This is a genomic window from Pseudomonas sp. xss_2, from assembly GCF_043104195.1.
GTDB classification, from domain to species: domain Bacteria; phylum Pseudomonadota; class Gammaproteobacteria; order Pseudomonadales; family Pseudomonadaceae; genus Aquipseudomonas; species Aquipseudomonas urmiensis.
The window spans coordinates 1-56,507 of the sequence record NZ_JBICKL010000061.1 but is presented as its reverse complement, the minus strand read 5'-3'; the positions used below and the strand labels follow the sequence as shown (position 1 = coordinate 56,507).

At 63.1% G+C, this 56,507-nt stretch carries 49 protein-coding genes, 1 tRNA gene, 1 rRNA gene and 2 pseudogenes (1 of these 53 running past the window's edge); 21 read left to right on the top strand and 32 right to left on the bottom strand.

Annotated elements, in window-relative coordinates; all coding sequences use genetic code 11:
• Nucleotides 1-381, bottom strand: the 5' portion of a protein-coding gene (locus tag ACF8K2_RS15280) for a LexA family protein (protein ID WP_392465673.1). 273 nt of this gene lie to the left of the window's left edge; only the first 381 of its 654 coding nucleotides appear in the window; it begins with the start codon at nucleotides 379-381; the stop codon falls past the left edge of the window.
• A 128-nt stretch (nucleotides 382-509) separates the two neighbouring features.
• Here ACF8K2_RS15280 and ACF8K2_RS15275 point away from each other — a divergent pair, with 128 nt between their 5' ends.
• From ACF8K2_RS15275 to ACF8K2_RS15265, 3 genes are all read left to right on the top strand, one after another.
• Entirely contained in the window at nucleotides 510-824 is a 315-nt protein-coding gene (locus ACF8K2_RS15275) for a DUF6124 family protein (protein ID WP_186554846.1), read from the top strand.
• A 435-nt stretch (nucleotides 825-1,259) separates the two neighbouring features.
• The gene (locus ACF8K2_RS15270; RefSeq protein WP_392465670.1) at nucleotides 1,260-1,775 is read left to right on the top strand and encodes a DUF4880 domain-containing protein; all 516 of its coding nucleotides are present in this window, start codon (nucleotides 1,260-1,262) and stop codon (nucleotides 1,773-1,775) included.
• A gap of 204 nt (nucleotides 1,776-1,979) precedes the next feature.
• Entirely contained in the window at nucleotides 1,980-3,128 is a 1,149-nt protein-coding gene (locus ACF8K2_RS15265; RefSeq protein WP_392465669.1) for a M14-type cytosolic carboxypeptidase, read from the top strand.
• A gap of 89 nt (nucleotides 3,129-3,217) precedes the next feature.
• Here ACF8K2_RS15265 and ACF8K2_RS15260 read toward each other — a convergent pair whose 3' ends face one another.
• The 7 genes from ACF8K2_RS15260 to ACF8K2_RS15230 form a co-directional block, all read right to left on the bottom strand.
• On the bottom strand, nucleotides 3,218-4,189 hold the full coding sequence (locus tag ACF8K2_RS15260; RefSeq protein ID WP_392465666.1) for a spore coat protein U domain-containing protein: 972 nt from the start codon (nucleotides 4,187-4,189) through the stop codon (nucleotides 3,218-3,220).
• Nucleotides 4,186-6,477, bottom strand: coding sequence for a fimbria/pilus outer membrane usher protein (locus ACF8K2_RS15255; RefSeq protein WP_392465745.1), 2,292 nt, complete (start codon nucleotides 6,475-6,477; stop codon nucleotides 4,186-4,188). Before ACF8K2_RS15255 ends, ACF8K2_RS15260 begins: the two co-directional genes overlap by 4 nt.
• Before the next feature lie 110 nt (nucleotides 6,478-6,587).
• On the bottom strand, nucleotides 6,588-7,364 hold the full coding sequence (locus ACF8K2_RS15250) for a molecular chaperone (protein ID WP_264233102.1): 777 nt from the start codon (nucleotides 7,362-7,364) through the stop codon (nucleotides 6,588-6,590).
• Between the two features lie 36 nt (nucleotides 7,365-7,400).
• A complete protein-coding gene (locus ACF8K2_RS15245; RefSeq protein WP_392465664.1) occupies nucleotides 7,401-7,904 on the bottom strand; it encodes a spore coat U domain-containing protein in 504 nt (167 codons plus the stop codon).
• Nucleotides 7,905-7,907: 3 nt separating this feature from the next.
• Nucleotides 7,908-8,441, bottom strand: coding sequence for a spore coat U domain-containing protein (locus tag ACF8K2_RS15240; protein WP_186554852.1), 534 nt, complete (start codon nucleotides 8,439-8,441; stop codon nucleotides 7,908-7,910).
• Between the two features lie 17 nt (nucleotides 8,442-8,458).
• Nucleotides 8,459-8,995, bottom strand: coding sequence for a spore coat U domain-containing protein (locus ACF8K2_RS15235; protein ID WP_186554853.1), 537 nt, complete (start codon nucleotides 8,993-8,995; stop codon nucleotides 8,459-8,461).
• Nucleotides 8,996-9,025: 30 nt separating this feature from the next.
• Nucleotides 9,026-9,553 carry a spore coat U domain-containing protein gene (locus ACF8K2_RS15230; RefSeq protein WP_392465660.1) on the bottom strand — a complete coding sequence of 176 codons (528 nt, stop codon included), beginning with the start codon at nucleotides 9,551-9,553 and terminating at the stop codon, nucleotides 9,026-9,028.
• A 336-nt stretch (nucleotides 9,554-9,889) separates the two neighbouring features.
• Here ACF8K2_RS15230 and ACF8K2_RS15225 point away from each other — a divergent pair, with 336 nt between their 5' ends.
• From ACF8K2_RS15225 to ACF8K2_RS15215, 3 genes are read left to right on the top strand one after another with little or no spacing between them, the layout of a single operon-like run.
• Entirely contained in the window at nucleotides 9,890-12,136 is a 2,247-nt protein-coding gene (locus ACF8K2_RS15225; protein ID WP_392465658.1) for an ATP-binding protein, read from the top strand.
• 15 nt (nucleotides 12,137-12,151) lie between these two features.
• On the top strand, nucleotides 12,152-12,613 hold the full coding sequence (locus ACF8K2_RS15220) for a response regulator (protein ID WP_312154191.1): 462 nt from the start codon (nucleotides 12,152-12,154) through the stop codon (nucleotides 12,611-12,613).
• Between the two features lie 11 nt (nucleotides 12,614-12,624).
• Entirely contained in the window at nucleotides 12,625-15,009 is a 2,385-nt protein-coding gene (locus ACF8K2_RS15215) for a response regulator (RefSeq protein ID WP_392465656.1), read from the top strand.
• 70 nt (nucleotides 15,010-15,079) lie between these two features.
• Here ACF8K2_RS15215 and ACF8K2_RS15210 read toward each other — a convergent pair.
• Nucleotides 15,080-15,154, bottom strand: a tRNA-Gln gene (locus tag ACF8K2_RS15210).
• 329 nt (nucleotides 15,155-15,483) lie between these two features.
• Here ACF8K2_RS15210 and ACF8K2_RS15205 point away from each other — a divergent pair.
• Together ACF8K2_RS15205 and zapE are read left to right on the top strand one after the other, a co-directional pair.
• On the top strand, nucleotides 15,484-15,726 hold the full coding sequence (locus tag ACF8K2_RS15205; RefSeq protein WP_186554857.1) for a hypothetical protein: 243 nt from the start codon (nucleotides 15,484-15,486) through the stop codon (nucleotides 15,724-15,726).
• 203 nt (nucleotides 15,727-15,929) lie between these two features.
• Complete coding sequence (gene zapE, locus ACF8K2_RS15200) at nucleotides 15,930-17,015, top strand: cell division protein ZapE (protein WP_392465653.1); 1,086 nt, start codon at nucleotides 15,930-15,932, stop codon at nucleotides 17,013-17,015.
• A gap of 134 nt (nucleotides 17,016-17,149) precedes the next feature.
• Here zapE and ACF8K2_RS15195 read toward each other — a convergent pair whose 3' ends face one another.
• Nucleotides 17,150-19,039 carry a propionyl-CoA synthetase gene (locus ACF8K2_RS15195; RefSeq protein ID WP_392465650.1) on the bottom strand — a complete coding sequence of 630 codons (1,890 nt, stop codon included), beginning with the start codon at nucleotides 19,037-19,039 and terminating at the stop codon, nucleotides 17,150-17,152.
• A gap of 184 nt (nucleotides 19,040-19,223) precedes the next feature.
• On the opposite strand from ACF8K2_RS15195, the gene ACF8K2_RS15190 reads away from it, so the two are divergent.
• Together ACF8K2_RS15190 and ACF8K2_RS15185 are read left to right on the top strand one after the other, a co-directional pair.
• Entirely contained in the window at nucleotides 19,224-20,513 is a 1,290-nt protein-coding gene (locus tag ACF8K2_RS15190; RefSeq protein ID WP_186554860.1) for a leucine-rich repeat-containing protein kinase family protein, read from the top strand.
• A gap of 100 nt (nucleotides 20,514-20,613) precedes the next feature.
• Nucleotides 20,614-21,480 carry a LysR family transcriptional regulator gene (locus tag ACF8K2_RS15185; protein ID WP_186554861.1) on the top strand — a complete coding sequence of 289 codons (867 nt, stop codon included), beginning with the start codon at nucleotides 20,614-20,616 and terminating at the stop codon, nucleotides 21,478-21,480.
• Here ACF8K2_RS15185 and ACF8K2_RS15180 read toward each other — a convergent pair.
• The 5 genes from ACF8K2_RS15180 to ACF8K2_RS15160 all read right to left on the bottom strand — a co-directional run bounded on the left by ACF8K2_RS15180 (nucleotide 21,454) and on the right by ACF8K2_RS15160 (nucleotide 25,558).
• Nucleotides 21,454-22,611 carry an HPP family protein gene (locus ACF8K2_RS15180; RefSeq protein ID WP_392465648.1) on the bottom strand — a complete coding sequence of 386 codons (1,158 nt, stop codon included), beginning with the start codon at nucleotides 22,609-22,611 and terminating at the stop codon, nucleotides 21,454-21,456. The two genes, ACF8K2_RS15185 and ACF8K2_RS15180, sit on opposite strands and share 27 nt — an antisense overlap.
• Nucleotides 22,612-22,950: 339 nt before the next feature.
• Nucleotides 22,951-24,270, bottom strand: coding sequence for a sensor histidine kinase (locus ACF8K2_RS15175; protein ID WP_186554863.1), 1,320 nt, complete (start codon nucleotides 24,268-24,270; stop codon nucleotides 22,951-22,953).
• Nucleotides 24,267-24,935: a response regulator transcription factor gene (locus ACF8K2_RS15170; RefSeq protein WP_186554864.1), complete on the bottom strand. Its 669-nt coding sequence runs from the start codon at nucleotides 24,933-24,935 to the stop codon at nucleotides 24,267-24,269. Before ACF8K2_RS15170 ends, ACF8K2_RS15175 begins: the two co-directional genes overlap by 4 nt.
• On the bottom strand, nucleotides 24,936-25,250 hold the full coding sequence (locus tag ACF8K2_RS15165; protein ID WP_186554865.1) for a PepSY domain-containing protein: 315 nt from the start codon (nucleotides 25,248-25,250) through the stop codon (nucleotides 24,936-24,938). It lies immediately after the preceding gene.
• On the bottom strand, nucleotides 25,250-25,558 hold the full coding sequence (locus ACF8K2_RS15160) for a PepSY domain-containing protein (protein ID WP_186554866.1): 309 nt from the start codon (nucleotides 25,556-25,558) through the stop codon (nucleotides 25,250-25,252). Before ACF8K2_RS15160 ends, ACF8K2_RS15165 begins: the two co-directional genes overlap by 1 nt.
• 153 nt (nucleotides 25,559-25,711) lie before the next feature.
• Between ACF8K2_RS15160 and ACF8K2_RS15155 the strand changes: the two genes are divergently transcribed.
• Together ACF8K2_RS15155 and queD are read left to right on the top strand one after the other, a co-directional pair.
• On the top strand, nucleotides 25,712-26,791 hold the full coding sequence (locus tag ACF8K2_RS15155) for a patatin-like phospholipase family protein (RefSeq protein WP_392465644.1): 1,080 nt from the start codon (nucleotides 25,712-25,714) through the stop codon (nucleotides 26,789-26,791).
• A 54-nt stretch (nucleotides 26,792-26,845) separates the two neighbouring features.
• Nucleotides 26,846-27,202, top strand: coding sequence for a 6-carboxytetrahydropterin synthase QueD (queD, locus tag ACF8K2_RS15150; RefSeq protein ID WP_186554973.1), 357 nt, complete (start codon nucleotides 26,846-26,848; stop codon nucleotides 27,200-27,202).
• Between the two features lies 1 nt (nucleotide 27,203).
• On the opposite strand, the gene ACF8K2_RS15145 is transcribed toward queD, so the two are convergent.
• Nucleotides 27,204-27,689 (bottom strand): DUF1289 domain-containing protein, encoded by a 486-nt coding sequence (locus ACF8K2_RS15145; protein ID WP_186554974.1) that lies wholly within the window; start codon nucleotides 27,687-27,689, stop codon nucleotides 27,204-27,206.
• Nucleotides 27,690-28,096: 407 nt separating this feature from the next.
• Between ACF8K2_RS15145 and acnB the strand changes: the two genes are divergently transcribed.
• Entirely contained in the window at nucleotides 28,097-30,706 is a 2,610-nt protein-coding gene (acnB, locus tag ACF8K2_RS15140; RefSeq protein WP_392465743.1) for a bifunctional aconitate hydratase 2/2-methylisocitrate dehydratase, read from the top strand.
• Nucleotides 30,707-30,896: 190 nt separating this feature from the next.
• Here the strand turns inward: acnB and prpD are convergent, their stop codons facing one another.
• From prpD to ACF8K2_RS15110, 6 genes are all read right to left on the bottom strand, one after another.
• Complete coding sequence (prpD, locus tag ACF8K2_RS15135; protein WP_392465640.1) at nucleotides 30,897-32,381, bottom strand: 2-methylcitrate dehydratase; 1,485 nt, start codon at nucleotides 32,379-32,381, stop codon at nucleotides 30,897-30,899.
• 69 nt (nucleotides 32,382-32,450) lie between these two features.
• Nucleotides 32,451-33,641 (bottom strand): 2-methylaconitate cis-trans isomerase PrpF, encoded by a 1,191-nt coding sequence (prpF, locus tag ACF8K2_RS15130; RefSeq protein WP_392465638.1) that lies wholly within the window; start codon nucleotides 33,639-33,641, stop codon nucleotides 32,451-32,453.
• A 124-nt stretch (nucleotides 33,642-33,765) separates the two neighbouring features.
• The gene (gene acnD, locus ACF8K2_RS15125; protein WP_392465740.1) at nucleotides 33,766-36,354 is read right to left on the bottom strand and encodes a Fe/S-dependent 2-methylisocitrate dehydratase AcnD; all 2,589 of its coding nucleotides are present in this window, start codon (nucleotides 36,352-36,354) and stop codon (nucleotides 33,766-33,768) included.
• A 158-nt stretch (nucleotides 36,355-36,512) separates the two neighbouring features.
• Nucleotides 36,513-37,640, bottom strand: coding sequence for a 2-methylcitrate synthase (gene prpC / locus ACF8K2_RS15120; RefSeq protein WP_368973587.1), 1,128 nt, complete (start codon nucleotides 37,638-37,640; stop codon nucleotides 36,513-36,515).
• 139 nt (nucleotides 37,641-37,779) lie between these two features.
• Nucleotides 37,780-38,670 (bottom strand): methylisocitrate lyase, encoded by an 891-nt coding sequence (gene prpB, locus ACF8K2_RS15115; RefSeq protein ID WP_392465635.1) that lies wholly within the window; start codon nucleotides 38,668-38,670, stop codon nucleotides 37,780-37,782.
• Complete coding sequence (locus tag ACF8K2_RS15110; RefSeq protein ID WP_186554979.1) at nucleotides 38,667-39,383, bottom strand: GntR family transcriptional regulator; 717 nt, start codon at nucleotides 39,381-39,383, stop codon at nucleotides 38,667-38,669. Before ACF8K2_RS15110 ends, prpB begins: the two co-directional genes overlap by 4 nt.
• Before the next feature lie 286 nt (nucleotides 39,384-39,669).
• Between ACF8K2_RS15110 and ACF8K2_RS15105 the strand changes: the two genes are divergently transcribed.
• The 4 genes from ACF8K2_RS15105 to pabB all read left to right on the top strand — a co-directional run bounded on the left by ACF8K2_RS15105 (nucleotide 39,670) and on the right by pabB (nucleotide 44,303).
• Nucleotides 39,670-40,206 (top strand): ATP-dependent zinc protease, encoded by a 537-nt coding sequence (locus ACF8K2_RS15105; protein WP_186554980.1) that lies wholly within the window; start codon nucleotides 39,670-39,672, stop codon nucleotides 40,204-40,206.
• 5 nt (nucleotides 40,207-40,211) lie between these two features.
• Complete coding sequence (locus tag ACF8K2_RS15100; protein WP_186554981.1) at nucleotides 40,212-41,747, top strand: inactive transglutaminase family protein; 1,536 nt, start codon at nucleotides 40,212-40,214, stop codon at nucleotides 41,745-41,747.
• Nucleotides 41,747-42,727 carry an alpha-L-glutamate ligase-like protein gene (locus tag ACF8K2_RS15095; RefSeq protein ID WP_392465633.1) on the top strand — a complete coding sequence of 327 codons (981 nt, stop codon included), beginning with the start codon at nucleotides 41,747-41,749 and terminating at the stop codon, nucleotides 42,725-42,727. The genes ACF8K2_RS15100 and ACF8K2_RS15095 overlap by 1 nt, the downstream gene beginning before the upstream one ends.
• A 232-nt stretch (nucleotides 42,728-42,959) precedes the next feature.
• Nucleotides 42,960-44,303, top strand: coding sequence for an aminodeoxychorismate synthase component I (gene pabB / locus ACF8K2_RS15090; protein WP_392465630.1), 1,344 nt, complete (start codon nucleotides 42,960-42,962; stop codon nucleotides 44,301-44,303).
• Nucleotides 44,304-44,398: 95 nt separating this feature from the next.
• Here the strand turns inward: pabB and ACF8K2_RS15085 are convergent, their stop codons facing one another.
• The 4 genes from ACF8K2_RS15085 to ACF8K2_RS15070 all read right to left on the bottom strand — a co-directional run bounded on the left by ACF8K2_RS15085 (nucleotide 44,399) and on the right by ACF8K2_RS15070 (nucleotide 48,153).
• Entirely contained in the window at nucleotides 44,399-45,550 is a 1,152-nt protein-coding gene (locus ACF8K2_RS15085; RefSeq protein ID WP_392465627.1) for a PQQ-dependent sugar dehydrogenase, read from the bottom strand.
• A gap of 24 nt (nucleotides 45,551-45,574) precedes the next feature.
• Nucleotides 45,575-45,892: a hypothetical protein gene (locus tag ACF8K2_RS15080; RefSeq protein ID WP_392465625.1), complete on the bottom strand. Its 318-nt coding sequence runs from the start codon at nucleotides 45,890-45,892 to the stop codon at nucleotides 45,575-45,577.
• 188 nt (nucleotides 45,893-46,080) lie between these two features.
• On the bottom strand, nucleotides 46,081-47,046 hold the full coding sequence (gene speB / locus ACF8K2_RS15075; RefSeq protein WP_392465623.1) for an agmatinase: 966 nt from the start codon (nucleotides 47,044-47,046) through the stop codon (nucleotides 46,081-46,083).
• Between the two features lie 27 nt (nucleotides 47,047-47,073).
• On the bottom strand, nucleotides 47,074-48,153 hold the full coding sequence (locus ACF8K2_RS15070) for a polyamine ABC transporter substrate-binding protein (protein WP_392465619.1): 1,080 nt from the start codon (nucleotides 48,151-48,153) through the stop codon (nucleotides 47,074-47,076).
• 101 nt (nucleotides 48,154-48,254) lie between these two features.
• Between ACF8K2_RS15070 and ACF8K2_RS15065 the strand changes: the two genes are divergently transcribed.
• Entirely contained in the window at nucleotides 48,255-49,145 is an 891-nt protein-coding gene (locus tag ACF8K2_RS15065) for a LysR family transcriptional regulator (RefSeq protein WP_392465617.1), read from the top strand.
• A 105-nt stretch (nucleotides 49,146-49,250) separates the two neighbouring features.
• Here ACF8K2_RS15065 and ACF8K2_RS15060 read toward each other — a convergent pair whose 3' ends face one another.
• The 3 genes and pseudogenes from ACF8K2_RS15060 to ACF8K2_RS15050 all read right to left on the bottom strand — a co-directional run.
• The gene (locus ACF8K2_RS15060) at nucleotides 49,251-51,686 is read right to left on the bottom strand and encodes a TonB-dependent receptor (protein WP_392465615.1); all 2,436 of its coding nucleotides are present in this window, start codon (nucleotides 51,684-51,686) and stop codon (nucleotides 49,251-49,253) included.
• Nucleotides 51,687-51,800: 114 nt separating this feature from the next.
• The gene (locus tag ACF8K2_RS15055; protein ID WP_392465737.1) at nucleotides 51,801-52,682 is read right to left on the bottom strand and encodes a FecR family protein; all 882 of its coding nucleotides are present in this window, start codon (nucleotides 52,680-52,682) and stop codon (nucleotides 51,801-51,803) included.
• Nucleotides 52,683-53,193: pseudogene (locus ACF8K2_RS15050) on the bottom strand (RNA polymerase sigma factor); the annotation flags it as partial.
• A 134-nt stretch (nucleotides 53,194-53,327) separates the two neighbouring features.
• On the opposite strand from ACF8K2_RS15050, the gene ACF8K2_RS15045 reads away from it, so the two are divergent.
• Complete coding sequence (locus tag ACF8K2_RS15045) at nucleotides 53,328-53,816, top strand: LEA type 2 family protein (RefSeq protein WP_392465613.1); 489 nt, start codon at nucleotides 53,328-53,330, stop codon at nucleotides 53,814-53,816.
• A 1-nt stretch (nucleotide 53,817) separates the two neighbouring features.
• On the opposite strand, the gene ACF8K2_RS15040 is transcribed toward ACF8K2_RS15045, so the two are convergent.
• Complete coding sequence (locus ACF8K2_RS15040) at nucleotides 53,818-54,081, bottom strand: hypothetical protein (RefSeq protein ID WP_368973503.1); 264 nt, start codon at nucleotides 54,079-54,081, stop codon at nucleotides 53,818-53,820.
• 131 nt (nucleotides 54,082-54,212) lie between these two features.
• Here ACF8K2_RS15040 and ACF8K2_RS15035 point away from each other — a divergent pair, with 131 nt between their 5' ends.
• Entirely contained in the window at nucleotides 54,213-54,533 is a 321-nt protein-coding gene (locus ACF8K2_RS15035; protein WP_368973504.1) for a YqjD family protein, read from the top strand.
• 31 nt (nucleotides 54,534-54,564) lie between these two features.
• Here the strand turns inward: ACF8K2_RS15035 and ACF8K2_RS15030 are convergent, their stop codons facing one another.
• Complete coding sequence (locus ACF8K2_RS15030) at nucleotides 54,565-55,182, bottom strand: tRNA-(ms[2]io[6]A)-hydroxylase (protein WP_392465610.1); 618 nt, start codon at nucleotides 55,180-55,182, stop codon at nucleotides 54,565-54,567.
• A 153-nt stretch (nucleotides 55,183-55,335) separates the two neighbouring features.
• Between ACF8K2_RS15030 and ACF8K2_RS15025 the strand changes: the two are divergent.
• Nucleotides 55,336-56,198: pseudogene (locus ACF8K2_RS15025) on the top strand (universal stress protein).
• 149 nt (nucleotides 56,199-56,347) lie between these two features.
• On the opposite strand, the gene rrf reads toward ACF8K2_RS15025, so the two are convergent.
• Nucleotides 56,348-56,463, bottom strand: a 5S ribosomal RNA gene (gene rrf / locus ACF8K2_RS15020).
• Nucleotides 56,464-56,507 lie beyond the last annotated feature (44 nt).

Here is a 56,507-nt window from a genome sequence, read left to right as displayed (position 1 = left end):
GGCATTCCCCGCAGGCATGTAATCGGTCTGCTCTTGCAGCTCGCTTGCCGTCGGCAGCCCATCCTGCAGATCCGCCCAACTCAACACCGGAAAGCGAAAACTGGCATAGCGCAGCGCTTGCGCCGACAGCGGCTGCTCGGTGGCGTAACTGCCCTGCGCCTCGCGCACCAGATCACGCTCGACCACCATCGCCTGCGCCTCCAAATACACCAGGCCCAGCACTTCGAGTTTCTCGTTGATGGTCTGCAAGGTCGGCCTGCGCGAACCGCGCAGCCAATGACCGACGCCGCCTTGGGTCATCTGCAGGCGCTCGGCCAGTTTGATCTGGCTGAGGTTGTGTTCGCGCTTGTAGCGCGAGAGAAAATCGATCCAGTTTTCCATGACCGGAACAATACGGGCTGTATTAATCTCATCAATACACATTGTGAATTATCTTCAAGGAGCTAATTAGTACAAATTGACCTATGCTCGGCATTCACTGTCCTTGAAAGGAAATCGAAGGTATCCAAATGAATCCGCAGAAAAACGAAGATACAGATCTCGACAGCGAAGCCGCACGCCGCGCCCTCGACTATTACCTCAACCCCACCCCACCGCGGCCGAACCTGGACAACAAGCTCTGGGCCCTGCAGCCAGGGGTTTCCAGCACTGAAGCCCACGACCATGCGCTGGCCCTGCTGCGCTGCGCCGCAGCCACCGCCCACGAAACCGCCGTTCACCAAGACGGCATGACCCGAGAGATCACGCTGGCGCTGATGCACATGGTGAACATGGCCAGGGCGCTGCTGGAGCACAAGCAGGCGGTTCAATCAGAAGGGAAATAAGGGAGAAACGTGACAGCCGATTAACGGCAATGGCCCCGATTGCCGGGACCGAGGAAGTGCATCGGTAAAAGTATTTTGCCGAATTAAACAAATATCATTTGACTGGCAAATGATAACGATTATTATTGCACTCAGCAGGTCGCGAGACCCGCTGGATAACCTGGAGCCCTTAGGTCGGACTCTCAGATTATCTCCTCATCAGGCTAATCACGGTTTTTGACCCGGCTTTTTGCCGGGTCTTTTTTTTGGCTCTTCAGGCTAATGAAGAAGGGTTACCGCTTGAATGGCAGCGATGATAGCAAAGGTGTGTCAATTGGTGAATGGTTGTTACAGCGTTTTGCGCAAACAGCACTTGAGAATCAATCTCGTTACGATTAAGCTGACTGCGCATCAAGGAAGATGCCCCCACCCCTACCCTTGAGCAAGGAGCAATCCATGACCCGCCTGCTGCTGCCCCTTGAACACGCCCCGCACACTGCTGCAGCACTTGATGATGACGCCCTGCTGCATGCCCTCAAGCGCCTGCCGCGCCGGGTGCAGCAAGTGTTTCTGCTCAACCGCCTCGATCAACTGGATTTTGCCGCTATCGCTGCCCGCCTCGATTTGCCCTTGCTCAGTATCGAGCGGTATATGAACCAAGCGTTGCAGGCCGCTCGCCCGCACGGCGATGGCTTGGCCGGTGTCGCCGGGCAATGGTATGTGCGCTTGCAAAGCCCGCAGGTGACCGCGTGCGAGCGGATTGATTTTCGCCGCTGGCTGGATGCAGCGCCCGCGCATCTTGAGGCGTTTCACCAAACCGAGCTGCGCTGGCGCAGCCTGCTCGGCCCAGCGCGGCAGTTAGGCCACGATGGCGGGTACCGGCAAGGCCGGGCGGCGTTGTCGTTGGGAGGCTGTTCGATTGCCATTGGGCTGGGCGTCGCAGCCCTGTTCGCCTTGGGGTTCTGGGCCTGATTTGTGGGTCGATGAGGTCGCTATCGCGGGGCAAGCCCGCTCCCACGCTGTCAGTGTTCAATGAAACAGCACGTGGGAGCGGGCTTGCCCCGCGATAGCGACATCACTGACACCATGCAACACTTTACCCGCACAACATTCGAACCAAGCGGCCCATCGAGGGGTGTACAGTAGCGTCACAACAAAAGCCACAGGAGTCTGGCAATGACCGTGACGCTGTCCCCCCTGCAGATCGACTGCGATTTCGATTCCGGCAACATTCAGGTGAAGGACACCAGCGACCCCAGTCGGGTACACCTGGCCATCCGCCCTGACAGCCACAGCGACCACTTCCAGTGGTTCCACTTCAAGGTCGACGGCTTGACCCCGGGCCACACCCACCACTTCAGCCTCGACAACGCCAGCCAGTCTTCCTACAAGAATGCCTGGGATGGCTATCAGGCAGTCGCCTCCTACGATCAGCAAAGCTGGTTCCGCGTGCCCAGCCAGTTCGATGGCCAGGCCCTGCTATTCGAATTGCAGGCCGAGCAGCCGCAGGCCTGGTTCGCCTACTTCGAACCTTATCCGCGCGCCCGCCACAATCAACTGATCGAACGTGCCCGCCAGCTCCCTGGCGTCGAGCTGTTGGCCAGCGGACGCAGCGTGCAGGGCCGCGATATCCCGCTGCTGCGCGCAGGCAATGGCGCGGCGGGCAAACGCAAGCTGTGGCTGATCGCCCAGCAGCACCCCGGCGAGCACATGGCCGAGTGGTTCATGGAGGGCGTGATCGATCGCCTTGAAGCCAACGATGCGAGCATCCAGGCGTTGCTCGCAGAGGCCGACCTGTACCTGATCCCTAACATGAACCCTGACGGCGCCTTCCTCGGCCACCTGCGTACCAACTTCAAGGGCAAGGATCTGAACCGCGCCTGGCAGGACGCCAGTGTCGAGCTCAGCCCCGAGGTGTTCTTCGCCCAATCGCAGATGAAGCTGTATGGCGTCGATGCCTTCATCGATGTGCATGGCGATGAAGAAATCCCCCATGTGTTTACCGCTGCCTGTGAAGGTAACCCTGGGTACACGGCGCGGATCGAGCAGCTCGAGGAGCAGTTCCGCAGGACCCTGTGCAGCGTCACCAAGGATTTTCAGACCGAGCATGGCTACACCCGCGACCAGCCGGGCCAGGCCAACATGACCTTGGCCTGTAACGCGGTAGGCCAGATGTATGACTGCCTGTCGCTGACCCTGGAAATGCCGTTCAAGGACCATGACGATGCGCCCAATGCGCGTACCGGGTGGTCGGGCGAGCGTTCCAAGGCGTTGGCGGCGGCAGTGCTGGAAACCTTGCGCAAAATGGTCAGGGATTTGCGCTGACTGTACCGCCCTCATCGCGGGGCAAGCCCGCTCCCACGCATCTTTGCTTGCGAAATGCACGTAGTGGGAGCGGTGTACGCCCAGCCACCTCAGAACTGCACATCAAGGATCACACTGTCGGTGTAACTGGCCGCCGGCGGGGTTGCCTGGTCGGTGTACACCTTGGCGTTGTAGTTGAACACCTGGCTCCCCGTGCCAGTCCCCGCGCCGGGGTTTACATCCGCATCGCTACTGGCCCGCCGTGCGCTGCTCAACATCCCCCAGCGGACACTGCCGGCACTCTTGAAGATGTCGTAAGCCAGATAGTTGCTCGCCGCCGACTTCATCCGCCGCCGTCCATTGAGCACATTCTGCCCATCATCGAGCCCAACGGAGTAGTTGCTGCCTTTGGTGCAGGCAATATTGATGCTCTGGTTGACCGTACCAAACCCTGCCACCACTGGCGCACTGGCAAAGCTGATATTAGGCGTGGTGATCTGGCAATCGTTGCTCACCGTCAGGCTGACGGTCAGCGTCTGCACGCCACTGCCGATGTCGCGCCCCAGGCAGATAGCGCCAATGCCAATGCCTGAGCAGTAGTTCCAGCTCCAGGCGATGTTCAGGGTTTCCTGATACAGCCCGGCGGCCACGTTGGCGCCGACCACCGTTCGAAAATACAGCGGCACCGACTTGGGCGTGGTGCCACTGAGCAGGCCCAACGCATCGATGATGCCCGCCGGGGCGAAATCGAACTGGGTACCGCGGGCGATTGGAAACGAGGTGGTGTTGTTGGCATAGATGGTATACGGGATCACATCGCCAGTAGGGCCCACAAGGCCGCTGCGACTGGAGGTAATGGTGGCGTAGAAGTGGTCGTTGCTGGTCAGCAGCGACAACAGCGAGCCGGTGCATTGCAGGCCGGCGTTGGTGCTGCTGGCCGTCTGCACCGTGCTGCGCACCAGGGTGGAATTGATGGTGCCAAAGGCGGCCGGCGCGGTCGCCACCGACGAGCACAAGGCCCAGGCCGGAGCGGCTGGCAGCAGCAAGGCGCACAGCAGCGCGCTGCGGCTGAAGGTGTTCATTGGCACACCAGCGGGCCGATCAATGGGATGGGGCCCTGCCCTTCGGGCAGATCGAATTCAACCTGACACGGGCCGCCATCCGCCACGTCGACCTGCAAGCGGTTGTGCGCCGAGAGGTTCTCCAGGTAGACCAAGCCATCCCAGCCCACCACCGCCTGGGCGCCGCTGTGCGCGTCGGTCACGCGGCTGCCAAGCTTGAGCACCTGCTGCTTGGCGTCGACCAGCACGATGCTCGCCGCCAGCACCTGCTTGAGCGGGAACTCCAGCAGATAGCCGCTGCCACGCCGCACCGCCACGCGCTGCTCGACCTGCGGCGCGAGGATGTCGGCGGGCAGCTCCATAGGGTCGATCTCGTACTTGCCGCGATAATAACCGCTGCTGTACGGCACCAGCAAATGGCCTTTGCTATCGGTGCGCCCAATCACCTGGTTTTCATAGCGCACCGGCACGTCGGCATAGCCGCTGGTGCTGACCACGACAAAGGCATCGTCGATGCGGTTGGCGGCAAACACCCCGGCATCCATCCACACCAGCGAGCCACTGGCGTCGGCCCAGCGGGTCATCGAACCACTGCTGCCATAGGCCCCGGCCTGCAGTTGTACCGACTGCAAACGCCAGGTGACGTCGGCCTGGCGATAGGCCTCGCGGTCACCGTCGGCATAGCCCAGGTTAAAACCAACACCGCCTTCTACTGGCACGGCGCGGCTGTAGTTGACCCGCTGCAAGCGTTCGCCGTCCGTGCTGCGCTCCATGCTCAGGGCCAGGGTGCCGCGCAGGTCGAACGGGATCACCCACTGCGCCTGCACTGCCCACTGGCTGTCACCGACTTCGCGGTTGGCCGACAGGTACAAGCTGCTGTTGCCCCACAGCGGCTTGCTCCAACTGAGGTTGATCAGGCGGGTGCGTGAGCCGTCGCCAGCGCGCACGTCGAAGTAGCCCGCGCCAAGGCTGCCATAGCTGTCCAGGTTCAGGCTCAGGGTGACCTGCTCGCTGCGTTGCGACAGGCGCATGTAGGGGGTGTCGACCCGCGACAGGTCGGCATACTCGCCATGGCGTTGCAGGCGCTGGTAATTGAAGCCCAGCCGCTGGCTGTTGTACTGATAGCCCAGGGCCACCTGCTGGCCCTGCTCGCCTTCGAAACGGCTTTGCGCCACTGCGGCATTGAGCACGCCAAAGGTGCCCAGGCGCATGTTGCCGCCCAGGCCACCGAGCATCAGCGACTCGGCGCTTTCAAGGTGGCTTTCGAGGGTGAAATTATCGCTCAGGCCATGGCGCAGGCTGGCCGAGGCGACGCCTGGGCCGTAGCTGAAATCGCGCAGCGCATAGTCGCGACGCAGGCTACCGGCGGCCAGGGAGAAATCGCTCAAGCCCTTGGCCAGCAAACTGCTGGTGACGTAGAACGGCAAGGTGGTCGAAACCTGTCGGCCCAAGGCATCGGTGGTGACCACCACTGCCTCGCCCGCACCATTGATGAAGGGCACATTGGTCAGGGTGTACGGCCCAGGCTGCAGCTCGGTGGTGCTGGTCTTGTAGCCGTTGATGAACAGGTCCAGCGACGTCGGCACCGCCGCTTCACCGGCAAAGGCCGGCAAGGGATAGGTGACCAGGTCGGGACGCGCGCCAAAGTCGCGCGACAACTGCACACCGCCGACCCGCACCGAGCTGGTCCAGGGCAAGGCGCCGGTGATCACATCCCCGGCTTCGAACGTCAGAAGGCGCTGTTCGTCGGTGTAGCGCCAGGTAGTGTCATAGCGCAAAAAGCCCTGGCGGCTATCGTCCTCAGGTGCCCCATTGAATGACTGACGCCACTGCCCGGTCGTGGCGAAGGTGCCCCAGCTGTCGAACAGGCGCAGCTCGTTCCAGGCCGCCAGGTAGGTGCCGCCTTCATCGGTGTCGTTCAGGTACAGGTCGTAGTTGAACAGTGCGCCGAAGCTGCTGCGCGCATCGCTGGCCGGGTACAGGTTGCGAGCACCGACCTGCTGCCCTGGCAACCAGGCGGCGGGCACCTGCAACAGCAGCCGTTGGTTCTGGCTGTCGTAGTCGCTGTGCAGCGCCGCAACGCTATCCAGCGCGATTTCGCCCTGCGGCGTACCCGGCAGGCTGATGCCCGCGGCACTGAGCGCCGCACTGTCGATGAACAAACGCCCGGCACGCTGTTGCACGGGCACCAACTCAGCCTTGGGCATCTGGTTCACCAACAGGTCGAGGTACAGCGTGGCGTCGGCAATGGCGGCGGTTTCGCTGGGCGGCGGCGGCAGCTCGTTGGCCACGCCAAGGCCCGGCCCCATCAGCAACAGGCCTAAACACACGCGGCATGTCGCCTGCGACACGCATTTCACACACGGCTTCCAGCCATTGTCGGGTCCTCCATGGCCCCTGACGTCGTTTCACGATTGCTTCAACGGCCCTGGCTGATCGCTTGGGCCGCATCCTGTCCATTGACCCGGCCCTTGAGCACGCTGGCGGCACTCGGCGCGCTCGGTGCCGGCCAGCGCATGCTGGCGCCGGGCAACACATAGCCGAGCAGGCCTTCGACCACTGGCGTATCCCGGCCGCCCTGTTGCAACACCACATCAGTCAGGCGCGCATGCACCGGCCCTGTGTTGCGCAGCTCAAGGTAGGGCTTGCCTTGCACGCTGACCGGGCGCCAGCTCAGTTGCGGCTTGCCGACGCCCTCGGCGCTGCGCTTGCCTTCAGGGTCGGGCTTACCCCACAAGCCTTCGCCGTAGACGAACAGCGGCACCGAATAGCGCATTTGCAGGCGGATCGCCGCCAGGGTGCCTTCGCTGGGCGCATCGGCCGGCAGCGGCGAGGGGATTTCATCGATGATGATCCGGTAGGCCTGCTCCTGGCCGGCCGGTGAAGTGCCGGTACGGGTCAGGCGGATCAGCTGTTTTTGCCCTGGCGCAATATTGGCCACCGGCGGGCTGCCGATGATCTCGCGCTGGGCCTGGAACTGCTCCTGGTACTCGCCCTGGCGCCAGGCGAATACCCGCACTTGCAAGCTGGCCGGCGCCGTGCCGCGGTTTTCCAGCCACAGTGCGCCGGCCTTCTGGTCAGCTTCGAGCACCGGGTCGATCGGCCAGATCAGCACCGAGGTGGCGGCCCCTGCTGGCACACTGGCCAGCAGCAGCAAACCGATCAATGTTCGCGCCCATTTTGCGCCTGCCCCCATGCTGCTCTCCTTCGCTCGTTGTGATTGATCCAGGCCTCACCAGGTCACCGTCACCTGCACCACATCGGTGTAGGTCCCGGCCGGCAGCGTGCCGCTCAACTGGGTGCGCCCGTACACCGGCAGCTTGATCGCCGTCGGGTCGCTGTAGCTCACGCTCACGCTCTGGCCAATCGCCAGGGCCTGGCTCAGGGCGGCGTCGCGATAGAGCTGGTAGGCGAGCAACTGGCTGCCGCCATTGCGTTTGAGGTTGCGGCGGCCGCTGGCGCTGTTCTGGCCGCCATCCAGGCTCATGCTCAGCGCCACCCCCGGGGTGCACTGGAAGGTCACCGTGGTGCCACCCAACGAGGTGCTCAGGGTGGCGGTGGACAGCGCCGACTGGCTGCCGAAATTCAGCACGCCATAGTTGCTCACCCCGCCCACCACCAGGCAGCCAGCGACAATCTGCGCGCTGACCTGGAAGGTGCTGCTGGTCACCGCCCCCAGCGGCAAGGCCAACAGCAGGCCGAGGGCGCCGACGCCACTGCGCAGCCAGGCGCTCATGGCTCAGAACGTCAGCTCGACTGCCACCGTGTCGGTATAGGTGCCTGCCGGCAGCCCGGCCTTGCCACGCGCCTGGCCATACAGGTTGACGGTCTGCGCCACGCCCGTGCTGGTCGGCAAGGTGATGGTGCCGTCGATGGCCAGCACCTGGGTGTGGCCGGCATCGGTGTAGAAGTCGTACGGCACGAAGTTGCCGCTGCCATCGGCCAGGGCGCGGGTGCCACCGGTCGACTGGCCGTCATGGGCGCCGGCGCGCACGCGGATCGAAGGCACCGTGCCATTGGAGCAGAGAATGCTCATGGCGCCACCGCCCGGGCCGAGTACCTGGGCATTGGCAGTACCGAACAAGGCGTCCTGGGTACCGAAGTTGAGGCTACCGAAGTTCAGCCCCGAGGTGCCGGCGCTGCCGTTGACCTGGCAGGCGGCGGTCAGGGTCAGGGTCGAGTTGATCGTGCCGGTGACGGTCGCGGCCTGGGCCTGGGACGCCAAGGCCAGACCGAGGCCAGCGAGGATGGAGCAAGTGACATGAGTGCGCATCGGAATCTCCTTGGGTGTTACCAGTCCAGGGTCACGCTCAGGGTGTCGCGGTACAGGCCTGCGGGCAGGGCGCGCGGTTGCGCGACCACCACGCCGTAGATCGGGATGGGGATCTGTCGGGTGCTGCTAATGGTGAAGGTGCGCGCCTGGCCAACCCCATAACGGTTATTGCCATTGGGGTCGACGGCCAGTTGATAGGGGATCAGTTCGCGACCATTACTCAAGCGGCGCACGCCATCGCCGCCATTCTGGCCGCCATTGATACGCACGCTGAAAGCGCGCACCGATGGCGTGCAACTGATCTGTAACCCGCCCTCACCGCCCGCCTCGTCGACCCGGCCTTGCAGGGGCTGGTCCCAGCTTGGCCCGCGGGCGCCGAAATCCATCACACCGGGGTTACCCAAGGTGGCCGGTTGCTGAGGGTCGCTGCTGATCTGGCAGGCCGCGCTGATCACCAGGCGCGCCTCGATAAACCCCGTGGTGGTGCCATGCACCACTGAGCTGGGCAACAGCAGCGGGCCGAGGGTCAGCAGCAGGAACGAGGTGCGGTTCATCAGGCGGCGTCCTTGTCCATGGCGATATCCCTACCAGGTGAGCGTGACTTTGAGCAGGTCGGCGTACAGGCCTGGGCGTGGCACCCAGGCCAGTCGGTCGATCCGCGCGTAGAGCGGAAGTTGCGCCGAACCGCTGTCCGGCACCCGCGCCGCGTGCGCCACACCGACGCTCAACGGTTGGCGCCAGGCGGCATCGCGGTAAAGACGGTAAGGAATGGACTTGGCCTGGCGGTCGTCGCTGGCCAGAAAACGCAGTTCGCCAACGCCGCCATGCTGGCCGCCGTCGACGCGGATCTGATAAGGCGTATCAGGGTTGCACTCCAGCCGCGGTGGGCGCTGGCTGAGCAGCACGCCGGACAACGGCGCGCCCGGCCCGTCCAGCCGCGCAACCGCGCCCAGGTCGATGCGACCCAGCGCTTGCGCGCCAGCGTCGCGCTGCTGGTTGACCAGCATGCAGCCGCGCTGCACCTGGACCCGCACTTCGACCAAAAAGTCCGCCGCCAGGGTGCTCGCGCTTAACAGCAGGCCCGACAACACGGCCAGAAAGCGTCTCGTCACCTCGATATTCCTGTCTGTAGGTACTGAGCTTGAGGGTAGCAGCCGGGGGAGATAGCGCCGGGCTCGGCGGCCCCTTCCTTGGCATTAATAACAAGGGGTTAGCGCAGGTTTGGTAGGGGCTGGAGGCCATCATCGCGGGGCGAGCCCGCGCCTACAGAGGGCACGATCTGTTGTTGTGAAAGAATTTTCTGACACAGCGGCAGAACCCCTGAACTTATCAGCCCTCAAATGGCCATATGCCGGCAAAGCAGACGACATTCTGATACCGTGCATGTGAAACATCCTGTGCCATGCGCATTCCGCCATGCGCGGACGGAACCGACAGGAGAACCTCTTTTGACTACTGCCCAGAACGCGCTCGACCAAGCGGTCGAACGCTGTGCCCAGGAACCGATCCAGGTCCCCGGCAGCATTCAGCCGCAGGGCTTTCTGCTGGTGTTGGACGAGCACGACCTGCGCATCCTCCAGGCCAGCGAAAACGCCGAGCGCTGGCTAGGCTTGCCAGCCCGCGAGTTGGTCGGCTGCACCTTCCCCGACCTGATCAGCGAAGGCTTCGACCTGCGCGCGCACCTTCAGTACCTGCCTGATGACGAAGTGTTCCCCTTCCATATTGGCGACGTGCAACTGCGCCAAGGTGTGCCGGGCGGTGAGCGCCTGCGGGTGCTGGTGCATCGCCATGACCAGGTGCTGATCAGCGAATTCGAACCGATTCGTTCAAGCCCGGGGCCAACCGGTCATGGCGACTATTACCCGCTGGTGCGTGCCTTCGTCAGTAGCGTGCATCAGGCAGGCTCGATCGAAGAGCTGCTGCAGCAGTCGGTGGTGCAGCTCAAGCGCATCACCGGTTTCGGCCGGGTCAAAGCCTACCGCTTCGATGCCGAAGGTAATGGCCAGGTGCTGGCCGAAGTGGCGGACCCTGGCTACCCGAGCTACCTGGGGCTGTGCTTTCCGGCCTCCGACATTCCGCGCCAGGCCCGCGAGCTGTACCGGGTCAACCGCATCCGGGTGATCGAAGATGCCAATTACCAGGCCTCGGTGCTGGTCCCAAGCAACAACCCGCGCACCGGCAAACCGCTGGACATGAGCTTTGCCGCGCTGCGCAGCGTCTCTCCGGTGCACCTGCAATACATGCGCAACATGGGCACCCTGGCCTCGATGTCGCTGTCGATCGTGGTCGATGGCCAGCTGTGGGGCTTGGTCTCGTGCCACCATGTACAGCCGCACCGGGTCGACTTGCCAACCCGTACCGCCTGTGAGTTGCTCGGCAGCGTGCTGTCGCTGCAGATCGAGTCACGCGAGGCGCATACCAGCACCCAGACCCTGCTCGACATGCGCCAGCGCATCGTGCGCATGCTCGCCTCGATGGCCGACCATGACAACGTCAGCCAAGGCCTGCGCGCGTTGCCCGATGTGCTGCTGGACTTCGCTGGCGCCAGCGGCGCTGCGATCATCTCCGCCGAACGCTGCGACCTGATCGGCATCACGCCGCCAGAGGCCCAGGTCAACGCCTTGGTGCACTGGCTGGGCGGGCGTGGCGAGGTGTTCCACACCGACAACATTCGCCGCGATATCGACGAGCTGCCGGAACTGGCCGAACACGCTGGCGGCCTGCTGGCGGTGTCGATCTCGCAGATCCACTCCAATTACCTGGTGTGGTTCCGCCCCGAGCAGATCCGCACCGTAACCTGGGCCGGGCGCCCGGAAAAACACATCGGCGCGCAAGGCTCGCTCGACCCGCGCAACAGCTTCGAGCGCTGGCAAGAGCAGCTCAGCGGTTTCTGCCAGGCCTGGGATCCGCTGATCATCGAAGGCGTACAGGAGCTGCGCGGCGCGGTGTTCGGCATCGTCCTGCGCAAGGCCGAAGAGCTGGCGCAATTGGCCGGCGAGCTGAAGCGTTCGAACAAGGAGCTTGAAGCGTTCTCCTATAGCGTGTCGCACGACCTGCGGGCGCCGTTGCGGCATATCGCCGGCTATACCGAGCTGCTCGGCGAAATCGAAGGCGCCGGGCTCAGCGAACGCGGCCGGCGTTTTTTGCAGCACATCGAGGAAGCCGCGCACTTTGCCGGCACCCTGGTCGACAACCTGCTCAATTTCTCGCAGATGGGCCGCTCGGCGCTGCGTCTGTCGGACGTCGACCTCAATACCCTGGTGGAGGCGATCCGCAGCGAAATGGCCCCCGACTATGCCGGACGCGAGATCGTCTGGGAGGTCGAGCAATTGCCCAAGGTGATCGGCGACCCAGCCTTCATCAACATGGCCCTGCACAACCTGATCGCCAACGCCATCAAGTACACCCGGGGCCGCCAGCCTGCGCGGATCAGCATCGGCGCCCGGCAACTGGAAAACGAAACCGAGATTTTCATCCGCGACAACGGCGTGGGCTTTGACATGGCCTATGCCGGCAAGCTGTTCGGCGTGTTCCAACGCCTGCACCGCATGGAAGATTTCGAGGGCACCGGGATTGGCTTGGCCAGTGTCCGGCGGATCATCGAACGGCACGATGGCCGAGTCTGGGCCGATGGCCAGATCGACCAGGGCGCCAGCTTCCATTTCACGCTCCCGCGTAATTCAATCAATACCTGAGGCAACCGTACGATCATGCTCAAGCCCATCCTTTTGGTCGAAGACAACCCTAGGGACCTGGAGTTGACCCTCCTTGCGCTGGAGCGCAGCCAACTGGCCAACGAAGTCATCGTCTTGCGCGATGGCGCCGATGCCCTTGATTACCTGTTACGCCGTAACGCCTACGCCGATCGCGCCGATGGCAACCCGGCGGTGTTGTTGCTGGACCTGAAACTGCCCAAGGTCGATGGCCTGGAAGTGCTCAAGGAAGTACGCGCCACCGCCGAGCTGCGCAGTATCCCGACGGTGATGCTGACCTCCTCGCGCGAGGAGCCAGACCTGCTGCGCGCCTACGAACTGGGGGTCAACGCCTACGTGGTCAAACCAGTCGAATTCAAGGAGTTCGTCGCCGCCATCTCCGACCTTGGGGTGTTTTGGGCGGTGCTCAACGAGCCGCCACCTGGCTCGTTGCGCCTGAACCGGCGCGGCAGCAATTGAGCCTGGCGCCGATGCTGCCCAGCCCGCTGAAACTGCTGATGGTCGAAGACAGCTCGATGGACGCCGAGCTGAGCTTGCTGCGCCTGGAGCGCAGCGGCCTGCAGATTCAGTCGCAGTTGGTGTTCGACCATATCGGCGTCGAGCACGCGCTGCGTGAAGCCAGCTTCGACTTGATCCTGTGTGACTGCGTGCTGCCTGGCTCCTCCGGCACCGAGGTGCTGGCGATTGCCCAGCGCCTGGCGCCAGATGTGCCGTTCATCTTCCTGTCCGGGATCTACGGCGAAGAGCATGCGGTGGAGATGATCCGCCTCGGCGCCACCGATTATGTGCTGAAAAAGAACCTGCCGCTGCTGCCCAAAGCCGTGCGCCGGGCACTGACCGAAGTGCAAGAGCGCCAACGTCGGCGCCGCGCCGAAGAGGCCTTGGCCGATGTCGAGGCGCGCGCACGGATTGCCATCGATGCCGCCGGCATGGGCACCTGGGACTTTCGCCCCGAAGACGGCCTGCTGCTGTGGGACGACCGCTGCAAGACCCTGTTTGGCCTGCCCACCGATACCGAGATGAGCCTGGATGTGTTCTACGCAGGCATCTATCCCGATGACCGGGAGATGGTCCGCAACGCGGTCGAACAAGCCATGCTGCCAACCAGCGATGGCCGCTACCGAGTTGAGTTTCGTATCGCCCAGGCCAACGGCCTGGAGCCACGCTGGTTGCTCAGCAGCGGCCAGTGTCAGTTTGTCGAAGAGCGCTGCGTGCGGTTCTCCGGCGTGCTGCAGGACATACAACAACAGCGCCAGGCCACCCAGGCGCTGAAACAGCTCAACGAGATGCTCGGTGAGCGCGTCGAGCGCCGCACCCGCGAACGCGACCGCGCCTGGGAGTTGTCCCAGGATTTGCTCGCGGTGCTGAACAAAGACCTCACCCCCGTGGCGCTCAACCCTGCCTGGGAGGCTAGCCTGGGCATCTCCCGCGAGCGCCTGAGCCAGGCCTCGCTGCTGCAACTGTTGCCCGAACAGGATCAGGAGTCGTTTCTTGCCGAGCTGGCAGCCCTCGCCCATGGCCGCACCAGTGCGCGCTTCGTGGGTCGCATCCAGCATGCCAGTGGCCAGCAACGTTGGTTGTCCTGGGTAGTGGTGCCGGAAGACACCCTGCTCTACGTCGTGGCGCGCGACATTACCAGCGAGCGTGAATCGTCACTGGGCCTGGCCGAGGCCAACGCCCGCCTGCGTGAGCAGATCGATGAGCGCGAACGAATCGAAGCGGCGCTGCAACAGATGCAGCGCCTGGAGGCGGTCGGCCAGCTCACTGCAGGCGTGGCCCACGACTTCAATAACCTGCTGACGGTGATCCTCACCGGCGCCAGCTTCCTTGAGCGCGACCTGGACAAGGCAAACTACGAGAAGGCGCGCAGCCGCCTGCAACACATCCGCGAAGCAGGCGAGCGCGGCGCCAAGCTGACCTCGCAATTGCTGGCATTCTCCCGCCGCCAGCGCCTGGAGCCGGTGCCGCTGAACCTCAATCATACATTGGCCGGCCTTGAGGAGCTGCTGCGCCGTACCCTGGGCGGCAACATTTCGGTGCGCCTGGACCTGGACGACAGCCTCTGGCAAGCGCTGACCGATCCGACCCAGACCGAAATGATCATTCTCAACCTGGCGATCAACGCCCGCGACGCCATGCCCGACGGCGGCCAATTGACCCTGACCACGCGCAACACCCAGGTGGTGGCTCGCCCGCAGCGACCGGAAGACCCCGAGCCTGGCGAGTACGTTTCGCTGTCGATCCGCGACACCGGCTGTGGCATGAGCGAGGACGTGGTGGGCAAGGTGTTCGAGCCGTTCTTTACCACCAAGGATATCGGCAAGGGCTCAGGCCTGGGCCTGGCCCAGGTGTTCGGCTTTGCCAAACAATCCGGTGGCGGGGTGCGCATCGATACCGCGCCGGGGCATGGCACGCTGGTGTCGGTCTACCTGCCCGCGGTCAAGCAGCCATACGTGCTTGAAGCGGTAGTGGTCAATCAAGCGCAGCCGCTGGCGGCCGAGGGGCGCGATCGTACCGTATTGCTGGTCGACGATGATCACCTGGTACGCGACATGATTGGCGATGTGTTGCGCCTGCACGGCTATCAGGTGCGCCAGGCGCATAGCGGCGAGCAGGCCTTGGTGCTGCTCGATGAGCACATCGACCTGCTGCTGACCGACTTCGCCATGCCCGAATTCAATGGCGCGCAGTTGGCCTTGGCAGCGCGCACGCGCTTTCCCAAGCTGCCGGTGGTGATCCTGACGGGCTATGCCGAACTGCAGGGCCTGGAGTTGGCCGATAGCCTGGTGATCCAGAAACCGGTGCAGGCGCAAGTACTGGCGCAGGCATTGAACGATCTGTTGGGAGCGGTCTGAGCAGGAAGCTCGGCCGTTTTTCAAACGAAGAAAGCGGGAGAGTGTTGGAGGGTAAAGCGAGGAAAGAAAATGGCAGGGGCGGCTGGATTCGAACCAACGCATGGCAGGATCAAAACCTGCTGCCTTACCGCTTGGCGACGCCCCTGTTTCGGATGCGACGAGTGCTGAGCACTGTCGTTCTGACAATTCCCCTTGGATGACAACATGGGTTGCTGTCGGGGAATGCGCGGCACTTTAACAACAAACGTTCGATGTGGGAAGTTTTTTTTTAAAAAAAATTGCCGGAAAACAGCAGGTTAGTCATTAGCGAGCTGTGTGAGCCTCATCCGATGCAAGCGCGCTCCCACGGGTAGCGCGGTGATCGTGCAGGCACCTCTCGACCATCCGTCGTAATTTCCCAACGCTGCCTCAACACAATCGCCTCGCCCCCTTCCAATCAGATAAGCCATATCAGCGCATCACAAGGAGGGCGCCATGCCAGTTTCCCATGACCTGTACCAGGACCTGCACTACCCGCGCGAGATCGTCCAGCAACGCCGCCAGCAAGACCCGAAGCTCGATCGCCTGCTCGACGAGTACATCGATATCGACAATCAGGTGCTGGCCGCAGAAGCGATCTCGGCGGGCATCGCCAACGATGACGATCTGCACCGCCTCAAGGAGCGCCGCCTGACGGTCAAGTACATGATCGAACGGCAACTCGAACGCAAAAGCTGAGTCGCGAGACTGCTTGAGCAACGCCGGCGTGCGCGCCTCCACAAAGCGCCAAGCAGGGTGATCTTACGAGCGACATTGTCCGGTATCCGCCCAGTATCGGAGCTATCGCATAAGGCGATCGTTGCCTGCCAATTTATCTATTGGTCAAAATAGCCGCGCTCGCGCATGCTGCGCCCTGCCCTGTCCTTCGAGGAATTTTCGCTGTGTCCGCCTGGATCCCCACGCCGCTGCGCCACCTGCAGCAACGCCTACGCAGCGAAGCGCGCGCCGACAGTGCGTTGCTGGCCAGCTTCGAGGATAAAGCCCGCGAACGTGGCTACACCCTGAGCGACGGCCAGCACCGGGTGATTGCCTGCATGGCCGAGCAGTTGGCACTGCTGGAGCAAGGCCAGGCACGCAGCCTGTACCTGTATGGCGCGGTCGGGCGCGGCAAAAGCTGGCTGCTCGATGGTTTTTTCCAGGCGCTTGCAGTCGAGGCCAAACGTCGCCTGCACTTTCATGACTTCTTCGCTCGCCTGCACCAGGGCATGCATCGCCACCGGGCGCTGGACGATGCCTTGGGCGCGACCCTGGATGAGTTGATCGGCGCGTGCCGCGCGCTGTGCTTCGATGAGTTCCATGTGCATGACATTGGCGATGCCATGTTGCTGACCCGGCTGTTCACGGCGCTGTTCGAGCGGGGGATTTTTGTCCTGCTGACGTCCAACTATGCCCCTGAGGGGCTGCTGCCCAATCCGTTGTATCACGAGCGTTTTCTGCCGGTGATCCGCTTGATCAACGGCCGCATGCACGTGCTCGAAGTGGGCGGCGATACCGATTTTCGCAGCCTGCCCGCCAACCGCGCGCATCAGCGCTTTACCCAGGGCCACTACGTGTGGCCGGGGGAGCCGCAGCAGTTGCAGGCGTTGCTGGTGCCCGCTACCGAGCCGGTCATGCTGGAGGTGAACCAGCGCCCGCTGCGCGCACTGGCCAGCGATGAGCGACAGGTGATGTTTGGCTTTGCCGATTTGTGCGAGCAGCCGACGGCGGTGATCGATTATTTGCACCTGGCGGGGCGCTATGAGCGCTGGGTGATCGCAGGTCTGGATGACCTGGCCGAGTGCTCGCTGGCGGCGCAGCAGCGCTTCGTCAATCTGGTGGATGTGTTGTATGACCAGGACCGCGAGCTGGTGATGATTGCGCGGCGGCCGCTGGCGGACAGTCTGGGTGGGGCGATTGCTGATCTGATGCGTACGCGCAGTCGCTTGGGGCAGTTGCATCAGGTTGGGCCGGTAACGCGCTTGGACTGAACTGACGCTATCGCGGGGCAAGCCCGCTCCCACGATAGCGCAATGTTCATAGGTGGCGTGGAGGCCGAACTGACGCTATCGCGGGTGGCGTGGGAGCGGGCTTGCCCCGCGATAGCGATATCAGCGCCGCCGCATCATCCAGCCCTGGGCAAATCCGCCAGCACCCCTTCAATCTCGCCAAGCACCGCCGGATCATCCAAGGTCGAAGGCGGCACATAATCCTGGCCATCGGCAATCTTGCGCAGCACGGCCCGCAGAATCTTCCCTGAGCGAGTCTTGGGCAAACGCTTGACCAAGCGCACCTGGCTAAAACACGCCAACGCGCCGATATGCTCGCGCACGCTGGCCACCAGGTCCTTCTGCAACTGCTGCTCGCCAATCCCTTGGCCATCCTTGAGCACCACCAGTGCCAACGGCACCTGCCCTTTGATCTCGTCATGCACACCGATCACCGCGCATTCGGCCACTGCTGGATGGCGTGCCACCAAGTCCTCCATTTCGCCAGTCGACAGCCTGTGCCCGGAGACGTTAATCACATCGTCAGTACGGCCCATGATGTAGACGAAGCCATCGTCATCCAGATACCCGCCGTCGCCGGTGTGGTAGTAGCCCGGATAGGTCTGCAGATAAGCCTGCAGATAGCGCTCATGATCACCCCACAGGGTCTGGCTGCAACCGGGTGGCAGCGGTAAGGCGATCACGATCGCGCCTTGCTGGTTGGGCCCCAGCAGCTGGCCGTCGTCATCCAGCACCTGCACGTGATAACCGGGCACGGCGCGATTACTCGACCCGGGCCGGGCGGCGCTGCCCTCAAGGCCGACACAAGGCGCGGTGACCGGCCAGCCGGTCTCGGTCTGCCACCAGTGATCGTGCACCGGCTTGCCGCTGACCCGTTCCAGCCATTGATGGGTGCTGGAGTCGAGCTTCTCCCCTGCCAGGAACAACTGGCGCAGCGAGCTCAAATCATGCCGGGCGATCAGTTCGCCATCGGGGTCTTCCTTGCGAATCGCACGCATGGCAGTGGGCGCGCAGAACAGCGCATTGACCTGGTACTGCTCGACTACCCGCCAATATGCCGAGGCATCGGGGGTGCGGATCGGCTTGCCTTCGTAAAACACCGTGGTGCAGCCGTTCATCAATGGCCCATAGACGATGAGTGAGTGGCCGACCACCCAGCCCACGTCGGAGATCCCCCACCAGACATCGCCGGCCTGCATGCCGTAGATATGGCGCATGGCAAAGCTCAGGGCCACCGCGTTGCCGCCGTTCTCGCGCACGATCCCCTTGGGTTTGCCGGTGGTGCCGGAGGTGTACATGATGTACAGCGGATCGCCCGCATCCAACTCGACCGGTGGCACGGGCTGGGCGTTGGCCAGCGCTTGAGTCCAGTCCAGGTCACGCCCGGCTTGCAGTTCAGCACGCGCCTGCGGTCGCTGCAGCACCAGCACCTGCTTGGGCTGATGCGTGGCCAGCTGCAGCGCGCGGTCGACCAGCGGCTTGTATTCGATCACCCGCTCGAACTCCAGCCCGCACGAGGCGGTGAGCAGCAGCGTCGGCCGGGCATCGTCGATGCGCAGCGCCAGCTCGTTGGCGGCAAAGCCACCGAACACCACCGAATGCACCGCGCCAATCCGCGCACAGGCCAGCATGGCCATCGCCGCCTGGGGCACCATGGGCATGTAGATGATCACCCCATCGCCCTTGCGCACGCCCAACTCGCGCAGCAGCCCGGCCAGGCGGGCCACTTCATCGCATAGCTGCTGGTAGCTGAAGCGCTGCTGCACGCCGGTCACCGGCGAGTCGTAGATCAGCGCGGTCTGCTCGCCGCGGCCCTGCTCGATCTGATGATCGAGGGCCAGGTAGCAGCTATTGAGGCGGCCATCGGCGAACCAGCGGTGGGTACCGTCGGGGTTGTCTTGCAGGGTCTGCAAAGGCTTGCGATGCCAGGCCAAATGCTCGGCCTGCTCGGCCCAGAAGGCCACGGGATCGGCAATGGAACGGGCGTAGCTGTGCTGGTAAGTCATGTCGGTCGCAACCTAAATACTTGTTGTTATTAAAGGGCGAGCCTCCAGTATGGACCGCCAGCACGCGCCTGCCATGGGACTAAAGTCCATAACCGACCTGCAAATTCGCAGACTCTGCGCCCCGCCCAGGGAGAATTTGCCGGTATCATGCCGGGCCCTGCCTCAGCACCCGTGCCACTGCCCCATGCATAGCCTCGACGACCTCAGAGCCGGCCGCCTGCGCGGCATCCCCCGCCTTAACCTCAAGCAAGGCCTCGAGCAGTTCCCCGAGGAAATCTTCGCGCTGGCCGAGAGCCTGGAAATACTCGACCTGAGCGACAATGCCCTGAGCACACTGCCCGAGGATCTGCATCGGCTGACCCGGCTCAAAGTGCTGTTCTGCTCCAACAACCGCTTCAACCACCTGCCCGAGGCGCTGGGACGCTGCGCCAAGCTTGAGACCATTGGCTTTAGGAGCAATCAGATCAGCGAGGTGAGCGGCGCCGCGCTGCCGCCCAGCGTGCGGGCGCTGATCCTCACGGACAACGCGCTTGAACGCTTGCCAGACAGCCTGGGCCAATGCCATCAGTTGCAAAAGCTGATGCTGACCGGCAATCGCCTGAGCGCCCTGCCCGCAAGCCTGGCTGATTGCCAACGGCTGGAGCTGTTGCGTATCGCCAGCAATCGCCTCACCAGCCTGCCCGACTGGCTGCTGCGAATGCCGCGCCTGGCCTGGTTGGCCTATGCCGGTAACCCGCTACCGGAGGGCTTTGTCGCGCCCCCTGTGGATGCCCCGTGCCCGAGCATTGCCTGGCAAGACATCGAGCTTGGGGCAGAGCTCGGTCGCGGCGCTTCCGGCTTGATCCACCTTGCGCACTGGCGCGGCCAGGACGCGCCACTGGCGGTCAAACTGTACAAAGGGGCGATTACCAGCGACGGCTCGCCCCTGGCGGAAATGAGCGCCTGCATCGCTGCCGGTGATCACCCGCAACTGGTGCGCCTGGCCGGACGCATCGATGACCATCCGCAACAGTTACCGGCCCTGGCCATGCAGTTGATCCCCGCCCATTGGCACAACCTCGCCGGGCCGCCGAGCCTTGCCAGCTGCACCCGCGACCAGTATCCGGACGCACGCCGTTTATCGCCCACGGCGCTGCGCCGGCTGGCCCTGGGCATCGCCTCGGTCTGCGCGCACCTGCACGCCCGTGGCCTGAGCCATGGCGACCTGTATGCACACAACATCCTCTGCGATGACCACGGCCAGTGCCTGCTCGGCGACTTCGGCGCGGCCTCCTTCCACTCAACAGCCGAGCAGCCTGCCGCCATCCTTTTGCAGCGTTTGGAAGTACGCGCCTTCGGCATTCTTCTGAGCGAACTGCTGGCGCACTGCACGCAGCCCGATGAGCAGCTGCAGGCTTTGGCCGAGCACTGCCAGCAGGCCGACGTCGCCCAGCGCCCAGGCTTCAGCGAACTGCTGGCGCTACTGGCGCATTGAGCGGCCACTGCGCGGGGCAGGCGGCAAAGCCAACACGCCGCTGCCCCAATCCGGTGCGAAGCCTCTAGAATAGCCGCCACCTACCTCAACGAGCTCAGCCATGGACATCGATCAGGCCCGTACCTTCCTGGAAATCGTCCGTTGCGGCAGCCTGGTCGCCGCCGCCGAGCGCCTGTTCGTCTCGCAAACGGCGATCACCGCGCGGGTCCAGCGCCTGGAGCAGCAGCTGGGCTGCCAACTGTTCGTGCGCAGCCGCAGCGGCGCCAGCTTGACCAGCGACGGCGAAGCGTTCGTCACCTACGCCAACCAGCTGGTCGAGACCTGGGAGGCGGCGCGCCGCGACCTGCCGCTGCCACAGGGCTGCCAGCAAGTGCTGCATCTCGGTGGTGAAGTGAGCCTGGGCAATCCGATGCTGCTCGACTGGGTCAGCGCCCTGCACCGCGAGCTGCCGAGTCACGCGATTCGCAGCGAGGTCAGCGACGGCGAGTCGCTGCTGCGCAAAGTGGAGATGGGCCTGCTGGACGCGGCATTGGTCTATCAGCCGACCTACGGGCCGGGCCTGCAGGTCGAGCAGTTGATGGAAGAAAAGCTCATCCGCATCCGCCGCGTCGATCTGCCCGAGCCCTACATCTATATCGACTGGGGCGAAGCTTTTCGCCGCCAGCACGACGCCGCCCTGCCCGACTGTGCCCGCGCGGCGCTGAGCTTCAACCTCGGCCCACTGGCCTTGCAGTTCATTCTCGACCAGGGCGGCAGCGGCTATTTCCGCACCCGCGTGGTCCAGGCGTACCTGGACAGCGGCGTGTTCGAGCGGGTGCCGCAGGCGCCGGAGTTCACCTACCCGACCTTCCTGGTGTATGCCCGCAAACGTGACAGCGAGGCCTTGCAGCAGGCCTTCAGCGTGCTGCGCCGGCAAGTCGCCGCCGGCGCCAGCGATTGGTCACAGCGCTGGGATCCGATCATCTGATTTCAGCGCAGCGGCGTTGAGCAAGTGCCGCTTGAGCCCGGCGATCAGGTCGCTCTGGGTGATGACCCCGACCAGGCTGTCGCCATCGAGCACCGGCAGGCAGTGCAGGCCCTGCTCGCTGAGCAGCGGCAACAGCCGCTCCAGCGGGTGCTGGCTGCTGACGCTGACCACCCGCCGACTCATCACCTGCTCCATCAGCACCGGCTTGCGCCGCAGCACGCCGCGCCAGCTGAAACGCCCACGAGCCATGGCCGGGCCAACCAGGTCGCTAAGGCTGACGATGCCTACCAGGCGGCCTTGATCAAGCACTGGCAGGGTCTTGAGGTGATGGCTGGCGAGCATCTTCCAGGCTTGCTCCAAGGTGGTGTGCTTGCTGGCGAACTGAATATCCCGCGACATCACCGAGGCGGCGGTGATCCCGCCCAGGCTGCGCTGCAAGGCGTGTTGCTCGGTGGCGAGGATGATCCGCTCCAGCTCGTCGCGGGTGACGTCGACGAACTCGCCGATGTCTTCCAGGGCCTGGTCGAGGTCGGCGCTGTTGATACCGACTCGCTCGCTTGGCAATGGATCGTGGGTGTGATGCAGGTCTTTGCGCGGCAAGGGGCCTTTGGGGTAGCGCACCCCGGTCAGGCGGTTGTAGAGCACCGCAACCGTGATCAGGATCAGCGCGTTGAGCATGATCGGCTCGAGCAGGTGATCGCCCAGCGCAACCAGCCCTGAGTCGGCCAACACCGCACTGACCGCCACGCCACCACCGGGTGGATGCAGGCAGCGCAGCAGGCACATCACCAGGATCGAGATGCCCAGGGCGGCGCCAGCGACCCACAGCTCGCTACCAAAACCATGGCGCATCGCCAGGCCCACCGCACCGGCCAGGGCATAGCTGCCCAGCACCGGCCAGGGTTGCGCCAAAGGCCCGGAGTGCACTGCGAACACCAGCACCGCAGTGGCGGCCAGGGGGCCGAGCAGGTGTAACGCGATGGAGGGGCCGTAGGCCAGGCTGCACAACCAACCGGCCAGGAACAGGCCAAGCAGTGCGCCGAGGCCGGCACGTAGCCATTCTTTGCGGGGGATATTCAGAGGCGCCGGCAACAGGCGCTGCAATCGACTTTCAGGACGCGAGGCAGACATCGGGCAGTTGATCGTGTTCCAGGGGTTGATGGGTTATGTTTTTTAAAAAGAAAGCCCAGCCGCAATTGGCCTGGGCCCTGTATTGCAGATGCAATCGCTAAGGGGTTCCGTCCGTGGAGATGGAAACTGGTAAGTTTCGTGGCAGGGATTGTGCCGGGTGCACCGTTTTGGGGCCAATTCAAAAAAATGCGCTTGAGCTGCAATATTTTTGCAGGGTGGGACGTGGGCTGGCAGGGCCGGCCTCATCGCGGGGCAAGCCCGCTCCCACGAATGTGCGGCTAGGCCGACGATGGCGTGGGAGCGGGCTTGCCCCGCGATGAGGCCAGCGAATAAAGAAATTCAGCGCCCCTTGCGCGGCAGCTCGATGCTTACCCGCAACCCACCCAGGGGACTTTGCAGCAAGGCGATGCGCCCGCCCCAGGCCTCGACGATATCGCGCACGATGCCAAGGCCCAGGCCATGCCCATCGACCTGCTCGTCGAGCCGCGATCCGCGCTCAAGCACCTGCATGCGGTTGGCTTCGGGAATCCCCGGGCCGTCATCGTCGACCCACAGCTGATAGCCATCGCTCGTCTGGGCAATGCCAAGGCGCACTTCGCTGTCGGCCCACTTGCAGGCGTTGTCCAACAGATTACCGAGCAGCTCCAGCAAATCTTCGCGGTCCCACGGCAGCAGCAACCCCGGTGCGACATCGCGCTCGAGCAACAGCCCTTCACCATGGATCATGCCCAAGGTTGCCAGCAGCGCCGGCAGTTCTGCATCACAGTCGAACTGCGCGCCCGGCAGCGCATCGCCGGCCAGCCGGGCGCGGTTTAGTTCGCGGGTCAGGCGTTGCTGGATCTGTTCCAGCTGCTCACGCATCTGCGCCTGCACCTCGGGCAGATCCTTGAGCCGTTCACTGGAGGCCAGACTGATCAATACCGCCAGCGGCGTTTTCAGTGCGTGGCCGAGGTTGCCCAAGGCATTGCGCGAGCGTCGCAGGCTGTCTTCGGTGTGCGCCAGCAGGTGGTTGACCTGATCCACCAGCGGTTGCAACTCACTGGGCACCTGGGCATCCAGCTGAGAGCGCTGGCCTTGCTGCAACTGGGCGATCTGCTGGCGGGCGCGCTCCAGTGGGCGCAGTGAGCGGGTCACTGTGATGCGCTGCAACACCAGCACCAGCACCAGCGCCACCAGGCCCATGCCTAGACCAATCTGCTGCATCCGGCGAAAGCCATCGCGCACGGGTGAATAGTCTTGGGCGACGCTGATCGAGATGTCCTGCCCCAGGCGCCGGTAATCGGCGCGAAAGGCCAGCAGTTGCTGGCCTTCTGGCCCTAGCTCATGGCTGTCTTCCAGGCCGGGCTTGGACGGCTTGGGCATGTCCAGGTCCCACAGCGAACGTGAGCGCCAGGTGCCCTTGTCGAAGTCGATGCGAAAGTAATAGCCAGAGAAGGGCCGCTGGTAGGCGGCAGACACCCGCCGCTCGTCCAGCTGCAGGCCGTTGGGGCCGCGCACCATGGCTACCAGCAGGTTCTCGCTTTCCTTGCGCAGGCCGGTTTCCAGGTAGCGTTGCAGGCCTACCTCGAACAGCCACAAAGTCAACTGGGCCAAGGCCAGGCCGACCACCACCAGCACCGCGACCAGGCCCAGGCTCAGGCGCGCCTGAATCGACTTCACTGGCTGTTCCCGGCGTAGACGTAGCCCTGGCCGCGACGGGTCTCGATCACGCTGCGCCCGAGTTTGCGTCGCAGGTGATTGACGTGCACTTCGAGCACGTTGGAATCGCGCTCGGTCTCGCCGTCATACAGGTGCTCGGCCAAGTGGCTTTTGGACAACACCTGCCCCGGATGCAGCATGAAGTAGCGCAGCAGGCGAAACTCGGCGGCGGTCAGCTGGATGTCGACACCTTCGCGGCTGACGCATTGCCGCCCCTCATCCAGGTGCAGCCCGGCAGCTTCCAACTTCGGCTGGTTGGCCAGGCCCCGCGCACGGCGCAGCAAGGCCTGGATGCGCAGTTGCAGCTCTTCGGGGTGGAACGGTTTGCTCAAGTAATCGTCGGCCCCGGCCTTGAGCCCTTCGATGCGCTCGGCCCAGGAGCCGCGCGCGGTGAGGATCAATACCGGGGTGGCCAGGCCTGCCGCGCGCCATTGGGCCAACACCTCCAACCCCGGCAACCCGGGCAAGCCCAGGTCGAGGATGATCAGGTCATAGGGTTCGCTTTGGCCCTGGTACACCGCATCGCGGCCATCGGCCAGCCAGTCCACGGCGTAGCCCTGGCGTTGCAGGCCCACCGTCAGTTCGTCCGCCAGGGGGACATTGTCCTCGACAAGCAGCAGGCGCATTCAGTCGTCTTCCTCGTCTTTGAGCAGCACGCCACTGCGGGCGTCCAGCTTGATCTCGCGCACTACGCCGGCAGGGGTCAGCAACTCGACTTCATACTCGTAACGGTTGTGCTTTTCTTCCAGCTCCGCCTCCAACAGCCGCGCCCCGGGGTAACGCCCCAGGGCGGACTCGAGCAGTTGCTCAAGCGGCAGGATGATGCCCTTTTGCCGCAGCTCAAGGGCTTCATCCTGGTCAAGGTCACGGGCCACGGCCAGCGAACAGACGGTCATCAGCGCAAGGGCGAGGTAGCGCGCCGTTCGCGGTACAGGGTTCATCAGTTATCCCGAGCGTCCTTGAGTACTTCACCGGTCTTGGCGTCCAGGTCCACGTCCCACTCGACGTTCTGCGCATCACGCAGCTCGACCTTGTAGATGTAGCGGCCGTACTCGTCTTCGAGTTCCGAATCGGTGACGGTGGCGCCTGGGTGCTTGGCGACCGCCTTGGCCTTCAATTCGTCCAGCGACATGATGGTCTTGGCGTTGACCAGCTTGACCACTTCGTCAGGCTGGACGTCTTTGGCCAGGGCAACGTTGGCGCCAAAGGCCAGGGCAGCGGCGGTGAACAGGGCAGTCAAAGTTTTCATGAGGGTCTCTCCGTCGAGATGTGTAATTTGTCTACGGGGTTAAGATTAACCACCGGTCCTTAACTCAACCTGAAAACAGCTGGCGCCATGATAGCGCAGCGCGTTAGCCGCCGGTTCCCTATAATGCCCCGCTTGTTAGCCGCGAGGTCGTGCATGAGCGCCATCCATATCAAGTCCCCTGCCCTGACGTTCAAGGCGGGCAAGCGTGCCTTGCAACAGATCCGCGAGCGCGGCCTGCGCGCCGCCGATGTGGGCGTGGTGCCTGGTGCTGCGGGCGGGCCAAAGCCGCTGGGGATCCAAGGCCTGGACCTGGCGCTGTTCGGTGAGTGGCTGCCTTCGGCGCCGCGCCAGCGGGCATTGATTGGCGCCTCGATCGGCTCCTGGCGCTTCGCCAGCGCCTGCCTCGATGACCCGGTTGCCGGCCTGCGCCGCCTGGGCGAGCTGTACACTGAGCAAGACTTCGCCAAGGGCGTGACGCCCGCCGAAATCAGCCGCAGCTGCCAGCGCATGCTCGATGACCTGTTGCAGGGCAACGATGGGCAGATCCTGGCCAATGCGCACTACCGGCTGAACATCATGGTGGTGAAAAGCCACGGCCTGCTGGCCGACGACCATCGCGCTCGGCTAGGGCTGGGCTTGTCTTCGGTGATTGCCAGCAACCTGCTTGGGCGCGCCCGGCTGGGCCGGCATTTCGAACGGATCATCCTGCATGACGGGCGTTCGCCACCGCCGCTGGATGAGCTGACCGACTTCCCCTCGCGCTACCTGCCGCTGGACCTGGCCAACCTGCGCCACGCCCTGCTCGCCTCGGGTTCGATCCCCATGGTCATGCACGGGGTGCGTGATATTCCAGGCGCTGGCAGCGGCACCTACCGTGACGGCGGCTTGCTCGACTACCACCTGGACCTGCCCTACCGCGGCGATGACCTGGTGATCTACCCGCACTTCACCGACAAGGTGGTGCCCGGCTGGTTCGACAAGGCCCTGCCCTGGCGCAAGGGTGACGCCACGCGGCTGCAGAATGTGTTGCTGATGACCCCCTCTGCGCACTACCTGGCGGCCCTTCCCTACGGCAAGCTACCTGACCGCAACGACTTCAAGCGGTTCATGGGCGATGCGCCAAGCCGCAAGCGCTATTGGTACAAGGCGATTGCCGAGAGCCAGCGATTGGGCGATGAGTTACTCGAGTTGATCGCCACCGGGCGGCTGCACGAACGGCTGCAACCGTTATAGCGGGCATGCTGGTAGAATCGCCGTCAGTATTGATTCCTACAGAGTTCTGACAGCGTGGAAATTTTCAAAGAGTTCACATTCGAATCGGCCCACCGCCTGCCCAACGTCGCGCCAGGCCACAAGTGCGGTCGCCTGCATGGCCACTCGTTCAAGGTCGCCCTGCACCTGACCGGCCCGCTTGACCCGCACACTGGCTGGATCCGCGATTTCTCCGAGATCAAGGCGATCTTCAAGCCGATCTACGAGCAGCTGGACCACAACTACCTGAACGACATCCCTGGCCTGGAAAACCCGACCAGTGAAGTCATCGCCAAGTGGATCTGGGAACAGGTCAAGCCGCTGCTGCCTGAGCTGTCGAAAGTACGCATCCACGAAACCTGCACCAGCGGCTGCGAATACACCGGCGACTGAGTCAGGCCTGCCCGGCGCCCAATTCCAGGGCGTCGCGCAAAAAACGCGGGGCGATGTAGCGCTCGTAGTGCGCCTCGGACAGCAAGAAGAACTCGCGGTCGATGGCATCGCGCAGCTGCGGCAGCTCCCAGTCGCGAAACTCCGGCATCAAGGCCATGCCGTAGGCTTCCAGGTCGCGGATCATTCGCGCGCCGCGGGCGATCAACTGATACGCCCAGCAGTATTCGGACTGATGGGCGACGAAGCGAATCGAGCGCTGCTCCAATTGCTGGCGCAGGCAGTCTTTGTCGAACACCTCAAGCTTGGCCATCATCACCTGCACCAGCAATTGCTCCAGGCGCAGCCAGACCGCGCGCTTTTGCTCGTCGCTGTAGCCGTTCCAGTGGATCACTTCGTGGTGAAAACGCTTGCAGCCGCGGCACACCAGGTCGCCGTAGACGGTAGAGCACAAGCCCACGCAAGGGGTTTTGATGGATTGATTGGACATGAAAAAACAACGGCTTGGCGGTGGAACACGGCCCCATGTTAGCCCTTTGTCTAACCAGGGTCACCCGTTAAAGTCATAAGTGCCGCCTTACTTTCGTTCGCTTTTTGCCGTAGAATCACTCCGCCTTTTCAAGGCAACAATGTCCGTTGGAAGCTGTTTTCAAAGCGTCACGAGCACAGTTGATCCGGTAGAACGGCGTTGGCCCGGCTCATGCACCCTCGCATGGTCCGCGCCAACCCCTCATCAGCCTCCGTTCTACAGGCGTAAAACTTTGAAAGCAGCTTCTGTAAGGATTCTCTGCGACCCTGGCTGGGCGGCCCAAGAAGCCGTCATTGCGCATGGGTGCATGAGAATGCTGGATGAGCGTCCCGGACTCCCTTTAGGGACCACTGATGAGGGTAATAACTGTGCTTGAAGCCTACCGCAAACACATCGAAGAGCGTGCCGCTCTGGGTATCGTGCCCCAGCCGCTGAACGCCGAACAAACCGCAGGCCTGGTCGAGCTGCTGAAAAACCCGCCGGCCGGCGAAGAAGCCTTCCTCGTAGAACTGATCACCGACCGCGTACCGCCAGGCGTCGACGAAGCCGCCTACGTCAAGGCCGGTTTCCTCTCCGCCCTCGCCAAGGGCGAAGCCAAGTCGCCGCTGATCGACCGCAAGCACGCCACCGAGCTGCTGGGCACCATGCAGGGCGGCTACAACATCGAAACGCTGGTCGCGCTGCTGGACGACGCCGAACTGGGCGCCGTCGCGGCCGAACAGCTCAAGCACACCCTGCTGATGTTCGATGCCTTCCATGACGTCGCCGAGAAAGCCAAGGCGGGCAATGTTCACGCCAAGGCCGTGCTCGAGTCGTGGGCTGCCGGCGAGTGGTTCACCTCGCGTCCGGAAATCGCCCAGAAGTACACCCTGACCGTGTTCAAGGTGCCTGGCGAAACCAACACCGACGACCTCTCCCCTGCCCCGGACGCCTGGTCGCGCCCTGACATCCCGCTGCACGCCCTGGCCATGCTGAAGATGGCCCGTGACGGCATCGAGCCTGAGCAACCGGGTTCGGTTGGCCCGCTCAAGCAGATCGAAGCCGTGCGCGCCAAAGGCTTCCCGGTCGCCTACGTGGGTGACGTGGTCGGTACTGGCTCGTCGCGTAAATCGGCGACCAACTCGGTGCTGTGGTTCTTCGGTGACGACATCCCTAACGTGCCGAACAAGCGCGCTGGCGGTTTCTGCTTCGGCACCAAGATCGCCCCGATCTTCTACAACACCATGGAAGACGCCGGCGCCCTGCCGATCGAATTCGACTGCACCAACCTGGGTATGGGCGACGTCATCGACGTCTACCCGTACAAAGGTGAAGTGCGCCGTCACGAAAGCGACGAGCTGGTCACCACCTTCGCCCTGAAAACCGAAGTGCTGCTCGATGAAGTTCGTGCTGGCGGCCGTATCCCGCTGATCGTCGGCCGTGGCCTGACCGAAAAAGCCCGTGCCGAACTGGGCCTGGGTGCATCGGACCTGTTCAAAAAGCCCGAGCAGCCTGCCGACACCGGCAAAGGCTTCACCCTGGCACAGAAAATGGTCGGCCGCGCCTGCGGTCTGGCAGAAGGCCAGGGCGTACGTCCAGGCGCCTACTGCGAGCCGAAGATGACCACCGTCGGTTCTCAGGACACCACCGGTCCAATGACCCGTGATGAACTCAAGGACCTGGCGTGCCTGGGCTTCTCCGCCGACCTGGTGATGCAGTCGTTCTGCCACACCGCGGCCTATCCGAAGCCGATCGACGTCACCACCCACCACACCCTGCCAGACTTCATCCGCACCCGTGGCGGCGTGTCGCTGCGTCCAGGCGACGGCATCATCCACAGCTGGCTGAACCGCATGCTGCTGCCTGACACCGTCGGCACCGGCGGCGACTCGCACACCCGCTTCCCGATCGGCATCTCGTTCCCGGCCGGTTCCGGCCTGGTGGCGTTCGCCGCAGCCACTGGCGTCATGCCACTGGACATGCCTGAGTCGGTCCTGGTGCGCTTCAAGGGCAAACTGCAACCGGGCATCACCCTGCGTGACCTGGTACATGCCATCCCTTACTACGCCATCCAGCAAGGCCTGCTGACGGTCGAGAAGAAAGGCAAGAAAAACGCCTTCTCCGGTCGCATCCTGGAAATCGAAGGCCTGGACGAGCTGACTGTCGAGCAAGCCTTCGAGCTGTCCGACGCCTCGGCCGAGCGTTCCGCTGCTGGCTGCACCATCAAGCTGCCGGAAAAAGCCGTTGCCGAGTACCTGCAGTCGAACATCACCCTGCTGCGCTGGATGATCAGCGAAGGCTACGGTGACGCGCGTACCATGGAGCGCCGTGCGCAAGCCATGGAAGCCTGGCTGGCCAACCCGCAGCTGCTGTCGGCCGACGCCGATGCCGAATACGCCGAGATCATCGAGATCGACCTGGCCGACGTCAAAGAGCCTGTGCTCTGCGCGCCGAACGACCCGGACGATGCGCGCCTGCTGTCTTCGGTACAGGGCGAGAAGATCGACGAAGTGTTCATCGGTTCGTGCATGACCAACATCGGTCACTTCCGCGCTGCCGGTAAGCTGCTGGACAAGGTCAAGGGCGGTATTCCGACCCGTCTGTGGCTGGCCCCGCCAACCAAGATGGATGCCCACCAGCTGACCGAAGAAGGCTACTACGGCATCTACGGCAAGGCCGGTGCGCGCATGGAAATGCCAGGCTGCTCGCTGTGCATGGGTAACCAGGCTCGTGTGCAGACCGGTTCTACCGTGGTCTCCACTTCGACCCGTAACTTCCCGAACCGTCTGGGCGACGCCACTAACGTCTACCTGGCCTCGGCCGAGCTGGCTGCTGTCGCTTCGATCATCGGCAAACTGCCGACTGTCGAAGAGTACATGCAGTACGCCAAGGACATCGACAGCATGGCTGCCGACGTCTACCGCTACCTGAGCTTCGACCAGATCGCCGAGTTCCGTGAAGCGGCCGAAAGCGCCAAGATCCCGGTTGTTCAGGCGTAACAACAGCTACGAGCGTTAAGCTTCAAGCTGTAAGAAAAAGCCCCGGCAGAAATGCCGGGGCTTTTTTTTTGCGGTGCCTGTACCGACCTCATCGCGGGGCAAGCCCGCCACGCAGTTCGCTACATGGGTTCTGGATTGCGCGGGAGCGGGCTTGCCCCGCGATGAGGCCCGCATAAACACTACAAAATCATCAGATCACGAACAGATCGACAAACCGATGCACCGGTGTCGCCTCCAGCTGCGCCTGCGCCTTGCACAAGGCAAAGATCTGCGCACAACGCTGCCCGGCAAAGCGGGTAGCGAGGTTGGCCTTGAACTTCTCCTCAAGCAACGGGATACCCTCGGCCCGCCGCCGCCGATGACCGATCGGATATTCCACCGTCACCTGCTCGGTACTTGAGCCATCGTTGAAAAATACCTGCAGCGCATTGGCGATCGAGCGCTTGTCAGCCTCAAGATATTCACGACTGAATCGCGGCTCCTCGACCACCTCCATCTTCTCGCGCAGGCGGTCGATGGTCGGGTGCGCGGCATGGAAGCTGTCTTCGTAGTGCTCGGCCACCAGATTGCCGAAAATCAGCGGCACGGCGGTCATGTATTGCAGGCAATGGTCACGGTCAGCGGCATTGGCCAGCGGCCCCACCTTGGAAATGATGCGGATCGCTGATTCATGGGTCGTGATGACGATGCGTTCGATTTCATGCAGTCGGTTACGCACTTTTGGATGCAACACCAGCGCCGCCTCGCAGGCGGTCTGGGCGTGAAACTCGGCCGGGAAGCTGATCTTGAACAGGACGTTTTCCATCACGTAGCTGCCGAACGCCTGAGGCAGTCGCAGCTGACGCTGGTCGACCGGCTTGAGCGCCAGATCCTTGTTGGTATGACTGAACAAGACGTCGTAGAAGCCCCACTGCTGTGCACTGAGCACACCCGGAATGCCCATCTCCCCGCGCAGGGCGATATCGGCCAGGCGCACACCACGGCTTGACGCATCACCTGCGGCCCACGACTTGCGCGAGCCGGCATTAGGCGCATGGCGGTAGGTGCGCAAGGCCTGGCCATCGACGAAGGCATGCGACAGCGCCGACAACAGCTGCTCGCGGTTGGCCCCCATCAACTTGGCGCACACCGCCGTCGAGGCGACCTTGACCAGCAACACATGGTCCAGGCCGACGCGGTTGAAGGAGTTCTCCAGCGCCAGCACCCCCTGGATCTCATGGGCCATGACCATGGCTTCGAGCACCTGGCGCATGTTCAACGGTTGCTCGCCCGCCGCCACGCGCTTTTGCGAGAGGTGATCGGCCACCGCCAGGATGCCGCCGAGGTTATCGGACGGATGCCCCCACTCGGCCGCCAGCCACGTGTCGTTGTAGTCCAGCCAGCGGACGATGCAGCCGATGTCCCAGGCGGCCTTGACCGGGTCCAGCCGGTACGAGGTGCCGGGCACCCGCGCGCCGTGGGGCACGATCGTGCCCTCGACGAGCGGCCCCAAGTGCTTGCTGCACTCGGGGAAGCGCAACGCCAGCAGGCCGCAGCCCAAGGTGTCCATCAGGCAGTTGCGCGCGGTGTCCAGCGCCTCGGCCGAGCCGACTTGATAGTCGAGCACGTAGTCGGCGATGGTTTGCAGCACCCGGTCGTAGTCCGGGCGGTCGTTGAGGTCAACGTTGGCGCTCATCTCTGTTGCTTCCTGTTGCAGAGGGTTGAACAAAGAAGCCGAGCGCCGCTCATGTGTCAGGGGGCGTGCCTAGAAGGCATCACCAGGTACCCGTACCCAGCCCTCCATCAACACGCGAGCGCTTCGGCTCATGATTGCTTTGGTGACTGTCCACTGGCCATCCACCTGACGCGCCTCGGCGCCGACCCGCAAAGTGCCCGAGGGATGGCCGAAACGTACCGCGCTACGCGGGTTGCCGCCCGCTGCCAGGTTGACCAGCGTCCCTGGAATGGCGGCGGCGGTACCGATCGCCACGGCGGCGGTGCCCATCATGGCGTGGTGCAACTTGCCCATCGACAGTGCACGAACCAACAGGTCGATGTCGCTTGCAGCAACCGCCTTGCCACTGGATGAGGTATAGGCCACTGGCGGCGCGACGAAGGCAACCTTGGGAGTGTGCTGACGCGTGGCCGCCTGATCGACGTGCTCGATCAAGCCCATGCGCAGGGCACCATAGGCGCGGATGGTTTCAAAACGCGCCAGCGCCGCCGGATCGCCGTTGATCGCGTCTTGCAGTTCGCTGCCGCTGTAGCCGATGTCGGCGGCATTGACGAAGATGGTCGGGATACCCGCGTTGATCAGGGTCGCCTTGAAGGTGCCGATACCTGGCACTTCGAGGTCGTCGACCAGGTTGCCGGTGGGGAACATCGCCCCGCCGTCGCCGTCTTCGTCGGCGGCCGGGTCGAGGAATTCCAGCTGCACTTCGGCAGCGGGGAAGGTCACGCCGTCCAGTTCGAAATCACCGGTTTCCTGCACTTCGCCTTCGCTGATTGGCACATGGGCGATGATGCTCTTGCCGATGTTGGCCTGCCAGATGCGCACGGTGGCGATGCCGTTATGCGGGATGCGCGCGGGGTCGACCAGGCCGCTGCTGATGGCGAACGAGCCGACCGCTGCCGAGAGGTTGCCGCAGTTGCCGCTCCAATCGACGAAGGCCTTGTCGATCGAGACCTGGCCGAACAGGTAGTCGACGTCGTGCTCAGCGTTGCTGCTGGCCGAGAGGATCACGCACTTGCTGGTGCTGGAGGTGGCGCCGCCCATGCCGTCGATCTGCTTGCCGTAAGGATCGGGGCTGCCGATCACCCGCAACAACAGGGCGTCGCGGGCCGGGCCGGGTTGCTGGGCGCGCTCGGGGAGGTCTTGCAGGCGGAAGAACACGCCTTTGCTGGTGCCGCCACGGATGTAGGTGGCGGGGATCTTGATCTGCGGTGCGTGTGCCATGGTTTGGTCCTGATCATTCAGTTGTACGGCTGGGGCCGCTCCGCGCCCCTTCGCGGGCAAGCCCGCTCCTACCGAGACCTGTGGGAACGGGCTTGCCTGCGAAGGGGCGCGGAGCGGCCCCGCTTTACGCGGTGCCTTCCAGGAAGTCCTGGGCAAAGCGCTGCAGCACCCCACCCGCCTCGTAGATCGACACTTCTTCAGCGGTATCCAACCGGCACGTCACCGGCACCTCGAGCCGCTCGCCATTACGGCGGGTGACCACCAAGGTCAAGGTCGCCCGCGGCGTACGCTCGCCCAACACGTCGTAGCGCTCGCTGCCATCGAGCTGCAGGGTCTTGCGGTCGGTACCCGGCTTGAACTCCAGCGGCAACACGCCCATGCCTACCAGGTTGGTGCGGTGAATGCGCTCGAAGCCTTCGGCGACAATCGCTTCAACCCCTGCCAGACGCACACCCTTGGCCGCCCAATCGCGCGACGAGCCTTGGCCGTAGTCGGCACCGGCAACGATGATCAGCGGTTGTTTACGCTGCATGTAGGTCTCGATCGCCTCCCACATACGGGTCACCTTGCCTTCTGGCTCGATCCGCGCCAGCGAGCCTTGCTGCACGCTGCCGTCTTCCTTGCGCACCATCTCGTTGAACAGCTTGGGATTGGCGAAGGTGGCGCGCTGGGCGGTCAGGTGATCGCCGCGGTGGGTGGCATAGGAGTTGAAGTCCTCCTCGGGCAGGCCCATCTTCGCCAGGTACTCACCCGCCGCGCTGTCGAGCATGATCGCATTGGACGGCGACAGGTGGTCTGTAGTGATGTTATCCGGCAGCACCGCCAGCGGGCGCATGCCGCGCAGGGTACGCTCGCCAGCCAGGGCGCCCTCCCAATACGGCGGGCGACGGATATAGGTGCTCATCTCACGCCACTCATACAGCGGCGCGACTTTCGGCCCCTTGTCCTCTTCAATGGCGAACATCGGGATATACACCTTGCGAAACTGCTCCGGCTTGACCGCAGCACGCACCACCGCATCGATCTCTTCGTCGCTCGGCCAGATGTCCTTGAGGCGAATCTGTTTGCCGTCGACCACGCCCAGCACATCCTTCTCGATGTCGAAGCGGATGGTGCCGGCGATGGCATAGGCCACTACCAGGGGTGGCGAGGCGAGAAACGCCTGCTTGGCGTACGGGTGAATCCGCCCGTCGAAGTTGCGGTTGCCCGACAGCACCGCGGTGGCGTACAGGTCGCGGTCGATGATTTCTTGCTGGATCTTCGGGTCCAGCGCGCCAGACATGCCGTTGCAGGTGGTGCACGCGAAGGCGACGATGCCAAAGCCCAGTTGCTCCAGCTCCTGCTCCAGGCCAGCTTCTTCCAGGTACAACTTGACCGCCTTGGAGCCTGGCGCCAGCGAGGACTTCACCCACGGTTTGCGGGTCAGGCCGAGCTTGTTGGCATTACGCGCCAGCAGGCCTGCAGCAATGACGTTGCGCGGGTTGCTGGTATTGGTGCAACTGGTGATGGCGGCGATGATCACCGCGCCATCAGGCATCTGCCCCGGCAGCTCTTGCCAGGCGCCAGCGATGCCCTTGGCCGTCAGCTCGCTGGTAGCGACACGGGCGTGCGGGTTGGATGGGCCGGCCATGTTGCGCACGACACTCGACAGGTCAAAGCTGAGCACCCGCTCGTATTCGGCGTTGACCAGGCTGTCGGCCCACAGGCCTGCAACCTTGGCGTAGGTTTCGACCAGCTGGACCTGCTGCTCTTCACGGCCGGTCAGGCGCAGGTAGTCGATGGTCTGCTGGTCGATGGCGAACATCGCCGCCGTGGCGCCGTACTCCGGCGCCATGTTGGAGATGGTGGCGCGATCGCCCAGGGTCAGGGCACGCGCGCCCTCACCATAGAATTCGAGGTAGGCGCCCACCACTTTCTGCTTGCGCAGGAACTCGGTCAGGGCCAATACCAGGTCGGTGGCGGTGATGCTCGGCTGCAGCTTGCCGGTCAGCTCGACGCCGACGATTTCCGGCAGGCGCATCCACGAGGCGCGGCCGAGCATGACGTTCTCGGCTTCCAGGCCACCGACACCAATGGCGATCACGCCCAAGGCATCGACGTGCGGGGTGTGGCTGTCGGTGCCGACGCAGGTGTCTGGGTAGGCCACGCCGCGATCACTGTGGATCACCGGCGACATCTTCTCCAGGTTGATCTGGTGCATGATGCCGTTGCCCGGTTGGATCACGTCGACGTTCTTGAAGGCCTTTTTGGTCCAGTTGATGAAGTGGAAACGGTCTTCGTTGCGACGGTCTTCAATGGCCCGGTTCTTGTCGAATGCCTGCGGGTCGAAACCGCCGCATTCGACCGCCAGCGAGTGGTCGACGATCAGTTGCACCGGCACTACCGGGTTGACCTGGGCTGGGTCGCCGCCTTTGTCGGCGATGGCATCGCGCAGACCAGCCAGGTCGACCAGCGCGGTCTGGCCTAGGATGTCGTGGCACACCACACGCGCCGGGAACCACGGGAAGTCGAGGTCGCGCTTGCGCTCGATCAGCTGGCTGAGCGAGGCATCGAGGGTGGCCGGATCGCAGCGGCGCACCAGGTTCTCGGCGAGCACGCGGGAGGTGTACGGCAGGCCGTCGTAGGCGCCGGGCTTGAGGGCCTCGACAGCTGCGCGGGCGTCGAAGTAGTCCAGGGGGGTGCCTGGCAGGGCTTTGCGGTATGCAGTGTTCATCATTCAGGCTCGGTCACAGGATTCGGAAAGCTCCACCGTCCCTGTGGGAGCGGGCTTGCCCGCGAATACGTCAGCAGGCGCACATCAGTTGCCCAGTCGGACGCATTCGCGGGCAAGCCCGCTCCCACAGGGGAAACGGGTTGCCTCTCTATTTCTATTCAGCGCTGTGCGATGGGCACGAACTGGCGCTGTTCAACGCCGACATACTCGGCGCTCGGACGGATGATGCGGTTGTTGGCACGCTGCTCGAAGACATGCGCCGCCCAGCCGGTCAGGCGCGAGCAGACGAAGATCGGGGTGAACAGCTTGGTCGGGATACCCATGAAGTGATACGCCGAGGCATGGTAGAAGTCGGCGTTGGGGAACAGGCGTTTTTGCTCCCACATGGTCTTGTCGATCGCTTCGGAGACGGGGTACAGCACGCTGTCGCCGGCTTCATCGGCAAGCTGCTTGGCCCAGCCCTTGATCACCTCGTTGCGCGGGTCGGACTCTTTGTAGATCGCATGGCCAAAGCCCATGATCTTGTCTTTGCGCTCGAGCATCTTCAGCAGCTCGGCAGTGGCCTGCTGCGGGCTCTGGAAGCGTTCGATCAACTCCATCGCCGCTTCGTTGGCGCCGCCGTGCAGCGGGCCGCGCAGCGAGCCGATGGCGGCGGTGACGCAGGAGTACAGGTCCGACAGGGTCGAGGCGCACACCCGGGCGGTGAAGGTCGAGGCGTTGAATTCGTGCTCGGCGTAGAGAATCAGCGACACGTTCATCACTTTGACATGCAGCGCGCTCGGCTTCTTGCCGTGCAGCAGGTGCAGGAAGTGCCCGCCCAGGGTGTCTTCATCGCTGGTGCAGTCGATGCGCACGCCGTGATGCGTGAAGCGGTACCAGTAGCACATGATCGCTGGGAATACCGCTAGCAGGCGGTCAGTCTTGTCGCGCTGGGTGTCGAAGGTCAGCTCAGGTTCCAGGGTGCCGAGTACCGAGCAGCCGGTGCGCATCACGTCCATCGGATGGGCAGTGACGGGGATGCGCTCGAGCACTTCCTTGAGTGCCTGGGGCAGATCACGTTGCCCCTTGAGCTTGGTCTTGTATTCGTCCAGTTCGGCTTGGCTGGGCAGCTCGCCATAGAGCAGCAGGTAGGCCACTTCCTCGAATTCGGCATCTTTGGCCAGGTCACGGACGTCATAACCGCGGTAGGTCAGGCCGGCACCGGCCTGGCCTACGGTCGACAGGGCGGTCTGGCCGGCCACCTGGCCACGCAGGCCTGCGCCACTGAGTACTTTTGCTTCGGCCATGGTGTTTCTCCTTTATTGAACTTGTTATGGAATTTCTGGCTAATCAAGGGTGCCTGTGCCAGCCCACCAGACCGTGGGAGCGGGCTTGCCCCGCGATAGCGCCGGCACAGGCGAATCATTGGCTTCGTTCTAACTCGGCTCAGCCCTTCTTCTGGGCAAACAACGCATCGAGGCGCTGCTCGAAGGCGTGGTAACCGATGGCATCGTAGAGCTCCATGCGAGTCTGCATGGTGTCGATGACGTTTTTCTGCGTGCCATCGCGGCGCAGCGCGGTGTAGACGTTTTCCGCCGCCTTGTTCATCGCGCGGAACGCCGACAGCGGGTACAGCACCAGCGAGACGTCGACCGAGGCCAACTCGTCGGTGGTGTACAGCGGGGTGGCGCCGAACTCAGTGATGTTGGCCAGGATCGGTGCTTTGACCCGATCGGCGAAAGTCTTGTACATCTGCAGTTCAGTGATCGCCTCAGGGAAGATCATGTCGGCGCCGGCCTCGACACACGCCGCTGCGCGGTCCAGGGCAGCGTTAAGGCCTTCCACCGCCAGCGCGTCGGTGCGCGCCATGATCACGAAACTGTCATCCAGGCGGGCATCTACCGCCGCCTTGATGCGATCGACCATCTCCTGCTGGGAGACGATTTCCTTGTTTGGCCGGTGGCCGCAACGCTTGGCGCCTACCTGGTCTTCGATATGAATCGCTGCCGCGCCGAACTTGTTCATCGAGCGCACGGTCCGCGCCACGTTGAAGGCCGAGGCGCCAAAGCCGGTGTCGACATCGACCAGCAGCGGCACGTCGCACACATCGGTGATGCGCCGCACGTCGGTGAGCACGTCATCCAACCCGCTGATGCCCAGGTCCGGCAGGCCCAGGGAGCCGGCAGCGACGCCGCCACCAGAGAGGTAGATGGCCTTGAAGCCGGCGCGCTTGGCCAGCAAGGCGTGGTTGGCGTTGATCGCGCCAACCACCTGCAACGGATGTTCGGCAGCCACCGCGTCGCGGAAACGTTGGCCGGGCGTGCTCTTCACAGTCATGACTCACCTCGTGGGCTATTGTTGTCAGCGCCTTGATAGTGGCGCGCGATATTGCGTTTGGATGCACCGATATGGCGGCGCATCAGCAGTTCGGCCAGCTCGCCGTCTCGGTCGGCGATGGCATCGAGAATGCGGTGGTGCTCGGCGAATGCCTGGTGCGGGCGGTTGGGCGTGGCGGAAAACTGGATGCGGTACATACGCACCAACTGATACAGCTCGCCGCAGAGCATCTTGACCAGGGTCTGGTTGCCGCTGCCCTGGATGATCCGGTAATGGAAGTCGAAGTCGCCTTCCTGCTGGTAATAGCCAACCCCGGCCTGGAACGCAGCATCGCGCTCATGGGTGTCGAGCACCCGGCGCAACTCATCGATCTCGGCTACGCTCATACGCTCGGCAGCCAGGCGGCACGCCATGCCTTCGAGGGATTCGCGGATTTCGTACAACTCGATCAGCTCGGCGTGGCTAAGCGACACCACCCGCGCGCCGACGTGCGGCACTCGCACCAGCAGGCGCTGGCCTTCCAGGCGGTGGATGGCTTCGCGCAGTGGGCCGCGGCTGATGCCGTAGGTGCGCGCCAGCTCAGGCTCGGAGATCTTGCTGCCTGGGGCGATGTCGCCTTTGACGATGGCCGCCTGGATGCGCCGGAAAACGTTCTCGGAAAGGGTTTCCGTTTCTTCTGCCAGCGTGGCGGGCGCCTGAGTTACGTCCAGCATATTGTCGACACCTTGGGTTTCTCTATGGCCAAAACTAGCGAAACAGAACGTCGCAGTCAAAGACAAAATCAACATTGTCGACAATCGTCTAAGAACGAACTTACCCAGCTGATTCGCTGTCAGATCGCGGCGCGCTGGCGTCAAGACGTCGGCGTGATAGAATGCCGCGCTTCCCGAGGGAGAATGAGTAGTCTGTCTGTACGGCAATTCATATTGTTGACAGATTAACGAGGATGCTTGGCCAGTCGCCTTGCCCTGAACCCAGCACAGCACCGCGCCAGGATTTATGAGACTTACACCCGTTTTAATGTTGCTCTGCCTTGCCCTGCTGCCGGCCCTTGGCCAAGCGGCTCAAAAGTCCGTGTACGGGCTCAACGAATATGCGCGCTTGAACGACCTGGACCTTGAGGTCGCGGCCAAGCTCGATACCGGTGCCAAGACCGCCTCGCTCAGCGCCCGCGACATCAAGCGCTTCAAGCGCAACGGCGAGAGCTGGGTACGTTTCTACCTGGCCATCGACGCCGCGCATTCGCACCCGATCGAACGGCCATTGGCCCGGGTCAGCAAGATCAAGCGCCGCGCTGGCGACTATGACGCTGAAGAAGGCAAGGCCTACACCGCCCGCCCGGTGATCGAACTGAACATTTGCATGGGCCAGACCCTGCGCACCATCGAGGTCAACCTCACCGACCGCAGCGCCTTCCAGTTCCCGCTGCTGATCGGCTCGGAGGCCTTGAAAGACTTCGATGCGCTGGTCGACCCAAGCCTCAAATACGCGGCCGGCAAACCTGCCTGTGCCACCGACGCTCCTAAAGCAGAGTAATCCCGATGCGCTCTCTTACCCTTCACCTGAAAGTCCTCATCACCGTGCTGGTGCTGCTGGGCGTGGCGGTTACGGCCTATCAGATCTTCTTCCTCGGCATCCCGGTGACCGAGGATGAGACCGACGACTTGTGGAACATCGACGCCAAGGTCGAGTTCGTCGCCAGTGCCAAGGATCCGGTCAAGGTACAGATGTTCGTGCCGCCCTTGAGCCGTGACTACGTCAGCCTCAACGAGAGCTTCATCTCCAACAACTATGGGGTGAGCGTCAACCGCGCCGACGGCAACCGCAAGGTGACCTGGTCGGCCCGTCGCGCCAGCGGCAACCAGACGCTTTACTACCGCCTGGTGTTGACCAAGCGCTACAGCAACGAAAAAACCACCATCAAAGGCCCGACCTTCCGTGACAGCCTGGCCGTGGAAGGCCCCGAGAAGATCGCCGCCGAAGCCCTGATGGCGCCGATTCGCCAGCACTCGGCCGACGTCGAGACCTTTGTCAGCGAGACCATCAAGCGGGTCAATAACCTTAACGATGACAACGTCAAGCTGCTGCTGGCTGGCGATACTTCGGCGCTGAACAAGGCCAAGGTCATCGACCTGCTGCTGTCGATCGCCCACGTGCCAATGGAAAAAGTCCACACCATCCGCCTGGTCGCCGACACTCCGCAGACGCCGGAACTGTGGCTGCGCAGCTTCAACGGCAATGACTGGCTGTACTTCAACCCGGATACCGGCGAGCAGGGCCTGCCCAGCGATCGCCTGCTGTGGTGGACCGGTGATGACAACCTGATCACTGTCGATGGCGGCAAGAAAGCCAACGTCACCTTCAGCATGAACAACAGCGAGATGAACGCCATCCGCCTGGCCAAGCTGACCGACGAGAACACCGACGCCGATTTTCTCGAATATTCGCTGTACGGCCTGCCGCTGCAAACCCAGCAGACCTTCATGATCATGGTGATGATCCCGATCGGCGTGCTGGTGATCCTGGTGCTGCGCAACCTGATCGGCATCCAGACCCTGGGTACCTTCACCCCGGTACTGATCGCCCTGGCCTTCCGCGAGACCCAGCTGGGCTTTGGCATCATGCTGTTTACCGTGATCACCGCGCTGGGCCTGTCGCTGCGCTCCTACCTTGAGCACCTGAAGCTGCAGATGCTGCCGCGCCTGTCGGTGGTGCTGACCTTCGTCGTGGTGCTGATCGCCGCGATCAGCCTGTTCAGCCACAAGCTGGGCCTGGAACGCGGCCTGTCGGTTGCGCTGTTCCCGATGGTGATCCTGACCATGACCATCGAACGCCTGTCGATCACTTGGGAAGAACGCGGTGGTGGCCATGCCATGAAAGTGGCGATCGGCACCCTGTTCGCAGCCTCCCTGGCGCACCTGCTGATGATGGTGCCGGAGCTGGTGTACTTCGTCTTCACCTTCCCGGCGGTACTGCTGATTCTGGTGGGCTTCATGCTGGCGATGGGTCGCTACCGCGGCTACCGCCTGACCGAGCTCGTTCGCTTCAAGGCTTTCGTAAAAAAGGCTGACGCCTGATGTTCGGACTGATCAAGACGTGGAAAGCCCTGGAGGCCCGGGGCATCATGGGTATCAACCGGCGCAACGCGGACTACGTCCTGAAGTACAACAAGCGCCATTTGTACCCGATCGTCGACGACAAGATCATCACCAAGGAGCGTGCGATCAAGGCCGGCATCCATGTGCCGGAGATGTACGGCATCATCGAGACCGAAAAGCAGATCGACAAGCTGCACGAGATCATCGGCGGGCGTAGCGATTTCGTCATCAAGCCGGCGCAAGGCGCTGGCGGTGACGGCATCCTGGTGATCGCCGACCGCTTCGAGGATCGCTACCGGACGGTGTCGGGCAAGATCATCAGCCACGAGGAGATCGAGCACCAGGTCTCGAGCATCCTCACTGGCCTGTACTCGTTGGGCGGCCACCGCGACCGGGCGCTGATCGAATACCGGGTGACCCCGGACCAGATCTTCAAGAGCATCAGCTACGAAGGCGTGCCGGATATCCGCATCATCGTGCTGATGGGCTATCCGGTCATGGCCATGCTGCGCCTGCCGACCCGCCAGTCGGGCGGCAAGGCCAACCTGCACCAGGGCGCCATTGGCGTCGGTGTCGACCTGGCCACTGGCGTGACCCTGCGCGGCACCTGGCTGAACAACATCATCAGCAAGCACCCGGACACCACCAACGCGGTGGACGGCGTGCAACTGCCAAACTGGGACGGCTTCATGAAGCTGGCCGCTGGCTGCTATGAATTGTGTGGCCTGGGTTATATCGGTGTGGACATGGTCCTGGATCAGGACAAGGGGCCGTTGATCCTTGAGCTGAATGCGCGTCCGGGCCTGAACATTCAGATTGCCAACGATTGCGGCTTGACCCAGCGCACCCACGCCATCGAGGCGCATCTGGAAGCGCTGGCCAAAGATGGCCTTAGCGAAGACGCCGACCAGCGTGTGCGCGTGGCCCAAGGGCTGTTTGGGCACGTACCTTCGCGCTAATGGCTTAGCCCGTTGGGGTCCGCTTCGCGGGCGAGCCCGCTCCCACAGGAACCGCGCATATTTTCACATCAGCGCTATCCCTGTGGGAGCGGGCTCGCCCGCGAAGGGCCGCGAAGGGCCGCGAAGGGCCGCGAAGCGGATCCAAACACAGCTTGAATGTCGCGCCCAGTGCTAGGCCCTTTTCCTACAGACCATTACAATCCCCTCCTCGCCTTCATCGCCGCCCATTCGCATGCCGACCTGTACGCTCCACCCCCTGCCCTACCAGCCCGACCCTGCCGCCTATTTCGCCCGACTGCGCCAGGCGCCCGGCGCGATCCTGCTCGACAGCGCCCGCCCTGGGGCCGAACGTGGCCGCTTCGACCTGCTCAGCGCCTGGCCGGTGGCACATTTGCAGGCAGAGCCCGACGAAGATGGCCGAGCTTACTTGCAGCGCCTGCGCGATGGCTTGGCCGAGCTGGGGCACGCCGATCTCCCTGACAACCTTGAGCTGCCCTTTGCCGGCGGCCTGATCGGCTACCTGAGCTACGACTTCGGTCGGCGCCTGGAGCAATTGCCCATCCTGGCCGTAGATGATCTGGACCTGCCGGATGCACAGCTGGGCCTGTATGCCTGGGCACTGGTGAGCGACCACCTGCTGGGCACCACGCAACTGGTGTTTCACCCCAGCTTGCCAGAGAGCGAGCAGCAGCGGCTGATCAGCCTGTTCGACGCACCCGCCGTTGATCAAAGCGCTGGCTTCCAGCTGCTTGCGCCCATGCGCGGCGACCTTGACCCGGCCCACTATCGCCAGGCTTTCGATCAGGTCCAGCACTACATTCAGGCCGGCGACTGCTACCAGATCAACCTCACCCAGCGTTTCCGCGCTGCCTGCCAGGGAGATCCGTGGCACGCCTACCAGGCCCTGCGCAAGGCTTGCCCAACCCCGTTCTCCGGCTATCAGCAGTTGGCCGACGGCAGCGCGCTGCTGAGTTTTTCCCCTGAGCGCTTTGTTCGCGTAAGCCAAGGCCAGGTAGAAACCCGCCCGATCAAAGGCACCCGCCCGCGCTCCAGCGACCCGCAGCAAGATGCGCGCAACGCTGCCGAACTGCTCGCCAGCGCCAAGGACCGCTCGGAAAACCTGATGATCGTCGACCTGCTGCGCAACGATCTGGGGCGCACCTGTGAGATCGGCACCGTCAAGGTTCCAGAGCTGTTCAGCCTGGAGAGTTACCCCAACGTCCATCACCTGGTCAGCAGCATCACCGGGCAGCTGGCCAGCGGCAAGGACGCTCTGGACCTGATCGGCGACAGCTTCCCCGGTGGCTCGATCACTGGCGCACCGAAGATCCGCGCCATGCAGATCATCGACGAGCTGGAGCCGACCCGCCGGGCGTTGTACTGCGGCTCGCTGTTGTATATCGATGTGCGCGGCGAGATGGACAGCTCCATCGCCATTCGCAGCCTGCTGATCAAGGACGGCCAGGCCTGTTGCTGGGGCGGCGGCGCGGTGGTGGCGGATTCGCAGTGGGAGGCGGAGTATGAAGAGTCGATTGCCAAGGTAAGGGTGTTGATGGAGACGCTGCAAAGCCTTTGACTACCTGCTGCCTGGGCTGGCCTCATCGCCGGGCAAGCCCGCTGCTGCAAGCTGCGCAGCTGCCCACGGCGAGGCCGAAACTACCCAGAAACTGTCTAGTTGGGTTGGCTCAAGCCCACTTTCAACAGCGCCCCGTCCTTGGCGTCGGTCAGTACATACAGATAACCGTCCGGCCCCACCCGCACATCGCGGATGCGCGCATTCAAATCGCCCAGCAGGCGCTCTTCATGGACGATCTTGTCGCCATCGAGCTGCAGCCGAATCAACTCCTGAGTCGCCAGGGCACCGATGAACAAATTGTGGTCCCAGGCCTTGAAGGTCGGTCGATCATAGAAGGCCATGCCGCTGATGCCGGGGGATTTCTCCCAGACGTGGTGCGGATCGACCATGCCGTCGACGTGCTTGCCCTTTGCCTCAGGGATCGGCAACAAGGAATAGTTGATGCCGTGGGTGGCAATCGGCCAACCATAGTTCTTACCCGCCTGCGGGATATTGATTTCATCGCCACCTCGCGGGCCGTGCTCGTGGGTCCAGAGCTTGCCGGTCCAGGGGTTGAGCGCCGCGCCCTGCTGGTTGCGATGGCCGAACGACCAGATCTCGGGGCGCACATCATCCTTGCCAACGAACGGATTATCCTTGGGCACCTCGCCATCGGGCAGGATGCGCACGATCTTGCCTTGCAGCTTGTCCAGATCCTGCGAGGTGGGGCGTTGATTGTTCTCGCCCAAGGCGATGAACAGGTAGCCGTTGCGGTCGAACACCAGCCGTGAGCCAAAGTGATTGCCCTCGGACAGCTTGGGCATCTGGCGGAAGATCACCGTGAAATTTTCCAGGCGCGCTTTGTCCTCCGAGAGCTGGCCACGCCCCACCGCTGTCCCGGCCTTGCCATCACTGCCTTCTTCTGCGAAAGACAGATACACGGTGCGGTCCTGCTCGAACTCAGGCGACAGCACCACATCCAGCAGGCCACCCTGGCCTTGCGCCCATACCTTGGGCACACCGGAGAGCGGTGGGCCGACCTTGCCCTCGGCGCTGACAACACGCAGGTTGCCAAGGCGTTCGGTGACCAGCATGTCCTTGCTACCGGGCAAGAACGCCAGTGCCCAAGGGTTACGCAGACCGTCGGCGACGGTGTTGACGGTCAGCTGGCCGTCTTCGCTGGGATAGCGCTGTTCGGAGGCGGCCTGGGCGAGCATTGGCAACAGGGCGGCGGCGGCCAGGGTGGTCAACCAGCTACGTGGGGGCATGCGCGATTCCTTGCAGTTGAGGGCTCACGGCGCGCGTTGGCTATCGCGCGCGGGCCGGGTCGGTTCTAGGTTAGGCGTCTGCTGTTGGCGGCGCAGGTTTTCGCCGTTGCCAATGCCGCGGTTGTCCAGGGTCGGTGGGCGCGGGATCGGCTGGGTAGAAGGCCCGCGAACCGGTGGCGTGGCCTGGATGCTGCCCTGGCGGCTGTTGGGGTTGGCGCGCTGGATCGGGCTGTTATAGGGGTTGTTGTCGTTGGCCGCGATCAGGGGCTGCGCAGGCGGTGCCGCAGACAGCGGAAGACTGATAAGCAGACCCAGGGCCAGCACTGGCAGTGTCGGATTCATACTTCACCTCCTGCACGAAAAAGCCGCGCTCAAGCGTTGGATAGCCTAAAGCGCGACTGGTTCGTAACAAAAGTAGGAATTGGTGTGGAGATGATTCCTGATGTTTCGGTGCTGCCCTCCCTGCTCCATCATAGGAGGCCGCTGTGCGGCCCATAGCAGGCTATACCAGCGCCTGCGGGCTTGAGTCCTCACACCTGCTTGTCGACCTTATGCCGCGCTGCGTACAGGCACAGCATCTCCATGGCCAAGGTGGCCCCTGCCAGGGCGGTGATATCGGCATGATCATAGGCCGGCGCCACCTCGACCAGGTCCATTCCCACCAGGTTGATGCCGCGTAGCCCGCCGAGTATCTCCAGCGCTTGCACAGTAGTGAGGCCGCCACACACCGGCGTGCCGGTGCCCGGCGCATAGGCAGGGTCCAGGCAATCAATGTCAAAGGTCAGATAAACCGGCTGCTGTCCAACCCGCTGACGAATCGCCGCGATCACCGCCTCGGTGCCCTGACGGTGCACCTGGCGCGCATCGAGGATGGCAAAACCCTGGCTGTCGTCATTGGTGGTACGCAAGCCAATCTGCACCGAGTGCGCAGGATCGACCAGGCCTTCGCGCGCCGCATGCCAGAACATGGTGCCGTGGTCGATGCGCTTGCCCTCCTCGTCTGGCCAGGTGTCGCTGTGCGCATCGAAGTGGATCAGTGCCAGCGGGCCGTGGCGGCGGGCGTGAGCCTTGAGCAGTGGGTAGCTGATGAAGTGATCGCCGCCCAAGGTGAGCATGGCGCAGCCGGTCTCGAGAATGTGCTGGGCATGCGCCTCGATGCTGTCCGGCACGTTCTGCGGCGTGCCGCTGTCGAACGCGCAATCGCCATAGTCGATCACGGCCAAGTGGTCGAACGGGTCAAACGTCCACGGCCAGTGTCGCGCCCAGGCTTGCTGCACGGAGGCCGCACGAATGGCGCGCGGGCCGAAGCGCGCGCCCGGGCGATTGCTGGTGGCAGTGTCGAATGGCACGCCGCTGACCACCACGTCGACGCCGCGCAAGTCACGGCTGTAACGACGACGGGAGAAACTGGTAATGCCGGCGTAGGTGCTTTCGGCAGCAGTGCCGTACAAGCTGTCGCGGGTCATCGCCTGGTCATTGTGCTGGGCTTGGTCCACGGTTGTGCTCCTTGTCATGAGAAGAGGTCACTGGCCGCTGCGCAGGGCGTTCCACAGCCGGTTGCGCTGGCGCAGGTCGGACAGTTGCATGCCCCGGTCGGCGTACAGCCGCTCACGCACGGAGGCAGGCGGATAGATGTCCGGGTCGCTGCGTACGGCCTCATCGACCAACGCCGTTGCCGCTTGGTTGGCGTTGGCGAAGAACAGCGTGTTGGTCAGCGCCGCCACCGATTCGGGCTGCAACATGAAGGCAATGAAGGCGCGGGCAGCTTCTGGGTGCGGGGCATCCTTGGGAATGACCAGGTTGTCTTGCCAGACCACCGTACCCTCGCGGGGAATGCGATAGACCAACTCGAAGCGCTTGCCTGCGCGTCGCGCCTGGTCGGCGGCCATGGCGGCATCGCCGTTGTAGGTCAGCGCCAGGCACACGCTGCCATTGGCCAGGTCATTGATCTGGCGACCATTGGCGACGTAGCTGATCGACGATTTGAGTTGGCGCAGCAGCGCCTGGGCAGCATCCAGGTCGTCCTTGCTCTGGCTGTAAGGGTCCTTGCCCAGATAGTTGAGGGTCAGGCCAATCACCTCCTGTGGTGAGTCAGGCATGGCGATGCCGCAATCCTTGAGCTTGCTGGCGTACTCGGGCTTGAACAGCAGGTCGAGGCTGTCCAGCGGCACGTCGCCCAGACGTTGGCGCACGGCCTCGACATTCACCCCCAGGCCGAGCGTGCCCCAGGTGTAGGGCACGGCATAGCGGTTGCCAGGGTCGGCCACGGCCAATTTGGCCAGCAAGTCCTTGTCGAGGTTGGCATAACCGGGCAGCGTTTGCGGGTCGAGTGGCTGCAGCGCGTTGGCCTGCAGCGCCCGCGCCAGGACCGTGGATGACGGCACCACCACGTCGTAACCGCTGCGCCCGGTGAGCAGTTTGGTTTCCAGCACCTCGGTGGTATCGAAGGTGTCGTAACGCACCTTGTAGCCCGTCTCCTTTTCGAAGCGCTCCAGGGTTTGCGGGGCGACGTAGTCGGCCCAGCTGTAGAGGTTGACGACCTTCTCTTCGGCCTGCAGCGGCAGGGCCAGCACCAGGGACAGCAAGCACAGCGATCGACGCATGACGGACACCTCGGCAATGGGTGGATGCCGCCAGCATGCCAGCCGGGTTACATTGCAAGAATGGCAAGTTTGCAAAGCTGACATTCATCGGGAGCAATGTGATGCTCGGACAACTGCACGACCCCGACCTGCATCTGTTGCGGCTGTTCGTCACTGTAGTCGAGGCCGGCGGCTTCAGTGCCGCCCAAGGCGTGCTGGGCTTGAGCCAGCCGAGTATCAGCCAGCAGATGGCGCGCCTGGAAACGCGCGTGGGTTATCGCCTGTGCAGCCGCGGCAAACGCGGCTTTGCGCTGACTGACAAAGGCCAGTTGCTGCTCAAGGCAACGCGCGAATTGCTGGTGCAGATCGAGCAGTTTCGCCAGCAGGCCAATGGTGTTGCCGGGCAACTGCTGGGCACCCTGCGCATTGGCATTACCGAAAACCAGGACAGCGCCGTGAGCCTACGCCTGGGCAATGCAATCGCCCGCTTCAGGCAACGACAAGAAGCGGTCCAACTGGAGTTGATCAGCGCCCCGCCCGCCGAGATGGAACGCTTGCTGCTGGAGCAGCGGCTGGATTTGGCCATCAGCTATTTTTCCGGTAAGCAGGCGGCATTCGACTACCTGCCGCTGTTTGCAGAAACCCAGCGGTTGTATTGCGGCCAGGGCCATCCCTTGTTCACGGCCGAGACGGTGAGCCGCGAGCAGCTGCTGGAGGCGGACCAAGTGCGTCATAGCTATCGGTTCTTGCAGGGAACGGATGCGTTTCAGAGCCAGCGCAGTTCAGCCCAGGCCGAACAGATCGAGAGTGTGCTGACCTTTATCCTGTCGGGGCGGCACGTGGGGTATCTGCCGTGTCACTATGCCGAGCCTTGGCTGCTGCGAGGGATGCTGCGGGCATTGGATTCGGGGTTGGATTTCGTCGTGCCGTTTACCCTGGCGCGTCATCGCGGGCAGGTGCCGGGAGACACGCAGGAGGCGTTTGTGCAGGATCTATTGGCGGCGTTCGCTTGAGACAGAGGTGTCAGTCGCCGTCATCGCCGGACAAGCCCTACAAGGTCAACTTCGATCCTGTAGCAGCGGGCTTGTCCCGGGATGACGATGCCCTGACGATCCCTATCAGTAGGCCAAACTCCAGGTCAAGGTATAGGTCCGCCCACGGCCCTGATAGTCATACAGGTAGGCTGGCCCATAGGTCGGCGAATAGAACAGCGTCGCCCGCTGCCCCCAGACCGTGCTGTACTGCTTGTCGAACAGGTTCTGAATACCGGCGCTGAAGGTGCCAAAACCGGTGTCCTGACTGCCCAACAGGTCAAAGGTGGTATAGCCATCGATCTGCTGGTCCTGATCGTCCTTCAAGGTGAAGGCGTGGTTGGCTTGCAGCCGTGCGCTGCGGCCATCGCCCTTCCAGCCGACAAACGCCGTGGCCTTGGACAGCGAGGCGTAGCGGGCATCACGCTTGATCCAGTCGCCGTCCTGATCTTCCTCTTGCGACTTGACCACATGCACGGTGCCGCCGGTTTCCCAGCCACTCTGGAAATGACGGGTCAGAGCGCCTTCGAAACCAAAGTCGCGCTTCTTGAAGTCCACCACGTCAATGGTCAAGGTCGCAGGGTCGGTGGTGATGGTCTTGTCGGTCCAGATGTAATACAGCGCAGCCTGGGCGTCCCAGTCCAGGTCGGCATAGCGCCATCCCAGTTCGACCTGACGGCTCTTGATCCCGGCCAAGGGGTTGTCGTCAACGCTCAGCCCTTGCTTGCCGTAGTACTTGGCCGGATCAGGCAGTTCGAAGCCTTCGCCGTAGTTGCTCCAGACCTGGTGGCCATTCTTGAAGTCGTAGATGGCGCCGAGGTTGAACAGGTTGACCTGATAGTCGTTGTGGCCGCCCGGCACCGTCTTGAAGTCGCTGACCTCAACGTCCATCTGCTGACGCCTGGCACCGCCAGACAGGGTCAGGTTGTCGGTCAGGCGCCAGTCGAGCTGCGCGTAGGCCGAGACGCCATCGACTCGATAGCTGGGATAGCGCGGCGCCTCGCTGAGTTTGTCCAGGTCAAGGCCGCCACTTTGCGAGGAAGTCAGTGGGTCGAAGGTGGTTTGCTGGGCGTTGAAGTGCTCGCGATCCAGGTCGACGCCATAGGTGAGCTTGAGCGTGTCCCACTGCTTGGCGAACAGCGCCTTGAGGCTGCTGACCTCAAAATTTTGCTGGGAGGCGGCAAAGTACACGCCGCGCGAACCTGGCACCCCACCACGGTTGTAGTAGGGGAACGGGTAGAAGTTGTCGTCCTCCTTGCGGTAGGAGGCCTGCAGGTAGAAATCCTGACCGAGGACATCGCTGTGGTGGTAGTTGGCGTTGAGCAGCAGGCGCCGAGTCTGAGGTTGTAGGTCAGAGGAGTAGCCGCCGCGCAGCTGGGCATCTTCAAGATCCGACGGCGCGTTGTGGTTGAGGTTGGGAAAATAGATACCTGTGCTGCCATGGTTACCGGAATCGTAGTACTGGGCCAGCAAGTCCAGGCTCTGCTCATCGGTGAGCCTCAGGCCGACGCTGCCCATGACGTCGATCGCCCGGTTGTACTGCAGGTCGGTCTGGGTGTTGTCGATGAAAATCTGATCGCCGGCGCCGTCGTAGAAGGCTTCGTTCTGCTCGGCGGAAACACCCAGGCGAGCGTTGATCCGCTCGTTGCCGCCACTGACCGACTGGGCGATGCGGGTGGCCAGGTCGTCACTGTTGTTGAAGCCACTGCTGGCGCCAATCTGGGTTTCGAAGCGGGCCGCTCCTGGCTCGCCCTTCTTGGTCACGATGTTGATGATGCCGCCCGTTGCACCGCCGCCATAGACCGCGTTGGCGCCGGACAGCACTTCGACCCGTTCGACGTTGAAGGGCGAGATGCTGTCGAATTGGCGCGAAAGCCCGCGCGAGCTGTTCTGGCTAACGCCATCGATCATCACCAGCACGTCGCGACCGCGCATGTTCTGGCCATAGTTGGTTCGCCCTTCCGGCGCCAGATCCAGGCCTGGCACCAGCTTGCCGATGGCTTCCTTGAGGCTCACACCGCTGTCGAGCTGCTCGCGCAGTTGCTGCTGGTCGACTACCCAGACCGTTCCGGGGATCTCACTGATGGCAGTGCTGGTACGCGAGGCGACGGTGACTTCGGTGGGTTTGAGGCTGACGCTTTGCGGCGCAGCGTTGGCCTTACGCAAGGTCACCGTGCGCGCATCGTTGAAGTGCCAGCTCATGCCGCTGCCGGCGAGCAACTGCTGCAGCGCCTGCTCGATGCTGTAGTTGCCTCGCAACGCAGGGCTTCGCAGCTCGGCGACGTCGCGGGTGGTGTACAGCAAGTGCAGACCGGCCTGGTCGGCGAAGCTGGTCAGCGCCTGATCCAGGGCCTGGGCGGGCAGATCCAACTGGACATGACGCGCTGCGACCTGGGCGTCACCGGCGGCGTGCACCGCAGCGATGTGCAGCGGCCCGGCCAGCATGGCCAGGGCGCTGCAAGACAACAGGGCATGATTGAAACGACCGCCGCGGCGGTGCAGGGGTTTGAGCGTGGCCTTCACGAAAGGGCTTCCAGACAAGGCGTAAATGAGAATGGGTTGCTGATCAGTCCCACTACGACGTTCTGGCTTTCATCAACTTGCAGTGCGAAATGAAAAATATTTCGCTTTATCGCTTCAGTGGACCACGGCGAGCCACGGCAGGTAGGTGATTTTCAGGTTGTAGCGCTGCTCCAGGGTGCGCAATAGCGCTTCTGGCTCGTCGAGATCGAACACGCCGCTGACTTCAAGCGCAGCCAAGGTGTGATCGGAAATCACGATGCGCCCATGCTGGTAACGCTCAAGCTCGCTGAGTACCTGGCCCAGGGGCTTGCCGTTGAAGATCAGCTTGCCACGCTGCCAGGCGGTCAGCGCCCGGGCATCACTGGCGACCGGCACCGCTTGCGTGCCAACCCGTGCTTCACCCTCGGCCAGCACCACGCTAGGGCCACTGGCCAAACGCCGGACGCTGAACACCGCCTCGCGGCCCTGCACGGGCTCACCGCCGGCCTCGACCACGAACGGACGCCGGTCGCTGGCCGTTTCGAACAACGCCTCGCCCGCCTTGAGCACGACTTTTCGCTCGCTGTCGCTAAAGGCGAGCGACAAGGCGCTACCACTGTTAAGCGTGACCCGTGAGCCGTCCGCCAGGGTGATGACCTGCCGCTGACCGATGCCAGTGTGGTAATCGGAGGTCCACACCGGCACTTGCTGCCAACTGATGACGCCCGCCACAGCGAGCACCGCGGATGCAGCGATTGCCAGTGGCCAACGCCGTTTCTGCGGCGCAGGTTCAGCAACGAAGATTTGCGCAGCGCTGGTCTGCCCGATGTCTGCCCACAACCCCTCAGCTTCTCTCGCGGCCTCGGCATGCGCCGGGCTCAACTGACACCAGCGCTGGTAACGCGCCTGGTCAGCCGCGCTGGCATTGCCCGAATGCAGCAATACCTGCCAGTCGAGGGCATCATCGGAAAGATCGCTGAGCGGTTGTGGCTCGGGCATGGCAGATAGGTCAGTCATGGTTGTGTTTGAGCCAGTCGCGGCAATGGCGCAGGGCTTGGCCGATGTATTTTGCCACCATGCTCTCGGAAACGCCCAGCCGTTGTGCGATTTGCGCCTGAGTCAGGCCCTCGACGCGATTGAGCAGCAACGCCTGCCGCGCATTGCTCGACAGCTCAAGCAGGGCCTGGTCCAACATCTGCAGGCGTTCACTGGCCAGCAGCGCCGCTTCAGGTGGCGGCGCCGGGCACGGCAGCTCGCCAGCGGCTTCACTGGTCTGGTGATTGGCGGCGATGCGCTGTTCGCGACGCAGCGCATCGATAGCCAGGTTGCCAGCAACACGGAAGATGAAGCTGCGGGCGTGCAGCACCGGAATCGCTTGTTGCTCGATCTTCACCAGCTTCAAGTACGTCTCCTGAGCCACGTCAGCGGCGCGCTGGCGGTCGCTCATGCGGCGGGTCAGGAACTGCAACAGGTCGTCGTAGTGCTCCTGGAAACTTGCCAGCAGCCCGGACACGGGAGACGTCAGCATGAAGGGAGAAAGCCAGTAAGAAAAATTATCGGACGTTAATGAGAAACAGTATCTTTCATTAAGCCCAACACTTTCAACGTCGGCGTGCATTTGCCACACTGGCCATTCACCTGTCAGGCACAAGGCCCTTCCCCATGACGCTGCGCTTATCCCGTCACCTGCGGCTTTTGTTGGTCGTACTGTTGGCCTGCACAGTCAATGCGTGCGCGCTGTTTCAGGCGCGTGACCCGTTGAACATCAGTGTGATCGGCATAGCACCGCTGCCCGGCCAGGAGTTGGAGCTGCGCATGGCAGTGAAGATTCGCGTGCAGAACCCGAACGAGACGCCGGTGGATTTCAACGGCATCGCGCTCAATCTGGAGGTCAACGATCAGCCCTTGGCCGCGGGCGTGAGCGATCAGCGCGGGCATATCGGCCGGTATGACGAGACAGTGATCGTGGTGCCGGTCAGCGTCACCGCGTTCGCTTTCTTGCGCCAGACCTATGGCTTGAGCCAGGTGCAGTCGCTGCAGGGCCTGCCCTATGTGCTGCGCGGCAAGTTGGCCGGCGGTCCGCTGGGGACGGTGCGTTTCACTGACAAGGGCAAGCTCGACTTGCCCCAGCCTAGCAGTGCGAACTGGTAGATCAACGGTTGCTGTTGGCAGCGGCCATCATCTTGTTGACTTCGCTGCGCACCATATTGGCGAAATCGACCGGGGTCATGGCGTCCAGCTCGGCACGCACCCATTCGGCCCACTTGCCTTTGCGCCGGGACTTTTCGGCGATCAACCGCCCGGCCTCGGCCTTGGCCTTGCCCAGGTTACTTTGCCAATACTCGAACAGCCGCGCTTTCTCGCCTTCGATCTGCGCCCGTTCCTCGAAGCTTCTGTTGGCCAGATTGAAACTCATGAAGGTCTACCCTACCGCTTGAAATTGGGCGCTATCTTACACTGATGCAGAGCGCGCCCGGAACGTTGGCGCAACTTTCCAGACGCTGCGGCATCCATTGTTTTAACCCACCCATCGACGAGGACGTGTTCATGGCTAGGAAAACTGCCACGCAAACCGATAGCGATCAGATCAAGGACCAGGTGTTCAGCGAATTGCAGTCGTTGATCGAAGAATCCGAAAAGCTGCTCGAACAAAGTGCGACCCTGGTGGGCGAAGAAGCCGACACCCTGCGCGCGCAGATCAGTCTGAAACTGCGCCAAGCACGCCAGGCGGCGGGCTCGGTGCGCGACAAAGCGCAACCGGTGGTGGATGCCACGCAGGATTATATTGGCGGCCATCCCTGGCAGACGGTGGCAGTCTCGGCCGGCTTCGGCCTGGTGATTGGCCTGCTATTGGGCCGCCGTCACTAGCCTCGTTCGATCCGCTGGCGCCAGATCAGGCTCAGGCCGCCTGGGCCAGCGGAATGCCGCTGTGAAAGCGCAACTCCCGATCTGGCGAGGTGATCAACTCAGCCTCAGCTTCCCGCACTAACGCCACGACGCGAGCGATGTCGGCCTCGTCGCCGTACTGGTGGGCGAGCTTGAGATAGCCCAGAAAATGCCGTGCTTCGCTATTGAGTAGACCGTGATAGAAGGTCCCAAGCTCTTCATCGAGGTGCGGCACCAGGGCGGCGAATCGCTCGCAGCTGCGCGCTTCGATAAACGCGCCTACCACCAAGGTGTCCACCAGCTTGACCGGCTCATGGGCGCGCACCAGGCGGCGTAGACCCGAGGCATAGCGCCCTGCCGAAACCGGACGCAATGGCACGCCACGGCGTTTCATCAGGCGCAGCACCTGTTCATGGTGGACCAATTCTTCACGAGCCAATCGCGACATCATGTTGATTAGATCAAGGTGGGTGTTGTACTTGGCAATCAGGCTCAACGCGGTGCTCGCTGCCTTGAACTCACAGTTTTTGTGATCGATCAGCAAGGTCTCCTGGTCGGCGAGCGCCGCTTCGATCCAGGCGTCAGGGGTGCGGCAACCGAGAAAGGCGTCGACTTCGGGAATCAGGGACATAGGCTCACAATCACGCAACAACGGCAGGGCCGGCGATTATACCGGGGGTAGCGGCGATCGCCAGCGACTATGCTTGATACACGTCAAGCGGCATTGATAGGGACGCCGACTATAGTCAGGCACAGGCCAAACATCCGAGGGGAGCCCATGTCCATGCAACAGGTCCGTAGCATTCTGGTCGTACTTGATCCCGATCACGCCCATAGCCGCGCCCTGACCCGGGCGAAGCTGATCGCAGGCGTTACCGGCGCCCGCTTGCACCTGCTGATGTGCGACAAGAAGCACGATCACAGTGCGCTGCTAAGTCTACTGGCGAGCCAACTACATGATGACGGCTACGACAACGTGACTCATGAACAGGCCTGGCACGACACTTTGCACGAGTCGATCATCGCTGTGCAGCAAGCCGAAGGGTGTGATCTGGTGATCAAGGAGCATCGGCCAGACAACCCGCTGAAAAAGGCATTGCTGACGCCCAGCGACTGGAAACTGCTGCGCCAGTGCCCGTCTGCGGTGCTAATGGTCAAGAGTGAGCGGCCTTGGACTGGCGGGGTGATCCTGGCGGCAGTGGATGTAGGTAATCATGACGAGGCGCACCGCCTGCTGCATACCAACATCATTGACCATGGCTATGCCATCGCTGCGCTGGCGAAGGGTGAACTGCATGTGATCAGCGCCCACCCCTCCCCCATGCTCTCAGCGGCAGACCCGGTTTATCAGAACTCGGATACCATTGAGCAGCGCTATCGTGAGGCTTGCAAGGCTTTCCAGGCTGAGTTCGATATCAGTGATGAGCGCTTGCACATCGCTGAAGGGCCAGCGGATGTGTTGATTCCCTATACCGAGAAGCACTGTGATGCGGTGGTGACGGTGATTGGTACGGTTGCACGGACGGGCATCTCCGGGGCCTTGATCGGCAATACGGCGGAGGTCGTGCTTGATTCGCTGGAGGGGGATGTTCTGGTGCTTAAAAGTGAAGAGGCCAGGGGCACTTGGAAGAACTAGCGCGGGGCTGAGCCCTCTTTGTTGTGTCAGTTGCCATGTCTTCGCGGGCAAGCCCGCTCCTACAGGGGGCGTGGCAAGCCCGTATTAGGCGCGGCATATAGCAGGTCTGGAAAGACAAAACCCCTACCTGCTCGCGCAGATAGGGGTTTTGCGAAATGAATCTTGACGATGACCTACTCTCACATGGGGAAACCCCACACTACCATCGGCGATGCATCGTTTCACTACTGAGTTCGGGATGGGATCAGGTGGTTCCAATGCTCTATGGTCGTCAAGAAATTCTGTAGCCAGAATGTCCAGATGGACAGCCCAGCGAATTC

Coding starts and splice junctions, on each gene's coding strand:
- ACF8K2_RS15275 (WP_186554846.1), top strand. CDS start 510: ATGAATCCGCAGAAAAACGAAGATACAGATCTCGACAGCGAAGCCGCA.
- ACF8K2_RS15270 (WP_392465670.1), top strand. CDS start 1,260: ATGACCCGCCTGCTGCTGCCCCTTGAACACGCCCCGCACACTGCTGCA.
- ACF8K2_RS15265 (WP_392465669.1), top strand. CDS start 1,980: ATGACCGTGACGCTGTCCCCCCTGCAGATCGACTGCGATTTCGATTCC.
- ACF8K2_RS15260 (WP_392465666.1), bottom strand. CDS start 4,189: ATGAACACCTTCAGCCGCAGCGCGCTGCTGTGCGCCTTGCTGCTGCCA.
- ACF8K2_RS15255 (WP_392465745.1), bottom strand. CDS start 6,477: ATGGGGCCGGGCCTTGGCGTGGCCAACGAGCTGCCGCCGCCGCCCAGC.
- ACF8K2_RS15250 (WP_264233102.1), bottom strand. CDS start 7,364: ATGGGGGCAGGCGCAAAATGGGCGCGAACATTGATCGGTTTGCTGCTG.
- ACF8K2_RS15245 (WP_392465664.1), bottom strand. CDS start 7,904: ATGAGCGCCTGGCTGCGCAGTGGCGTCGGCGCCCTCGGCCTGCTGTTG.
- ACF8K2_RS15240 (WP_186554852.1), bottom strand. CDS start 8,441: ATGCGCACTCATGTCACTTGCTCCATCCTCGCTGGCCTCGGTCTGGCC.
- ACF8K2_RS15235 (WP_186554853.1), bottom strand. CDS start 8,995: ATGAACCGCACCTCGTTCCTGCTGCTGACCCTCGGCCCGCTGCTGTTG.
- ACF8K2_RS15220 (WP_312154191.1), top strand. CDS start 12,152: ATGCTCAAGCCCATCCTTTTGGTCGAAGACAACCCTAGGGACCTGGAG.
- ACF8K2_RS15215 (WP_392465656.1), top strand. CDS start 12,625: ATGCTGCCCAGCCCGCTGAAACTGCTGATGGTCGAAGACAGCTCGATG.
- ACF8K2_RS15205 (WP_186554857.1), top strand. CDS start 15,484: ATGCCAGTTTCCCATGACCTGTACCAGGACCTGCACTACCCGCGCGAG.
- ACF8K2_RS15195 (WP_392465650.1), bottom strand. CDS start 19,039: ATGACTTACCAGCACAGCTACGCCCGTTCCATTGCCGATCCCGTGGCC.
- ACF8K2_RS15190 (WP_186554860.1), top strand. CDS start 19,224: ATGCATAGCCTCGACGACCTCAGAGCCGGCCGCCTGCGCGGCATCCCC.
- ACF8K2_RS15185 (WP_186554861.1), top strand. CDS start 20,614: ATGGACATCGATCAGGCCCGTACCTTCCTGGAAATCGTCCGTTGCGGC.
- ACF8K2_RS15180 (WP_392465648.1), bottom strand. CDS start 22,611: ATGTCTGCCTCGCGTCCTGAAAGTCGATTGCAGCGCCTGTTGCCGGCG.
- ACF8K2_RS15170 (WP_186554864.1), bottom strand. CDS start 24,935: ATGCGCCTGCTGCTTGTCGAGGACAATGTCCCCCTGGCGGACGAACTG.
- ACF8K2_RS15165 (WP_186554865.1), bottom strand. CDS start 25,250: ATGAACCCTGTACCGCGAACGGCGCGCTACCTCGCCCTTGCGCTGATG.
- ACF8K2_RS15160 (WP_186554866.1), bottom strand. CDS start 25,558: ATGAAAACTTTGACTGCCCTGTTCACCGCCGCTGCCCTGGCCTTTGGC.
- ACF8K2_RS15155 (WP_392465644.1), top strand. CDS start 25,712: ATGAGCGCCATCCATATCAAGTCCCCTGCCCTGACGTTCAAGGCGGGC.
- ACF8K2_RS15145 (WP_186554974.1), bottom strand. CDS start 27,689: ATGTCCAATCAATCCATCAAAACCCCTTGCGTGGGCTTGTGCTCTACC.
- prpD (WP_392465640.1), bottom strand. CDS start 32,381: ATGAGCGCCAACGTTGACCTCAACGACCGCCCGGACTACGACCGGGTG.
- prpF (WP_392465638.1), bottom strand. CDS start 33,641: ATGGCACACGCACCGCAGATCAAGATCCCCGCCACCTACATCCGTGGC.
- acnD (WP_392465740.1), bottom strand. CDS start 36,354: ATGAACACTGCATACCGCAAAGCCCTGCCAGGCACCCCCCTGGACTAC.
- prpC (WP_368973587.1), bottom strand. CDS start 37,640: ATGGCCGAAGCAAAAGTACTCAGTGGCGCAGGCCTGCGTGGCCAGGTG.
- prpB (WP_392465635.1), bottom strand. CDS start 38,670: ATGACTGTGAAGAGCACGCCCGGCCAACGTTTCCGCGACGCGGTGGCT.
- ACF8K2_RS15110 (WP_186554979.1), bottom strand. CDS start 39,383: ATGCTGGACGTAACTCAGGCGCCCGCCACGCTGGCAGAAGAAACGGAA.
- ACF8K2_RS15105 (WP_186554980.1), top strand. CDS start 39,670: ATGAGACTTACACCCGTTTTAATGTTGCTCTGCCTTGCCCTGCTGCCG.
- ACF8K2_RS15100 (WP_186554981.1), top strand. CDS start 40,212: ATGCGCTCTCTTACCCTTCACCTGAAAGTCCTCATCACCGTGCTGGTG.
- ACF8K2_RS15095 (WP_392465633.1), top strand. CDS start 41,747: ATGTTCGGACTGATCAAGACGTGGAAAGCCCTGGAGGCCCGGGGCATC.
- pabB (WP_392465630.1), top strand. CDS start 42,960: ATGCCGACCTGTACGCTCCACCCCCTGCCCTACCAGCCCGACCCTGCC.
- ACF8K2_RS15085 (WP_392465627.1), bottom strand. CDS start 45,550: ATGCCCCCACGTAGCTGGTTGACCACCCTGGCCGCCGCCGCCCTGTTG.
- ACF8K2_RS15080 (WP_392465625.1), bottom strand. CDS start 45,892: ATGAATCCGACACTGCCAGTGCTGGCCCTGGGTCTGCTTATCAGTCTT.
- ACF8K2_RS15070 (WP_392465619.1), bottom strand. CDS start 48,153: ATGCGTCGATCGCTGTGCTTGCTGTCCCTGGTGCTGGCCCTGCCGCTG.
- ACF8K2_RS15065 (WP_392465617.1), top strand. CDS start 48,255: ATGCTCGGACAACTGCACGACCCCGACCTGCATCTGTTGCGGCTGTTC.
- ACF8K2_RS15055 (WP_392465737.1), bottom strand. CDS start 52,682: ATGACTGACCTATCTGCCATGCCCGAGCCACAACCGCTCAGCGATCTT.
- ACF8K2_RS15045 (WP_392465613.1), top strand. CDS start 53,328: ATGACGCTGCGCTTATCCCGTCACCTGCGGCTTTTGTTGGTCGTACTG.
- ACF8K2_RS15040 (WP_368973503.1), bottom strand. CDS start 54,081: ATGAGTTTCAATCTGGCCAACAGAAGCTTCGAGGAACGGGCGCAGATC.
- ACF8K2_RS15035 (WP_368973504.1), top strand. CDS start 54,213: ATGGCTAGGAAAACTGCCACGCAAACCGATAGCGATCAGATCAAGGAC.
- ACF8K2_RS15030 (WP_392465610.1), bottom strand. CDS start 55,182: ATGTCCCTGATTCCCGAAGTCGACGCCTTTCTCGGTTGCCGCACCCCT.